Origin of the sequence: Paenibacillus cymbidii (assembly GCF_004764705.1) — a bacterium.
GTDB lineage: Bacteria > Bacillota > Bacilli > Paenibacillales > NBRC-103111 > Paenibacillus_AN > Paenibacillus_AN cymbidii.
The window spans coordinates 1-50,059 of record NZ_SHLX01000054.1 but is presented as its reverse complement, the minus strand read 5'-3'; the positions used below and the strand labels follow the sequence as shown (position 1 = coordinate 50,059).

Genomic DNA, 50,059 nt, shown 5'->3' with positions numbered 1-50,059 from the left:
TCCGCTATAGTAGTCATCGAGTAGGGTTCCTTTCTTGGTGACTTTGACCATCCCGAGAATACCCTACTTTTTTGTTGCCTGGCTAGGCTCCAAATCTTGGTTACACACACTATTGTACGTCATCCCATTTTCCGCGCCACACTGTAAATAGCCAGTGAAAACACTGGCTATTGAGCCCCAAACGCTCCCAAAGCGAACTTTTCCGCGAAATAGCCAGCGATTTCACTGGTTATTTTGTTGCTGACGTCCCTTTTGGGCGAAATAGCCAAGAAAACATGGCCTATTTTCATCAGGCCTGCAGTAGACTGCATGGAATATAGCCCCCTGTCGCAACGGGGACAAGGTTTGACACCATTCACGTCCATTATTTACCGGCTGCGGCGCAGCGATTATACTAGGAGAAAGCGGTTACGAGGGGAGATGTACGCGTGTACAAAATGATCGTGCTCGACGACGAGCCGATGATTCGCAGCGGCTTGTCCAGCATCGTCCCGTGGGCGGAGCTCGGGTACGAGCTGGTGGCGGTGTTCGAGGACGGCAAGGAAGGCATCGACTACCTGGAGCGGCACGAAGTCGACGTCGTGCTGACGGATATCCGCATGGTCGAAGTGTCCGGCCTCGAAGTGGCCCGTCGCGTGTTCGAACGCAAATGGCGGACGAAGGTCGTCATCATCAGCGGATACCGCGAATTCGAATACGCCAAATCGGCGATGCAGTACAATGTTCGGCACTTTCTGCTCAAGCCGACGCGTTATGAAGAAATTTACGGCGTGTTTGCCGGGCTGAAGGCGGAGCTGGACGGCGAGCGCGCGGAAGAACTCGCGTACCGGCGGGAGCGGAAACGCAGCCGGGAGTATGCGGCCGTGCTGCGGGAGCAGCTGCTGCAGGAGGTTTTCGCGGGAGAGCGGAACGATCCGGCGGAGTTGGCCCGGCGCATCGAGCTGCTGGACTGGCCGCCAAGCCTGATGACGGACGCGTGTTACGCGGCCCGGCTGCGAATCGGCGACGGCGGAGCGGAAGCGGGAGCCGAAGGCCGGAGCGGCCGCGCAACGGCCGAAACGCTGCTCGCGCTGCTGCGCAAGGAAACGGACGAGCTTCGCTTCGAGCCGTTTCGCGACGAAGAAGGCGAGCTCGTTCTTTGCGTGTTCGTAACCGCTGCGGCAGCGGGCACGGCGGACCGGGCAGCGCGCATCGCCGGCGAACTGGCGCGAATGGCCGAAGCGGTGGAGTCGCTGTTCGGCTTGTCCTGCGACTGGACGCTGCCGGAAGTCGCGCCGACGCTGGCGGAGCATGCGGCGGCCGCATGCGCGGGCAAAGCCGCCACGCCGCCGAACGAGGCCGCGCCGGCTCCGGTCGCAGCACACGGCGCCGCCGACGCTCAGGACGAGTCGCTGCAGCTGCTGATGCGCAAGGCGCAGGCTTACATCGATGCGCATTACGCCGTCGATTTGTCGCTTGAGCAAGTGGCGGATCAGGTGTTCCTCCACCCGGTCTATTTCAGCAAACAGTTCAAGCTGTACGCCGGCGTCAATTTCATCGACTATTTGACTTCCGTTCGCGTGCGCCGTGCGATCGAACTGCTGGAATCGAACCGCTGCCGCACCAACGAAATCGGCGAGAAGGTCGGCTACAGCAGCGGCAAATATTTTGCCAAGGTGTTCAAACAGGCGACCGGCTTGACGCCCAAGGATTACGTCCGCAGGCTGGCGTTGAAACGGGACCTGCCGGAGGATGGACAAGTATGAATGCCGGAACCCGGCTGTTCGCGTACATTCGCCACTACAAATTCCAAAGCCTTTTCATCAAAAATTTGCTGCTGATCGTGTTGCTTGTCGTGACGCCGTTCGCAGCGATGAGCGTTTATGTCTTTTCCAAGATGAACCACGCGGTCAACAACGAGATTGGCGCGGTCAGCCAGGGTTCGCTGGAACGGATTCGCGACGTGGTCGACGCCATCTTCCGCCAAACGGACCGAACCGCTGCGCAATTCGCCCTGCAGGCGGAATCGGCGGTATTCCTGCTCTCTCCCGACCCGGGCAACATCCTCGACAACCTGTTCAAAAATATTTACGCGGACATTACCAAATACGTGCATGTTTACGACTACTTCGACTCCCTCTACTTGTATTCGGCCCAAACCGACTTCGTTGTGTCCAATCGCGAAAGCGGCACGCTCGCTGAGCTCAGCGATCGGAACTGGATCGACGCCTACAAAGGCAGCAAGAGCGAAACGCCGGTCATTGTGGCTCGCAAGCATAGCGACATTTATCCGAATTACATTTCCCTGGTGCGGCCGGTATTCCTGGGCCAATACGACAAGCTGGGCGCCGTTGTGGTGAACATCGACATCGAAGGGATTGGCCGGGCGATCGGTACGTCGGCAAGCGGAGCGGCGGAATCGGTGTTCATGATCGACAAGAAGGGGATCGTTATCTACAGCGGCAACCCGGATGATTTTCTCCGGCGCGCGGCCGACGTGCCGCTGCTGGCCGGCGTGTCCTTCGATCAAACCGGAACGGGCATCGTGACGCTGAGCGGTACGCGATACGTCGTTTCGACGGTGCAGTCGGCCACTCAGGAATGGAGTTACGTATCGATGCTGCCGCTGCAGCACTACAGCGACCGGATGAGCGCGCTGGAACGCTCGTCGTTCCTGTTGTTCGGCGCCGGCTTGCTGGTTGTGCTGCTCGTGTCGCTGCTCATTACGCAGCGCACGTTCCTTCCGGTCAAACGCATTCTGGCGCTGATCGAAAATCCGGACAGCTGGATGAAACGAACCGGCGAGCCGGAAGTACGGGAGACGAACGAGCTGAAATTTATTGTCAAAAATATTGTCAAAACGTTCGATTCCAACCGGCAGCTGCAGCAGGAATTGGAGCGGCGGGTTGCGATGCTGGACAAAGCCAGGTCGGTGGCGCTGCAGTCGCAGATCAATCCGCACTTCCTGTACAACACGCTGGAAGCGATCAACTGGAAGGCGATGCAATTGACGAACGGGAAAAACGACGTGTCCGACATGGTGGCCACGCTGGCCGATCTGATGGCGCTGTCCAAGGATGCGAACCGCCATCTGGTGCCGCTCGCCACGGAAATCGAGCATGCCAGACGTTACGTAGACATCATGAAGCTGCGCTTCCCGGACAAGCTCACCGTCGATTGGGAGCTGGACGAAGGCCTGCGGAGCTGCCAGGTCGTGCAACTGGCATTGCAACCGCTGATCGAAAATGCGATCGAGCACGGCATCCGGCCGGCGCGGAAGAACGGCACGATCACGGTCCGCTGCAAGGCGGCGGGAAGCGACCTGATCATCGAGGTGACGGATGACGGCATCGGCATTACGAGCGAGCAGGCGCAGCAGATGAACGAGAAGCTGTCGCGGGACAGCGGATTCGCTTCCGAGCATATCGGTCTCGGCAATGTGAACCAGCGGATCAAGCTGTTGTTCGGGGACAATTACGGCGTAACGCTGACGCCGCTCCCGGGCGGAGGGACGCAGGTCAGCTTGTGGATGCCGCGCGTGGAGCAATAGCCGCCGGCAAGCGCCGGTATGTACAAGATCCGCTAAAAATAGCGTCTTATCTTGTTTTTTTCTCCTTTCTCATACGAAGATGTGACAGCGGTCTGTTAAAAAACAGGCCGTTTCGCAATTATTTGCCGTAGTTTTGCCGGCGGCGCTGCTCTAATATGAAAGTAACGGCACGAGCTAAGCCGCCGCCATTCAGCCAGAAGGAGAATCCGTCATGATCGCGCTTCGCAAACGCGCCCTGCTGCGCGCAGTCAGAAGCAACGCGGTGCTGTTCGGTTTGACTGTGCCCGCGCTGCTTTACTTTCTTATTTTCCATTACTTGCCCATGGTCGGTGTTGTACTCGCTTTCAAGGATTATAAGTATTCCCTCGGCATTCTGGGCAGCGAATGGATCGGCTTTACGAATTTCAAATTTTTCTTCACTTCGCAGGACGCCTGGCGCATCACGCGCAACACGGTCGGCTACAGCAGCGCGTTCATCGTGCTCGGCAACGCTGCGGCGATCTTCGTCGCGCTGCTGCTGTACGAGGTTCGCAGCCGCGCCGCGCTCAAATATTACCAGACGACGATGATTTTGCCGCGATTCCTGTCCTGGGTGCTGGTCGCTTACATTTCTTATACGCTGCTGAGCCCGACGATGGGCATATTCAATCAGGCGCTGGAAGGACTCGGCTTCGAGCCGGTGACCTGGTACTCGGAAGCGAAGGTATGGCCGTACCTGATCATCGGTTTCGAGATGTGGAAGACAGTCGGACTCAGCAGCATTATCTACTATGCGGCGCTGATGTCCATCGACAGCGAGCTGTTCGAGGCGGCGCGGATGGACGGCGCGAACCGCTGGAGGCAGGTCTGGGCGATTTCGATTCCGTCGCTGACGCCGGTGATGACCATTCTCGTCATTCTGGCGATCGGCGGGCTGTTCCGGGGCGACTTCGGTCTGTTCTACCAATTGCCCCGCGACGTTGGCGCCTTGTATCCGACGACAGACATCATCGATACGTACGTGTATCGGGGATTGCGCAACGGGGATATCGGCATGACGGCGGCAGTCGGGTTGTTCCAGTCGGTGGTGGGCTTGGTGCTGATCCTGATCGCCAATGGCATCATTCGCAAAGTGAAGCCGGAGAATGCAATCTTCTGAGCAGCCGAACAAGCATGATAACCCAAAGGAGCACGCCTTGATATGCATACCCGCAAACTGGATTCCCGTCTGTTCGTTCATCTGTTTTTTATTCTGTTCAGCCTGCTGTTCGTGCTGCCTTTTCTACTCGTCATTGCCATCTCGCTATCGCGGGAAAGCGACGTGCTGGAGCACGGTTACAAGCTGATCCCCCGGGAGATCGATTTCACCGCCTACCGCATCGTGTTCCGCAATACGAGCGAGATGACGCGGGCTTACGGCGTAACGGCGTTTCAATCGGTGGTGACGATGGTCCTGAGCCTGACGATCATGTCGATGTGCGCGTATTCGCTGGCACGCAGAAGCTTCGCGCTGCGCAAGCCGATCACGTTTTTCATCTTCTTCACGATGCTGTTCGGCGGCGGGCTCATTCCGAGCTATATTTTGAATACGCAGTATTTGCACATCGGCAATACGATCTGGATTTATATTTTGCCGTCGCTTGCGAACGCTTTCTATATCATCATCTTCCGTACGTTTTTCCAAGGCTTGCCCGACGGCCTGATCGAATCCGCCAAAATCGACGGCGCCGGCGAACTGCGCGTCTACTTGCAAATCGTCGTGCCGCTGTCGAAGCCGGTGTTTGCTACGTTCGCGCTGTTCGTGCTGCTGGAGCGCTGGAACGACTGGTTTCAGGCGCTAATCTATATACGCGATGCCAAATTGTACACGCTGCAATTCCTGCTCCAAAAAATATTGCTCGAAGCCGAATTTATCCGCAATATGGCGCGCGATATGCCGGCGAATTTGCAGAATGCCGGCAGCACGGAGATCCCGAGCGAAACCGTACGGTTTGCGATGGCGATCGTCGCCGCAGGTCCGCTGCTGATCGTATTCCCGTTTTTTCAGAAGCATTTCGCCAAAGGGTTGACGGTTGGTTCCATCAAAGGATAAACCGCGATCCGTTCGCGACGGTTGGACATTGGGGCCCGACAAGGCTGCAGCCGCGAATCTCGCGTCGCCCCGGTTTGACATACATCATCCGCAGAGAGGGGTACGTTATTTTGAACAAACGATTGAAACCGCTTGCTATGCTGCTGACGCTGATCCTTGCGTTCGGCGCCATCCTGGCGGCATGCAGCAAGGACGACAAGGCAAGCAGCGGGACATCGGCATCGCCGTCGGCATCCGCATCCGCTACTGCGGTATCCGCAACGCCCAAGGAGACGCCCAAGCCGGTTACGCTCAAGTGGATCATGCTCGGACCGGGCAAGCAGAAGGATTCCGACAAGGTGTGGAAAGAGTTCAACACCCGGCTTCAGCAGTTTCTGCCGAATACGACGGTTGACTTCGAAGTGCTCACGCGGACGGAGTATGTCGAGAAGTTTAAGCTGATCATGGCTTCCGCGGAGCCGGTCGATCTGATCTGGAGCGGTTACTTGATCAACCTGGCGGAAGAAGTGAACAAGGGCGGTCTGTTGCCGCTCGACGAGCTGCTCGACAAGTACGGGCAGGAGCTGCGCAAGGTAATTCCGGAGCGTCTGTTCACGGGCGACGCCAACGTCAACGGCAAAGTATACATGGTTCCGTCGTACCAGATGACGTCCGGCAATCGCTGGGGGCTGCGCACGCCCAAGGAGCTCGCCGATCAATACTGGAACGCCGCCGAGGCACAGAAAGTATTCTACGCCAACAAGACGAATACGAAAGAAACCTTCGCCGTAATCGAGCAATATTTGGCCAAGCTGAAGGAAGCCGGCAAAATCCAGAAAGGCGTCAGCACCGACACGTTCAACTTCGTGTTCAAAAACGGCTACGTCGCGATCGGCGATCCGCTGATGTACAAGATCGGCGAGTACAAAATCCTCAACGCGTTTGCGGCTCCGGAAAGCAAGCTGTACTATGACACGATGGCAGACTGGTTCAAGAAGGGCTATATTCGCCAGGATATTCTCAGCCTGCAAAATCCGCGTGCCGACGAAGGCAAAAAAGACGGTTACGTGCTGTGGGCGCACAACTATTACGATTTCACCGAAAAGACGGAATCGGCGCAATACGGCTTCCCGCTCACCGTCATTCCGTTCTCGGAGAAGTACATCGCCGGCTACGGCACGGGTACGGGCACGTCGATTCCGCGCACTTCGAAAAATCCGGAACGCGCCATGCAGCTGCTTGATCTGCTGAACTCGCAGAAGGGCAAGGACTTGTACAACCTGCTTGTCTACGGGCTGGAGAACGAGCATTACAAGAAAGTCAAGGACAACCGCATCGAAACGATCGGCTACACCGGCCAGGCGCAGGACAACACCGTGCCGTACGGGCTGTGGAAGTGGGTGCCGGGCAACGCGTTCAACGCGTATGAGACGCAAGCGGATATGGAAGGCTATAACGATTTTATTGTGAAAAACGTTGAAAACGTCGCTATCAATAATCCGGCGGGCGGTCTCAAAATCGATCCGACCCCGGTCAAGACGGAAAATGCGCAAGTGGCCGCAGTGGTCAAGGAATTCAATCTGGGCTTGCAGCGGGGCGCATTGCCGAATCACGACAAGGTATACGCGGAATTCCTCGACAAGCTGCAGAAGGCGGGCATCGATAAAATCATCGCCGAGTATCAGAAGCAGATGGATGCTTATCTCGCGCAAACGGGCGTCAAAAAGTAATCAACGGGAAGAGTGGAGGGGGCTGGCGGTCGCAGCCCTCTTGCTCCCGTGCGGGAGCAACCCAAGTCGCATGATGTGGAACGGGACGTATCGCATGACCTTACTTTTAAGGAGGAATCGATCGTGTCTGTATTTCGCGAGAAGCTTTGTCGTGTGCTTGTCGCTTGTCTGATCGCCGGACTTCTCTCTTCGTTGGCTCCAACTCCTTCATTCGCAGCGGTCGGGCGCACCCCACCGGTCCCTGTCACCACCAAAGTCTACGAAACGTATGAATCGAAAACGCTCGGTTCTGTCATCGAAGCAAACGCAATCGCCATCACCGTCGCCAAGGATCCGCAAGATGCCGGCAATCAGGTCGCCCGCCTGGAGGTGCCAGCCGTCGCTGCGACGGGCTTCTTGCTGAGCAACGACGTTACCGGCTTTGCCGGTCAACTGGTAATGGAGGAGCGGGTTCGTTTCGAGGGCTCCGGTTCCAGCATCAGCTACGGCTTGTCGATGCGTACCACAACGGGCAACAAGCTCGTTCCGATTTGGCGGCTTCAGGGGCCGAGCCACAGTACCCCGGGCTTGTTTCTGACGCCGGCCGACGGCTCGGGCGTGGGAACGGTCAATGTGCTGACGGCCGGTCAATTGCGTTCCAATGAATGGTATACGGTTACAATTGTCCTTCATACGTCTGCGGCCACATTCGATATTTATCTGAAAGACCGGGACGGCTACCCGATCTACAAGGAAATCGGCCGTTTGTTGCCGTATCAGGATGGGAGCGGCCCGATCTCTTATGCGGCAGGCTTCAAGCAGCTCGCCCCGCGGCTGATCGGCACGACAACGACGACGGCGGCCGTTTATCTGGACGACCGGCTGCTGATCACGATCGGCGATTCGACGCTGGCGCTGATGCAGGTGGAAGAAGCGGAAGACAGCAAGAGTCAGGCCGATTATGACGCGGCAGCAAGCACGGTTGTTGGCTTGCCGGCAGGCGCGGAGCGAACCGCGCTGGAGGGGCGGCTGGCTGCTGTATACGACGAGCTGTGGCAAGCGCCTTACGTAGCGGCGGAGTGGAAAGTGATTCGCGCCGAGCGCAGCTTCCTGTTGTCCGATCTGCAAGCCGCAACAACGGCAACGGCCGGGTTGGCAGCCGGCGATTGGAAGAGCGATTTGGAAGCGCGGATATCCGTGATGATCGTCCCAAGCGTAACGGCTGCTGTCGCCAAGGCCGAACTGACACTGACGACTTCCGATTACAATGCGGCCCGCGCTGCCGTCGCCACGCTGCCGTCCGGCACGGACAAAACGGCATTGACCGCGCGGCTGGATGCGATCGAGACGGATGTGTCAGTCGCAACCGCGACGGCTGCTGTCGTCAAGGCCGAACAGACACATAATGCTACCGATTACAATACGGCCCGCACTGAGGTCGGCAAGCTGCCGTCCGGCACGGCCAAGACGGCATTGACCGCGCGGCTGGATGCGATCGACACGGCTGTTAAAGAAACAACCGCAACGGCTGCTGTCGCCAAGGCCGAGACGTCGCTGGCGGCTTCCGATTACGAGGCGGCCCGCGCTGCCGTCGGCGCGCTGCCGTCCGGCACGGTCAAAACGGCATTGACCGGGCGGCTGGATGCGATCGCGATGGATGTTTCAAGCGCAGCTGTCGCCAAGGCCGAACTGACGCTGGCGGCTTCCGATTACGAGACGGCCCGCGTTGTCGTCGCCACGTTGCCGTCCGGCACGGACAAAACGGCATTTACCGGACGGCTGGATGCGATCATGATGGATGTCGTTACCGTCTACTATGAGGAAACGTATCAAAGCCATTCCGTCGGGGAACCGATTCATACTGCCCCGGGCTATCATGTAACCGTTGCCGCAGATCCCGATTCCGGTCATTCCGGCAACCTGGTAGCCAAAGAAACGTTTGCGACAAGCAATACGAGCGGTTTTCTCCCTACGAATGTCGCGTTCGCTGTTCCCGCCAGGGGGACGTTGATCATGGAGCAGAAGCTGCGCTTCGAAGGAACGGGGAGCAGCATCGCCTACACGGCGCTGCTTCGGCTCCAGAATGGCAATAATGCTGTGAATCTATGGAATATCCGCGGCCCCGGCAATTCGCCAGGCGTCTACGTTACGAATCGCGCCGGCGGGTCTGGTGAAGAGCAACTGGCAGCCGGTCTGCTGAAGAACGATGTCTGGTACAAAATCATTAGCGTTGTCAACACGGTGTATGGCACTCATGATATTTACATCATCGATCTGGATCACAGCGAACTGCTCGAATCGAGCACAAACCGCAAGCTGCCGATTGTTAATGCGCTGGGACAGACGAACAATTACGGCAGCGGCATCAAAAATGTGGAGCGGCGGATCACCGGTACCGTCTCGGGAAGCGATTCCGCAGCGTTCTATCTGGATGATACGCGGGTTATCGGCAAATCGTCCGTGCGTGCGGCAAACGAAGTCGGCGCGGAGATTGCGGAGGTAGTGGAAAACACCCAGTACTACGCACCCGATTTGATAACCAAGTTGACAGATGCTTCCGTGTTGTACGAGGGAGGGCTGTACGGCTATGTGAATAACAAACGGGAGGCGATCGACACCGAACACAGCTCCGTCCGTCCCGTGCTGGAAGACGGTGTGGCGATGGCTCCGGTTGCCTTCCTTGCGAATGTGCTTGGGGTTGTCTACAGTTGGGACGCAGGTACCGGCGCGTTGACGATGACGGGCTCCGGCACGACCTTGGCGCTGACGGCGGGGCAATCGGCGATGACGGTCAACAGCGTGTCCGTTCCGCTCGCTGAGCCTGCATTTCTGGGTGAATTCGGCGACCTGTATGTGCCGGTAGGGGACGTTGCCGAAGCTTTCGGCAAGTACTTGTTCCAGGATGACGCGCGCCGGGTATGGGTCATCAGCGATCAACCGGCCATTTTCGACCCGGGGACGGAAGGCGCGTTGCTGGATGCGCTGGCAGACGCCAGATACGGCATCAGAAAGCCGGCATTTACGATCGCGGCAACGGCGCCTGCTCCGGACGATGTGAGCGAACAAGCGGCCTCTTATGCGGCTCGCAACGATGCGGCTGAGCTGGAGAAGCTGGCGAAACGGCTGAACGAGGCGCTGGTCGACGATGTGCCCGAACTGGCGACATTCCGTATGCTTGTTGCGAACGGCCAATACGAGCAAGCCTTGGTCGAGTTCCGCAGTTATTTTATGACCAAATTGCGTGCGTTGCCCGATTTGAACTGGGACAGTTCTTTGTTCTCGGGGGCACTTGCGTCGATCGGCAACAATGCCGAGGAACTGCTTTACGAAGTCATCTCGACGGACAATGGGAAGACAAAGATCGGCGAGCCCGGAGAGATCAACTGGCATTATGGCGAACTGGAGCAGCCTTTTGACTATACGACGGTACTATACAATGTCTACATGTGGCATCCGTTGCAGTTTGTTCCGCTTATCGATCGGTTCCTGAAGACAGACAATCTGTCTTATCTGGATAAATGGGCCGAATACATCGACGACTGGGCGCAGCACGCCGACGGCTTCGACTCGATCTTGCCGCAGAATGTGAGCGACAAAGATTCGAATGGCGCCGGTATCGTCAATATGCATGTGAAACTGCTGCGATTGATCGCTAAGATGTTGCCCGAGGACGGGGAGGGAATGCCGCCCGCAACGCTCGCCCGGGTGATGCTCAAGCTGGTGGAAGAATATCCGCCGACAACGATCACATACGCGAAGTCGAATCCGCAGAACTGGACGACAGGCGAATTTACTTCGCTGATCGCGAACGGCTTGCTGCTCGGCGAGTTCAAGGATACAGCCGTTTATTTACGCGAGGGCATGCGCAAGATGGAAGATTATGCGACAACGATGATGATGCCGGATGGCAGCGAAGCGGAGCAATCGATCTCCTACAACCGCGAATACTTGCGTTTCGGCGCCGGGGCGGCGCTGCCGGGCATTCTGGCGATGCAGCCGGAATTGATCGAAGGCGACAAGCAGGCGGAGCTGGAGGAGCACTTGTGGAGCCGGGCGAGGCTGATGGCGGGTGCGTTAACGCCGGACGGCAAATACCCGGCGGGTTACCGCATCGATCTGCGCGACTGGACGGCCACCGTGCAGGAGCTGCTGCAAAATGCTTTGCCGGAGGCGCTGAACGATCCGAATATCGCGGCGATTATGGCGATTGCGCGGGGGACGGCAGGGGCCCAGGTGCCGACTTTTGAGTCCGAGTGGTACCCGTACGGCGGTTATTCGTTTATTCGCGACGGGTGGGAGCGGACGGATCAGCGCGCGTTCCTGTTCAGCTCCAGTCATACGGGCAATTACAGTTTCCACAATGCCGCCAACAATATGCTGACCATTGCCGCTTACGGCCAGGATATGATCGTCCCCGGCGAGGTCGGCGCTTACGACAACATCAAGTCGCCGCTGCTGGTGGACGGCATGCAGCAAAATCCCAGCTACGGCATTCCGTCGTGGGGTCATCGCCAGGTGCTCGTATCGGCATGGGATGAGCCGGCCGACTTGCGCTGGCATGAATCGGATGCGTTTGTATTAACGGAAGGCCAATATAACGGCCACTACGGAGGGGCTTCGGGAACGGATGACGTCGGCCACGGGCGGGTGCTGCAGTTTGCGCGCGATGCCGGCCTATGGATCGTGACGGATCGGTTGACGTCCGATGCCGCGCACGAGTACACGCTTAACTGGCGGCTCCCCTCAAAGGATGCCGGTTCCCGCAGCGGCACCTACAAGGTGTTTGACGATGTGCAAGTGGACGACGCCGGTCGTACGGCGAAGCTGCGCACGAATGACAGCGGCATTGCCAATCTGTCGATTTATCAGTTCGGCACGTCGCCGCTGGAAGCAGCCGGCGCAGTGGAAAATGTTGACGATACGAACCTGTATAATGTATCCGACTTTTACCGGTTCGGCACAACGTTCGGCGGCAATGGCGATCAAGCGCTGATCAGCCTGATCGTGCCGAGGGAGACGGTAGGAACCGACATCGAAACGATCGAGGAGCGGAACGGCGACGGCATCGCCGGCTTCAAGGCGACGCTTGCGGACGGTCGGACCGTGCTGTACCAGGCCGCCGCCGACGGTGATCGGCCATTGGCGCTGGACGGCGTGTCCGTACAGGGCGAATCGCTGCTGCTCGTCAAGGAGATGGACGGTTCGGCCAAAGGCATGGCGCTTGGCGTCGTGACGCTGAGCGTATACGGCGGCGGCGCGGTGAAGCAGGATTTTGAGTTTGCTATCGGCACGGATGGCGTGGTCGGCGGCATGAAGCCGATCTACAAGCCGGTCGCCGAAGTGCAGATCGCGCCGGGTGCGGACGTTTTCACCGATCAGGTGCAGGTGACGATGAGCGACGCGACGGATGGCGTGTCGATCCGCTATACGACGGACGGCAGCGATCCGACGCCGACGTCGGCACTGTATGGCGGGCCGATCACGCTGACGGACACGACCGTCGTCAAGGCACGCGCGTTCCGCTACGGGGTCACGGAAGTGCCGGATACGGTCAGCGGCACGACGGCCAGTCCGGTTCGGCGCGCCGTGTTCACGAAGCAGCCGATGCAAGAGGCGGTGACCGCTTCCGTCTACGACGGCGGGCTGCATTACCGGTATTACGAAGGCGACTGGAAGGACATGATGATCCGGATGGATCGGATGACGCCGGTTCAGGAAGGCGACGCAAACGGACTGTTCGATTTCGCCGCCAAAGCGACGGACGATTCGTACGCCTTCGAATACAGCGGCTATCTGGATGTGCCGGCAAGCGGCGTGTACACGTTCTATGCGCCGCAGGAATGGCTGCTGCCGAACAATATGACCGGCTACGACCTGCAGGTGTTCGTCGGCGGCGAACAGTGGTACCCGATCACGCGCAAGCAAGCGTTCGGTACTTGGTCGGTGTCGCTTCAGCAGGGGCTGCATCCGTTCGTCGTCCGTTACGTCGATTATCGCGGCGATTCCCTGGGCGCCTATAATTCGCCTGGCGTGCTGCCGCGCATCTGGCCGGGAACGACGCCGCAGCTTGATCTTTCCGGGCCGGGCCTTACCCGGCAGGCGATTCCGGCGTCGATGCTGGCCCGCTGAGATGGAGGTTGGTGAAATAGGCCATGTTTAATTGCCTATTTCAATTAAAATGGAGGGGAGTGCCGGAATAGTCAGTGATTTCACTGGCTATTTCGGTGAAACGGGCGGTTTTAAGGCTGTTGGGGGCGAATAGCCAGTGATTTCACTGGCTATTTCCCACGCAGCGCCGGAAAGTGAGCGAATAAGCCATTTTTTGTGGGCTATTTTGGAGGAGAGCTAGGAAGTGGGGACCTCTCGACTTGCCTCTGCACGGCTACGGCAGCAAAACGGACATTCTGGCGAGCGGGCGTGGAGCGGGCAAAATGCGGAGGCGAGCAAGCAGGTGCGTAGGTGCGCCAAGCATACGCGGGGAGTTGCTTTTTGGTTAAAAACAGCGCTTTGGCGAAGGTTGATGGTAATTTAAGCAGTTAAAGTAGTTGTAAGCAGATAAGGTAGTTGAAGCAGATAAAGTAGTTGAAGCAGTTAAAGTAGTTGAAGCAGTTGAAGTGGTTGAAGTGGTTGAAGTGGTTGAACTGGTTGAAGTGGTTTAAGCGCAAAAATGCACTTAAATGCTGCGATGTACACTCGATTAGTTTAAGTGCAAAAATGCATTTACAATCGTTGGAACATCCCGATTGTTGGGAAATGGGTGTGGGCTAAACGTATTTTTGCATTTAAGTTGCCCCAATCGGCCGTTTTGGTCAAATTTTAGCGTATTAATGCAGTAGAAGTAGAAGCAGAAGCAGAAGCAGAAGCAGAAGCAGAAGCAGAAGCAGAAGTAGAAGCAGAAGTAGAAGCAGAAGTAGAAGCAGAAGTAGAAGCAGAAGTAGAAGTAGAAGTAGAAGTAGAAGTAGAAGTAGAAGCAGAAGCAGAAGCAGAAGCAGAAGCAGAAACAGAAGCAGAAGTAGAAGTAGAAGTAGAGTAGAAGTAGAAGCAGAAGTAGAAGCAGAAGTAGAAGTAGAAGTAGAAGTAGAAGTAGAAGTAGAAGCAGAAGCAGAAGCAGAAACAGAAGCAGAAGCAGAAGTAGAAGTAGAAGTAGAAGCAGAAGCAGAAGCAGAAGTAGAAGTAGAAGCAGAAGCAGAAGCAGAAGCAGAAGCAGAAGTAGAAGCAGAAGTAGAAGTAGAAGCAGATACAGACGTTGAGTAGGCGCAGGGTAACGATTTGTTCAATAGCGGATCTGCCAGGTGCCCATTATTGACGAGAACTTCCACTGCCCAGTGGAGAGAGCATCGATAATAGATTCCATATACGACAAGGGGGCGTTCCGTATGGCAGAGAAAGAACGGCAGCGTAACGATTCACAGGAAACGAACGCGCCCGAGGGGCAGCACGCTTTGATTGGCGTGGCCGACTCCGCAACGACTGATGACGGTTTCATGCGCAATGACCATCCCGACGCGTTGTGGTTCGGGCAGGCGGCGCTGGGGTTGTTCGTGCATTTCGGCATTTCCGCCGTGCACGGCGATATCGATTTGTCCTGGGGCATGCTGTACGGCAAGCCGTGGGAAATGAAGCTCGGCCTCGAGAAGTCGATTCCGCCGAGGCAATATTTTGCGCTGGCCGAGCGGTTCCGGCCCGAGCGGTTCGAGCCGGAGCGCTGGCTGGCCGCCGCCGCCGAAGCGGGTTGCCAATACGCCGTGTTTACGGCGCGGCATCACGACGGTTTCGCCATGTGGCCGAGCCGGCACGGCGGCTTCAACACGGGCACGCACGGGGACGGCAGCGACTACGTCCGCCGGTTCGTCGACGCGTGCCGCCGAACCGGCTTGCGCGTCGGGCTTTATTTTTCGCCGCCGGACTGGCATTTTAACGCGCTCTATATGTCGTTTCACTACGGCAGCGGCGAGGACAACGGCGCGATCAAGTTTCCGGGGCGCGCCCACTTCGGGCTCGATCACGAGCCGATCGCGCTTCCGGCCAAACCGGCGGACTGGCAGCAGCGTTATGAAGCGTACGTTCGCGCGCAATTGACCGAGCTGCTGACGGATTACGGCCGAGTCGACCTGCTCTGGTTCGACGGCGGCCGGGATTTAGCGGGGGCCATGTCGGTAGCGGAAATCCGCCAGATGCAGCCGGCGATCGTTATCAATGGCCGCATGCACGGGACGGGCGATTTCGACACGTTCGAATGCCGGCTGCCGACCGCAAGGCCGGACGGCTGGTGGGAGCATTGCGACATTTGGCCGGAAGGCCCGTGGTGGGGCGATGTCGCCTCTTCGGCGGGCTACCGCCCCGCTGCATGGATGCTGGCGACGTTGTCGCGCGTACGCGCGGACGGAGGCAGCTTCCTCGTCAACGTCGGTCCGCGGGCCGACGGTGAATTGCCGCAGGCGGCGTACGACCGACTGGCGGAAGTCAAGTCCTGGATGGCGCACAGCGGCGAAGCGATCTTCGGCGCGGAGCCGGGCGACGGCAGCGTAACGAGCCAGGCTCCGCTGACGCGCAAGGGCGACACCTGGTACGCGCATGTGCCGCCGGACATGGAGCTTCCGCTTGCCGTCGAGCTCGCGGGCGGACGTACGCTCGTCGAAGCGTGGCTGCTGCGCGACGGGATGAGGTTACCTTGCGTCAACCGGGGCGGGGGCGGAAGATGGACAATTGAAGGCATGGACGGCAAACGCTCCGGATTGGTTGACATCGTTGCGTTTCGCTTCGGCTGAACGAAGGGAAGCTGAACTGATCGGCCGGCCGACCGGAGAACGCCGATACGGGCCGCTCCCGGCGCCGGCGGCGGTTTAAGCCGGAATATCCGGCTTATTGGGCCCGCCTCGAGCACCGACGGCGAATTAAGCCGGAATATCCGGTTTATTGGGCCCGCCCCGAGCGCCGATGGAGAATTAAGCCGGAATAACCGGCTTATTAGGCTCGCCCCGAGCGCCGACGGCGGTTTAAGCCGGAATATCCGGCTTATTGGGCTCGCTCCGAGCGCCGACGGCTAAGTAAGCCGGAATATCCGGCTTATTCGACTCGTCTCGAGCGCCGATGCCTAATTAAGCCGGAATATGCGGCTTACTCAGCCCGGCCCATCACAAGGAGGAATACCATGGGCAACACCACCAAGCCCAATGTTATCGTCTTCTTCACCGACCAGCAGCGCTGGGATACGACCGGCGTACACGGCAATCCGCTAGAATTGACGCCAACGTTCGACTGGATGGCGGCGGAAGGCACGCATCTGTTTCACTCCTTCACCTGCCAGCCGGTATGCGGCCCGGCCCGGTCCTGCTTGCAAACCGGCATGTACGCGACGCAAACCGGCTGCTATCGCAACGGCATTCCGCTGCCGCCGGACTGTCCGACGCTGGCGCACCACTTCCGCAATGCCGGATACCGCACCGGTTATATCGGCAAATGGCATCTGGCGGCGGACGAGCCGGTGCCGGCCGAACAGCGCGGCGGCTACGAGCGCTGGCTGGCGGCCAATTTGCTGGAGTTTTCTTCGGATGCGTACGATACGGTCGTTTACGACGAGCAGGGCGACGAGGTCAAGCTGCCGGGCTACCGCGTCGATGCGCTGACCGATGCGGCGATCCGGTTCGTCGACGAACACCGCGCGCAGCCGTTTTTCCTCTTCCTGTCGCTGCTGGAGCCGCATCATCAGAACCATACCGACAGCTACCCGGCGCCGCAAGGCTACGAATCGCGTTATGCCGGCCGATGGACGCCGCCGGATCTGGCCGAGCTGGGAGGAACCGCTGCCCGGCACCTCGGCGGCTATTACGGCATGGTCAAACGGATCGACGAGGCGCTCGGCCGATTGTTCGACGCGCTGCGCAGTCTTGGGCTGCTGCAAGATACTGTCGTCCTGTTCACGTCCGACCACGGCTGCCATTTCAAAACCCGGAACAACGAATACAAACGCTCCTGCCACGACAGCTCGATTCGTGTGCCGACGGCGTTGTACGGGTCCCGTTTCACGGGAGGAGCACGGATCAAGGAGATGGTCAGTCTGATCGACTTGCCGCCGACGCTGCTGGACGCCGCAGGCATCCCGGTCCCGGCCGACATGCAGGGAAGATCGGCGCTCGATCTTATCGACGGCGGCAAGGCCGGCTGGCCCGAGGAAGCGTTCGTGCAGATCAGCGAGTCGCAAGTCGCCCGCGCGATCCGTACCGCGCGGTACAAGTACTGCGTCGAAGCGCGCAGCCGCGACCCGTGGCGCGACTCCGGCGCCGACGTGTATGAAGAAGCGCAGCTGTACGATCTTCATGCCGATCCGTACGAGCTTGACAATCTGATTGGGCTCGAGACGTATGCGCATGCGGCGGACGACTTGCGGCAGCGGCTGCTGCGGCGAATGGCCGAAGCGGGGGAGCCGCCGGCCGAAATCGTGCCGGCCCCGCGACGCAACACCCGCCGGGTTCGCCAAACGGACATCGAACCGCTGCGAGCCGCCATGAAGACGGCGCCGGAGAAATAGCGCTTGACAAGCTCGTCGCTTAACAAGCGGAACGCAAACAAACGCCGTCTGCAGAGACGGCGTTTGTTCGCATTCCGGGAAGGGCGGGTTGCCTATTCGCTTTATTCCGGATAAATCGTATAATCGTCGCTGTACAGGTCGGCCGTGGAAGCCGCCGTCGACAAGTAGATCGATGCGCTTGTAATCGGTCCGGACTCGGCGAACGTGTAAGTGCCGGCGATTTCCGACCAGCCCGTGCCGAGCGTCCCGGTCGCCAGTGTGCGGTAATACGTGCTGCCGCCGACCACGATTTGGGCGACGAGGTTCGCGGTGTCCGTACCGCTGGCCAGCTTGCCCCAGACGGAGATGCGATACGTCTGGCCGTTGACGAACGAGACGCTCTGGCGGAGCGAGGAGTAATAATAGCTGCGCCCGGAGACAAGTCCCGTATAGCTGCCGCCATGCGGGCTCGTTGCGCTTGCCGAGCCGGTGCCCGCAATCGTCGTCCAGTTCGTCGTGCCGTTCTCGAAGCCGCCGTTTTTGACGACCGTATACAGCGGCACGACCCGGAAGTTGTCGACATGCAGCTCTGCCGTTGTGCTCGTCGTATCCGCGTAAACCAAGGCCTGTGTAATCGCTGCCGCTTCGTGGAACGTGTACACGCCGCTGATTTCCGTCCAGCCGGACGCGCTGACCGGGCCGGTCGCCAAGGTGCGGAATTGCGTCGTCCCGTTTACGGTAACGGCTGCCATGATCCGGCCCGTATCGCTGCCGGAAGCGAGCCGCACCCAGGCGGATACGCGGTAGGCCGCCTCGTTCGCCAGCGGGAGCTGCTGCCGGGCGGACGACCAGAAGTCGGTCCGTGCGTATACGCGGCCGGTAACGGTGCCGAACAGCGGATCGTTCGCCGAAGAGGAGATCGATGCCCCCGCCGCTTGCCAGCCGGTCGTGCCGTTCTCGAAACCGCTGTTGGCAACCAGATTCGTTTCGATGCGCTCCGCGCGCAGGTCGTCGATGTACAGATTGGCGGTTGAAGCCGCCGTATCCACATAGATGCGGGCGCTTGTGATCGGAGCCGTTTCGTTAAACGTATACTCGCCGCCGATCTCGCTCCACCCGGCGCTGTTGATCGTTCCGCTCGCCAGCGTGCGGTAATAGTTCGTGCCGCCGATGGTAAGCTCCGCGACGATCCGGCCCGTATCGCTGCCCGACGCCAGCTTGGCCCAGGCCGAAACGCGATACGTCTTGCGGTTCTCCAGGCTGACCGCCTGTCTCGCCGAGCCCCATGCCGCGGTGCGGAAGGAGACAAGCCCCGAGTACGTCCCGCTATGCGAAGCCGTGTTCGTCATCGCCAGCGTGCCGCCGATGGCGAACCAGCCGCCGGACCAGCCCGCTTCGAAGCCGCCGTTGACGACCTCGTTGCCGGCGATCGCTTCGGGATACGGAATCAGGCCCGTATCGTCGACATACGTAGCCGCCGCCCGACGATGTGCGCGTAATGGACAATGTGGCGCCCGTTCCTGACGCGCCGGTGTTGAAGGTGATGATGCGGCGCACGAATTCGTTGCCGGTGCCGCCCACATCCGACCATTGATCGGGCGTGCCGGTATTGCTGACGCCAATCCGCACCGTTTCGCCGCTCTCCACCTTGACCCACACCGAAAAGCTGTAGGCGGTATTCGGCTCAAGGCCGGTAATCGTGCGTTCCAACCCGTTCGTGCCGGAAGCCAGCGAAGCCGCGTACTGGCCGTTGCGCGTCGTCGAATCGGGGCTCGGCAAGCCCGGCAGCGCGTCGATCAGCGCCACGTTCATGCCGCCGGTGAGCGTCCAGTGGTCCAGCTTGCCGCGCTCGAACCCGCTGTTGTCCAGCCTGTTGCGGTAAGGCGTATCGGCCGTCTGGAAGCTCGGATTCGGCGGGTTGTCCAGATCGGTGCCGTAGCTCCATGCCGTCTGTCCGTACTCGACCGAACCGATATCGGGCGCCGCTCCCGCGTAGCCGTCCGTCACGCCGGGGACAACGACGCCGGCGTCGATGCCGCCGTTCTCGTTGTTGGCCGCACGAATCGATTCCGTGTTCATCCGCACCAAAGCTCCTTTGTTGTTGAGCAAAAAGAAGCCCCAGTGGTCGGTTCCGTAAGCCCAGGCGAACCCGCTTCCCCCGACGATGCTGTCGTTGCTCGCGATCAGGTTGAACTCGCTGGGCAAATTGATGTTGATGCCTCGCTCCGGGATATTTTCGACCTTGTTCTTGTAGACCAGGTAGTTGCTCGAGCCGTTGTCCAAATAAATGCCCTGGGCATGGTTCTCCGCATGATTGTCGTGGATGTAGTTGTGATGAATTTCCGTTCCTTCGCCGTCGGAGCCATAGGTGTACATGAGACCGAGGTCGGCGGACAAATAACCGCTATGGCCAAAATCGTTGTACTGGATCCGCGAGTTTCGGCCGAACCCGTTGACGATGCTGCGTCCGGAGCCGTAGGCGGTATTGTGGCTGACCAGGTGCTCCGCGCCGTTCATCTGGATCGCCGCCGCGTAAGTGCCGCTGTAGTCGACGTCGTGGATGATCGAATTGACCAACTGCTTGCCCAATCCGCCCAGGTTGACGCCGTTGCCCGAGCTGTAAGCGACGGTGCTGTTCTTCAGCACGTTGTTCGTGCCGTTCAGGATGATGCCGCTGTAGCGCTGCGAGCCGTAGCCTGTGTCGGATCTTGCGTCATGGGCGACATAAACGGCGTCCAGACCGTCGATGACGACGTGATCGGCGTAAGGATTGGCAACGGCCGCCGCCGTTCCGGCAGACATCCAGGAAGAGAGCGATCCGGCTTCGAAGCCCGGATTGTTGACCAGATTGATGCCGTTCTGCTTGATCGCGAAGCCGTCGCCGAATGCATCGCCGCCGCCGCCCGTTTTTTCCAGGTAGATTTCCGCGCTCGTTGCGCTTGGTCCTGTCGTAAAGATCAGATCGAACGTGCGGTAATACGACTGGTAAACGGTATCGCTCCGGCCTGTGCCATCGAAATTGCGGACGCCGGCCGTAACCGACTCGCCGTCCGTCGCCGCTTTGACGGAGCCGGTAAAATGATATTTCGTATTCGGGCTCAGCCCGTATACGACTTGCGACACGGCGCTGCCCGTTCCCGTCAGCCGGACGCGATAAGCGTCGCCGCCGTAGTTGCCGGTGTCGATCGTGGCGGCGAATAGGCCGATGCCGTTCAGCTCCGTATAGGCGCTGCCGGTCAAGTCAAAGGCGACGTTCCTTGCCTTGTACTCCACCCGGCTGCCGGGATTGCCGCCGCCGGGCGCCCACAGGTATAGCGTGGACGTGGAGCGGTCGTAGTACCATTCATTTTCGCTGTCCAGCGCGGCGAGCGTGCCGGACAGGAAGTAATTGCCGCCCGCCGCCGCATCGTTGTAAATGTCCGGAGAGCTGCTGGCGAAGCTGACCGTACGGCCGGCATAACCGGTTACGGTTGTCGTCCATGCCGTCCATTTGGAGCTGCTCCATACCCACAGCTTGGCGCCGGTCCAATCGAGATCCGGCATGGCCGCATCGTAGAGCGAAGTCGGCGTCGTGCCGGCGTCGGCCGTGGCCAGCGTCGGATGCAGCAAGTCGCCGGCGCCGTAATTGGGCCATCTCGCTTCCTGCGCCATGACCCCGTCGACGAACAACTGGTCGCCGCTGTCCAGCGGCAGCTGCACGGTCGTTTTGTAGATGTTGCCCGAATGGAGCGTCCAGCCGCCGATGCTGTTCGTGCCGCTAACCGTAACGGTTTCGCCGGAATAGGCTTCGTAACGGATCGGGTTGCCCGCGGTTCCCGAATGGGAAGGCTTCACCGTCTCCCGGTACGTGCCGCCGCGTATAGACACGGTATCGCCGGCTTGTGCCGTTGCGGCGGCTTTGCCGATCGTCAGAAAAGGGGCGCCGATCGTGCCGGCCTGGCTGTCGCTGCCGGATGGCGACACATAGTAAGTAGTTCCGGATGCGTCCGAAGTGCCGGACAGCGCAAACGCGGAGGCAAAGACGGTCAGCCCGAGCAGCGTTCCGATTCGAAAGCGTTGATATACGTTCATCATGTCACCTCATTTTCGCAAATAGGGTCCGCCGGCCGGCGCCCGAGGCGGCCGCCGGCGGAGGGAAAGCCGGTCCTACTTGTTCGTTTTCAGCCATTCGTCCAGCTGTTTCTGCAGTTCGGTCACCACCTTGGCTTCCGGGTCCGCCTGCTTCAGCTTGTTGAAGTATTCCGGCAAATATTTGGCCGGATCGACGGTGCCGGTAATCAGGCCGGGCTGGTATTCGGCGTTGACGGCGTTCACGTTCGCGGCGATCGTTTTGACCGGCGTCATGTCCGGCGAAAATCCGAGCAGCGGCGAAACGGCGGCCGAATCGTTCAGCTTGATCGTTTACTCCCACAGCCCCGGCTTCTGGCCTTTCATGTACAACCCGTTGAACTGGTTGCCGAACTCCCATGAAATGTTGGACCAGTAGCCGGCATCCGGCAGCTTCTCGATCGTGCCGTCCGCCGCCTGCTTGTAGTCCTTGTCCTTGATGCCGAAGGACAGCAGGTTGTACAGCTCCTTGTTCGTGTTGACCAGCTCCAGCAGCTGCACCGCCTTGTCCGGATGCGCCGACGTACGGCTGACCGCCGTCAGCGTGGCAAGCGCCGACTGGGTCGTGGCGACCGGCTCCGTCGTTGGCGCCATCACCACTTCGAAGCCGTAAGCGGCCGACAGCTCGGCGTTGCCGCCCGGCTTGATCGTCGACGGCCACATCGCGTATTTGCCCGCCTTGATATCGGCCGTCGCATCGGCGACACTTGCCGCATCCTTGCGAATATACCCTTTTTGATACCAGCCGTGCATCAGATTGACGAGGTCGGTGAACCGCTTGCGGTACTCGTTGTCGTCCTGGAACGTCATCAGCTTGTGGGCCGGATCGCCCAGGCGGACGACGGCGCCGTTAAGCGTATCCGTATAGTCGCTCGGATTTTTGCCGAAATCCATCAGGAACGCGTGCCCGAACACTTTGGACAGCCCGAGAGGCGTGATGCCGTTCTCGTTTTTGTTCACCTGATCCATGAAATCTTCCAGCTGCTTGATTGACGTCACGTGCTGGTAATCGAAATGGTACTTGTCGGCCAGCGACTTCTGCACCATGAAGCCTTTCCAGTTGACCATGATCTGGTAGTTGGGCGCGCCGTAAATTTTGCCGTTGACGCGGGTGGCGTCCCAATATTTTTTGGGCAAGGAGGCGTAAAACTTCGGCGCGTTTTTGGCCAGCAGGTCGTCGAGCGGCAGAAACGCCCCTTTGGAGACATTGGTCAAATATTTGTTCAGCCACGAGAACGACGTAAACATCAGATCGAACGGCTCGTTCGAGGCGATCTTGAGGCTCATCTTCTGGTCATAGGTGCCGAAGTCGAAGACGTTCATTTTTAAGGTGACGCCGATGGCGGGTTCGGTAATTTTGTTGACGGCCGCTTCGATGGCGGCTTGGTCTTTCTGCGGTTCGCCGGCCAAATACCACGTTACTTCCACCGGCTTCTCCGTTTTGGCGGGCGCTGCCGATGCGGAGCTTGCGGTTCCGGCGGTAGCGGCGGGCGAACCGGAAGCGGCGGTGCCGCCGCCGTCCTTGGAGCAGCCGGCAAGGACAGCCGTCAGCGCGACTGTCGCCGACAAGCCCCAGGCGATTGTTGTGCGTTTGTACGTGAGCACGTGTTATCCCCCTCTTAAGTATCCTGCGAGCAAAAAATCATCCCTTCACAGCGCCTACCGTCATGCCTTTGATGAAAAATCGCTGGAAAAACGGGAAGACGAACAATGTCGGGCCCGCCGCCAAAAGCGCCATCGCCATGCGCAAGGACATTTGCGGCGTGTCCATCGCGTTTGCCACTGTAAATGAGGTATTGGCGGCATCCTGCAGCGCTTGAATGTTCGACAGAATGATGTACAGCAAATACTGCAGCGTGTACAGATGGCGGTCCTCGATATAAAGCAGGCTGAGCCACCAGCTGTTCCAGTAGCCAAGCGCCATAATGAGCGACACGGCGGCGATCGCCGGCTTGGAGATGGGCAGGACGATGCGCAGGAAAATGCCGTATTCGCTCGCCCCGTCCATTTTGGCCGATTCGATCAGGGAGACCGGAATGTCGGTCAGGAAGCGGCGCATCAGAAAGATGAACCACGGAATAATCAGCATCGGCAGAAACAAGGCCCAGACCGTGTTGCCCAGATGCAAATACCGCGTTGCCAAAATGTAAGAAGGCACCAGGCCGCCGTGGAACAGCACGGTAAAATAAATGTAAAAGCCGAAGTAGCTGCGGTGCTTGAAATCGTTGCGCGACAGCGTGTAAGCGGTCATCGTGCTGAACAGCACCGACAGGAGCGTGCCGATCGCCGTCACGCCCACGGTCACGACATAAGCGCGAAGCAGCGCTTCGCCATGCGTAAACACAAGCCGGTAGGCGCTCAGGCTGAAGCTCTTCGGCCACAGGTTGAAGCCTTCGATGACGAGCGACCGTTCGGCCGTAAACGAGGACGAAACGACGATCAGGATCGGCACGACGCAGAACAGGCAAAACGCGATAAATATGGCGTGCATCGCAGCGGTCGATAACGATACGGTTCTCATGACGCTCCTTCCCAGGGCGTGTCCGGAAGCCCCAAAGATCTAGTACAGGGCGCTCTCTTTGTCCGCCCGGCGCACGATCCAGTTGACCAGCGTAACGAGCGCCAAGCCGACGATCGCCTGGTACAGGCCGGCTGCCGTGCCCATGCCGATGTCGCCCAAATCCTTGAGCGTGCGGAACACGTACGTATCGATGACATCGGTGGTCGGATAGAGCGTGCCGGTGTTCTGGGTGAGAAAATAAAACATGCCGAAATCCGCGCGGAAAATGTTGCCGACCGAAATGAGCGTCAGCACGACGACGGTCGGCGCAAGCATAGGCAAAGTGATGTGGCGGACGCGCTGCGACCAGGTGGCGCCGTCCATTTGCGCCGCTTCGTAATAATCCGGATTGATGCCGATAATCGCGGTAAAATAAATGATCGCGCCAAAGCCGGTGCTTTTCCACAGGTCGGTCATCACCAGAATGTAGGGCCAATAGGACGGTTTGCTGTACCATAGCACCGATTCGCCGCCGAACTTTACGATCAGTTGATTGAGCAAGCCGTGCTCCATGTCGAACAGGCCAAGAAACAAATAGGCGACAACGACCCACGACAAATAATGCGGCAGAAACATGACCGTCTGGTACACTTTCACGAACTTGCGGCCGACCTCGCTGAGCAGAATGCCGAAGCCGACCGAAAACACGGTCGAAAACACGATGAACAACAGGTTCATGCCTACCGTATTGCGCGTAATGCGCCATGCGATATTGGAATGAAACAGAAAGTCGAAATTTTGCAGGCCGATCCAGCGGCTCCCCCAAATCCCCAAGTCGTAGCGGTAGTCTTTGAAAGCAAGCACGATGCCGATCATCGGCAAGTAGCAAAAGATGAACAGCCAAACGGCCGTCGGCACGTTCATCAGCCACAACTGGACTTGTTCCTTGTGCTTGGGGCCGAACCGATTCCCACTAATGCGCTGCCGCCTCCCTTCCGTCGTTATATGCCCGGGCACCATCAGCATAGTACGGGTGTGGGGGAGGCGGATAGTGCAAGTTTGGCGATTTTGGTATTTGGCCTGTTGTACAATGGCGCGATTTGGTATACAGCGGCCTATTTGGGCGCAATATGGCCGGTCAGGGAGGCTTTTAACGCGAACTCTTTCGGCGTGACACCGTACTTTTTTTTGAACAGCCGGTAGAAGTAGCTCTTGTTGGGGATGCCTACGCCCGCCATGACGTCGGCGATGGACATGTGGCGCTCCTGCAGCATGGCGGCGGCTTTGGTCATGCGCACCTCGCAGACGTATTCGGCAAACGGGACGCCCGTATATTCCTTGAACAGCTTGCCGGCAAGGGCAGGCGATATTTTCAGCAGCTCCGCCGCTTCCTGCAGGAACCAGTCGGGATCGGCATAACGGCTGTCGGTCATTTCTTTCATGGCGTCGACGAGCAGCGAATGTTTGACGTCGCGCGTCGTTTTGTTAGCCGTTGCGGCGTGGATGAGCCCGATCGATAGCTGCCTGGCTTCCGCCATCGTTTCGCAGGCGAGCAAGTCGCGCGCCGCCGCTTCCGCGTCGAACGGCGCCGGCTCCAGCTTCATGCGGTTGATATCCTGCAGCACGAACAGGAGCAGATGCACCCATTGCGCATAAATCTGCTTGTGGTGGCGGGGATGATGGGCGGCTACCGCTTGCAGGCCGCGCTCGATTTCCTGCTCCGCCGTTTGCGGGTCGCCGCCCTTGAGCGACTCGGCGAGCTGTTTTTCACGCAGGGCGGTATATTCCATACTTTCATGCCTCTCGGCGTCCGCCGTCATCGCGCCGGTGATGATCGTGCCGTGGCCGAAGGCGAAGCGGGCGTTGGATCGGCTCAGCGCTTCCTCATACAGCAGCTGCAACTCGGCCTTGTCGGCGGATAATGAACTGATGGCCGCCGTCAGCGACAAACCGAACCGGTCGCCGATAAATTGCTTTGCCCCGCTCAGCGCTTCGCCGATTGCGCCAATCACGTCCGTGGCGAGATCCGACGGCGCCGCTTGGGCGATGAAGGCAAATTGATCGTCCTTCATATCGGCGATTTCGCAGACGAACGATCGCGACAAACATTCGCCGATGATATTTTCCATCGCGAACTTGTACAACTCGCGGTCGCGTTGTGTCAGCCGGTTGAACGCCGCGAACCGGTCAATGCGAATAACGCCCGCCGCGTGGGGCGCACCGGCCTCGATTCGAATCGACAGCACATCCGAAGCGGCAATCTCTTCCCACAGCTTCTCCGGCATGGAGCGGCTGTCGAGCAGCATTCTTCGCACGTAGTAGGCTTTCAGCGCCGGCCTGCTGCTAAGCTCCTTCTGCCGGATGGTATGAATTTCGTCCTCGTTGCGACGGTATACCGCCCGCAGTGCCTGGATTTCGTCCATTACGGCCTTCTCCGGCACGGCGCCGGCGCCGGCCAGCGCCTTGACCTCCCGCACCAAATTGCCGAAAGGCCGATATACGCGCCGGGAAATCAGCAGCGAGACGAGGAGGGACAGGAGCAGGAAGACGGCGGCGACGGACAGCACGGTCGTTTTGATTTTGTCCAGATAGCGGTCGAAGATGCCGTAATCCTGCACCTTGACGATCGTCCAGTCTGCTTCCGGAACGGGGGAGGTTGTCACCAGATACGATTGGCCGCGAATCGTTTGTTTGGCGGAAACGACAGCTCCGGCAGCCATGTCGGCGGTTTGTCCCGTTGAGCCGAGCGAAGCGGCCACGTATTGGCCGATATCGTCGTTTGCGTCGTCGCCGAACAGCAGCTTGCCATTCCCGTCCAGAATGTAGACGCGATCCAGCGTATTCTGCTCTTTGCCGATACTGTTCAACGCGTTGATGTTGTCCTGCAGCCAGCGGGATTTGATGTTGACGATGACGGCGCCGTCAGGCCGGTCCTCGCGGTTCAGCGATTCGAACATCATGAAGGATAGCACTTGATCGGGGGAGGAGGCGTCGCCGGTTCGATCGACGTTCAGCGGGATGAAGCGCATGCGGTTTTGCAGCGGCTGGGACAGCACGAGACCGGCGAAAGCGGAGCTGCGTTCGTAGAGGCTGTTGCGGGTGGAGTAAAATTGGTTCAATGTGCCGTTATAGAGCAAGACGGAGTCGAGAAACGGGTTGTAGGAGATCAGCAGGCTCAAATTGTTCATCTTGCGAATAAACTCGTAGATGTCTTCTTCCTTCTGGGCGAACAGGATCGATTGGGCGTCGTTGTTGTATTCGATCGCGTTGGCCATCGTTTTGACAGTTTCGTACATGCTGGCGATATTGTTATGCAGTTGGCCGATAATTTTGTTGTTGTTGTGGCGTTCGTTGGAGAGGGCGATCCGTTCGATGTTCCAATAGACGAAAAACGAGAGGAAGCTGACCAAGGCGAACGAGGTGAGCGCGAACCAGACAAACAGCCGCCATAAAAACCGCTTCGAAGTGCGTCCCGTTCCGATTTCGCTCATGGCATCGTCTCCCAGTCGATTCGTTATGCTTGGATTTACCAACCAGTATACTATGTTCGTCTGCCGCTGTTAATAGCGAGAATGGCGGCGTCATCGCCGCTCCCTTTCGCCGATTGGCCCCTTCTACTAAAAATAGACCAAAAAAAGTGGCTTATTTGCCCACTTTTCCTCATTTCATGGAAAATAGCCAGTGATTTCACTGGCTATTCCGACGAAACAGCTTCAAGATCGATCTTTTCCGGGAAACAGCCAGCGTTTTCGCTGGCTATTCCGTTGCCAGGCTCCCCTTTTACCGCAATAGCCAATAAAACATGGCTTATTTCCGAAGCGGGGAAGTGTTACGCGCTAGTTCACTGTCACATCGTCCAGGTAGAACGTACCTGTGCCCGAGGTGAACAGCACGTACACTTGCGGCGTGCTTGCCGCGGTATTTTTGTACAGCCCGGTCAGCTTCAGCCAGTTCGTGCCGACCGTCTTGGCGTCCAGCACGGACGTATTGCCGCCGCCGAAGTCGAGCACCAGCTTGGCGTCGCCGCTGCCGCTGTCCAGCTTCACCCAGGCGGAAACGTCATAGTAACGGGTTGCCGTCAAGCTGACGGTTTGGCCGGCCGTGCTGCCGACATTCGCCCGCACTACTTGCAGCCCGTAGCTGCCCATATGATACTGCGAGCCGGTCACCGACAAACTGGCTCCGTTCAGCGCCGTCCAGCCCGTCGTCGCGCCGGATTCGAAATCGCCGTTAGCGAGCTGGTTCGCCATCGGAGCAACCGTAATGTCGAACCACTTGATCGCCGTGCGTCCGGTCGGGTAAAGCGAGTCGACTGCCGTCGAATCCTTCGCGGTGATCGGGAAGCGGTACGTGCCCGACCGGATTGCCGTGCCGAGCAACTGGCCGGACGCATTGATGTACAGACCCGGCGGCAGCATGAAGTCGCCGGTCGTATCCGCGGAGAACGTCGTCGAACCGACGCCGCCTGCCGCCGCGAAGGTGAAGTCGCCCGCGGTGAAAGCCACCCCCTTGGTCGCCGCAGGAGCGGCAGCCGAAGCGACAGTAAGCGGCTTGATGTTCGTTGCGTCGTCGACATAATACGTACCGGCTCCTGTTGTCAGCTGCGGGTAGAAGGCAGGGCTCGCTTCTGCCTCGGCGCCCAGCAGCGTGTAGGTGCCGGACAATTGCGTCCATTCTCCGGAAGTGACGGTTTTCGTGTCCAATACGGTATATTGCGCCGGTTCGCCCTGGTGCGCGCCGCTGCCGAAGTCAAGCACGAGCTGCGCGGTTTCGCTGCCGGAGGCGGTGCGGACCCACGCCGAGAACGTATAGGCGATGCCGGCTTTCAGCGTGATCGTCTGCGTCGGGCGACCGAATGTCTGACCAACCTGGCGGTCCACCTGAAGCGAATACTCGTCGGAACGGAATACGTTTGTCGTTGCGCTGAGCGTTGCGCCGGATGCCGCCGTCCAGCCGGTCGTCGTGCCATCCTTCAGCGTGCCGTTCGCGATGAGCGGGTCGATCTGCAGCAGCAGCCCGCGTTCGGCCGTTTGTCCGCCGGCGTCGGCAACGGCTACGGCGACCTTGAACGTGCCGAATTCCTTCGGCGTGCCGGACAATACGCCGGCGCCGGTCAGCGTCATCCCCGACGGCAGCCGCCCGTCGCTGATCCGGTAAGAGTAAGGCGCGAAGCCGCCGCCCGCCGTGAATGTTTGCGTTGCATATGACGTGCCGCCGACACCGATCGGCAGCGTCGGCGCGTTCAGGACGAGCGGGCTCGCCGCAGCGGTAAAGGCGTCCATATAATACGTATCGCCGCTTCCCGTCGGGAATTGCGGGTACACGTTGACGGTGGCCGTCGCTTGGGCGCCGCTCAGCTGGTAGCTGCCCGCAAGCTGCGTCCACGTTCCGTCGACGGTGCGGAAGTCGAGCACCGCATAACGGTTCGGTTCGCCCTGATGGGTGCCGGCGCCAAAATCGAGCACCAGCTGTCCGGTCTGGGCGCTGCCGGGCGACTTCAGCATAACGGAGAAGTCGTAGGCCACGTTCTTGCGCATCGTAATCGTTTGCTGCGGCCTGGCGAATGTGTACGCGGCACCCGACGGGCGAACCACCTGCAGCGCGTACGCGCCTTCGCTTATGCCGGTCGAAACGACGGACAGCACGGCGCCGGTTTGCGCCGACCATCCGGTGGCGGTGCCGGTTTCCAGGCCGCCGTTTACGATCGGCGATGCGACGGTCAGGGTGTAGGAGCCGGTTGCGGTGGCGCCGGTGCGGTCCGTCGCCCGAATGTCGAAGGCGTAGGAACCGACGGCGCGCGGCATGCCGGACAAGCCGCCGGTCTTGGCGCCGAGCGCAAGACCCGGAGGCAGCGCGCCGCTTGCGAGCTCATACCGATAAGGCGCGCCGGCTCCGCCCGAGGCGGCGAATGTATACGAGTAGGCGTTGCCGAACGAACCGTCCGCCAGCGTGGCTGCGGCGAGAGCGACCGGCGTAGCCGGCTCGTTCACGTCATCGATGTAAAACGCCGTCGTGCCTGAGGTAAGCTGCGGATAGAAACTGGCGGTGACGCTTGGCGAATTGCCGCTCAGCTTGTAGCTGCCGCGCAGCTCGATCCAGCCGGTGCCCACGGTCTGGCCGTCAAGCACGCCGTAGCGGCTCGGCTCCCCCTGCAGGCCGGCGCCGAAGTCAAGCACGAGCTGGCCGAGGGCGCTGCCGGAATCGGCCCGCATCCACAGCGCAAAATCGTACGTCACGCCGGGCACCATCACAATGTCCTGCGCCGGGCGGTCAAACACGGCGCTGCGCGCCGCCTTCAGCGAATACGAGCCGCCGTGCGCCGTCGTATTGTCGCGAGCGATCGTCGCGCTGCCTTTGGCGGTCCAGCCGGTCAGCGTGCCGCTCTCAAAGTCGGGGCTGGCGATGGCGATCATCTGCCGCAGCGTCGGCAAGAACGTTGCCGTTGCCGTCGCCGGCACGGAGGCGCTGTCGGTCGCCTGCAGCGTCAAGGTCAAGCTGCCCGGCGCCGTCGGCACGCCGCTGATGACGCCGGTGGCGCCGTCGAGCGCAAGCCCTGCCGGCAGTGAGCCGGAGGCCACGCCGTAAGTGTAAGGAGCCGCGCCGCCGCTTGCTTGCAGCTGATAGCGGTAATAGCGGCCGATTTCCACCGACGGCAGCGGATCGGCATTCAGCGCAAGCGCCGGGGCGGAGGCGTGGACGCGGAACGCGTCAAGCAGCACGCGCACGCCCGACGTTTTGACCAGCTTGATCGTATGCGTGCCGGAGCCGGAGAACGTCTTCGTATACACGGTTTGCTGCACGAGCCGGGACGGTTGCGTCAGGCTGAGCGAAGAGTCGAACGCGCCGTCGATGTATACGTCGACGCCGCCCGAGTCGGGCCCAAGCTCCGTTACGTAGTCGACGGCTTCGCCCGTAAACGTATACTCGGCGGAAGCGCCGTTGTCCAGCGCAGTGTGCACGTCGCCGCCAAAATCGCCGGCCTCGCGGGCGGCCGCATACCAGGAGTCGCTGGAGTATACCCAGGCGCCGGTATACGCAATATCGTCGTGATTGTCATTGACCGCCGCGTAGGGCGGTACATCCGCCGTCAGCGGGCTGCGCGTCGTCTTCGGCCACAGCGTCAGCGAATTGGCGCCGGCCGCAAGCGTTGCGAACGGGCCGACAACCGGCTTCGCGCCAATTGCGTTGCCGAAGAAATCGAGCGCCACGTCGCCGAACATACCGCCGCTGTAAGGAGCGGGGCCAAGCGCTTCCGGCGTGAGACGCGACGTCGGCAGCGTCCATGGCGTTCGGTCGACCGTAAACTGGGCGGTCACCTTCGCCGTGCCGCCGGTTCCGCTGTTGTCGGACACATAGGAGAAGGAGGTGGCCTGCGCACTCGCGTGGCTGCGGCCTTCGTAGCCGCTCGTCGCCGTGGCGCCGTCGTACAAGGCGTTGACGTCGGAGTCGTTGCCGCGCACCCGCGTCGTTTCGGCGGGAATTTCGTTTCCTTTGCCGATCAGGATATTGTTGTAATAGCGGATATGCGCGACCGGGTCGATTTTGCGGCCGGTGGCGTCGATGGTATGCGGCACGAACGTCGACGTAATCCGGTTGCTGGCGTCCGTGTAATCGACCGCATGCGCGATGGAGGAAGACGTATAAAACAAATTGTGCACAACCGTTATGCCTTCGGACGAGGAATGCTCCATCGGCGAATCGATCATGACGTTGTTGTCGATCAGAATCGGGCCCTGACTGATTTCGGTATAAATCGCGTTCGAATTGTTGACGAATACGTTGCCGGTCACACGCGCTCCTTGCGACGTGTTGTCGAGCCAAAGGCCGGCCAATTTACCGTTGTTGCGGATCAAATTGTCCTGAATCAGCCCGTCGTAAAAGAAATGCGTTTTAATCCCCGCCGATTCGTAGCCTTGCTCGAACTGGAACCGGTTGCTGTTCTCGACAACGTTGCCGATGATCGTCGAGAACGGCCCCCACATGCCCATAATGCCGGTGGAGCCGGAATAGGAAACGACATTGTTTTCGATCAGATGGCGGCCGACGCCGCCTGTCATCTCATAGAAGTTGGCGGCCGTATAGCCGGCTTCTTCGACCGGTTTGCCGCCTTGATAGCCGAAGTCGATGCCGATCGACTTGGCGTAACGCACCGTGTTGTTGCGAATGATCCAATTGTGCCCGCCCGACGTGCTGACCGCCCCTTTCTGCGGGTTGCCGTTGACATCCCAGAACTTGTAAGGAAACTGGTTGGCGGCATGCTCGAACCGGAAGCCGTCAACCGTAATGAAGCCGAGACCGTATACGGCCGGCGCAAAAATTTGCTCGCGGGCGTTGATTTCCGTCAGCATGCCGGAGGTAACCGGGTTCGCGCCGCCAAAATTGGCGAACACGGTCAAGCCGTCTGCCGAAGCTTTCCAGGAGTTGGCCGTCGAATACACGTTTTTGATCGCATCGACCTCGTTTAGCGGCGTTCCGTTCGCAAATACTTCCCCGAGCGTGCGTTGCGTCGAATTGTCCTTCGTCGTGGCCATGGTGCTGACCGGTTTCGACAGCGGCACGGTGAACGGATTGTAATCGCCGAACGCTGCCGCATCGAGCACCGCATAGTACACATTGCCGGTGTCGTGTTTCCACGCTGCTGCCGGCACCTGCTCCGAGCCTTTGATGTAGACGGTTTCGCCCGACGCCGCCCGATACGTGATGCGGTCCCCGTCCGACGTGCCGCCCCGCGCCGGTTTCACCGTTTCGCGGTATGTACCGGCATGGACAATGACCGTGTCGCCGGGCTGGGCGAGCTGCGCCGCATGGTTGATCGTCCGGAACGGGGTCCCGCTCGTTCCGTCGTTGCCGTCGTCGCCCGTTACGGCGACGTGATAAGTCGCCGCCTCGGCGGCATAGCCGTACACAAAAACGCCCGCAACCAACGCGAGCGAAAAAACGAACAGCAGCCGCAAGCTTGATTTGCGCATGTCAATTCCCTCCTTGTATGCCATATGCAATTTTCCATAACAGAACGGGGAACGGGCAATTGCCGGTTCCCCTCCGTTCCCGCTCACTTCGTTTTTTTCCACTCGTCGATTTGTTTCTGCACTTCCGCAAGCAGTTTGTCCAGGCCCGCTTTTTTCAGCTTGTCGATATATTCCGGCAGCACCTTGCCGGGATCGGAGGCTCCCGTCATCAGCAGCGGTCCGTATTCCTGGGCGACCGACGTAATTTGCGCGAATTCGGTTTTCACCGGCGTCGTATCGAACGAAAATCCGATCAGGCTGGATACGTCGGCATTCTGGCTCGATTTGATTTTGCCTTCCAGCATGCCGGCCGGCTGCCCTTCGACGAGATAGCCGTTGCGGTCGAGATCGCCCCACGCCCAATTGTTGCCCGGCGCGTAGCCCGAATTCGGAATCAGCTTGATCGTGTTGTTCTCGAGTTGCGTGAAGTGTTTGTCCTTGATGCCCGCGCCGAGCAGCTTGAACAGGTCGCGGTCGTTGTTGACGAGTTCGTACAGCATCATGGCGCGTTCCGGATTTTTCGAGCGGGCGTTGATCGCGGTCATCGTCGAGAACGTGCTGGTGGCGACGACGAACGGCTTGCTCGTTTCGATGACGGATACGTCGCGTCCGCCGAATTGATTTTTGACTTCGCCTTCCACGCCCGGATAAATCGTGTTCGCCATGTCGACGACGATTTTGCCGGCTTTCAGATCCGCGCTTTTGTCGGCGATTGTCGGCGCGTCCTTGCTGATGTAGCCTTTGCCGTACCAGTCGTGCAGCAGCTCGAAATACGCCTTCGTCTCCGGCATTTCAAGCACGTTGAACGCTTTGGCCGACTTGTCGCCCCGCATGACCGCCACCGGGATGCCGGCGCCGATGAACAGCTCGACGCCGCCGTTGCCGATGCTGCCCCAGTTGTTGATGCCGCCCTTGGTCATGCCGAACGGAATTTTGTCGGGCTCGTTCTTCTTGATCGTCGCCAGCAGCGGCTCCAGATCCTTGAGCGACTTGATGCTCGCCGTGTCGACGTTGTACTTTTTGACGTACTCCTTCTGGATGTAGATGCCGTCCTGCCAGGCGATATAGCCGTTGACCAGGCCGTACAGCCTGCCGCCGATCTTCAGCCCGTCCCAGACGTTCTGCGGCACGGCCGCCTTGCGCTTCGGCGCGTACTTGTCGAGCAATTGGCTGACGTCGAGATAAGTGCCTTTTCCCGCATTCTGAAAATAGTTGTTCGCCCAGCTTGACGTAAAAGCAAGATCCCAGTCTTCGCCGGCGGCGATTTTCACTTTCATTTTTGCGTCGTATTCCCCGTTGGCGATAATTTTGAAATCGACCGTCGCGTTGAGCTTCTCTTTGATGATTTTGTTCGCTTCCGCGAACACGGCGTCCTGGTCCGGCTGCGGCGAGCCGAGCATGTACCAGGTCAGCGCAACCGGCTCCAGCTTGGCCGCCGGCGTTGGCGACGCGCTGCTTGCCGGCGCCTTGCTCGCTCCGGCAGGCGTTGCGCTGGCCGACGGCGAAGCGGCCCCCTCTTTTTTGTCGCCGCCGCAGCCGGCCAGCAGTCCCGCCAGCATGACGACGGCGATGCTTGCCGGAGCGATTTTGCCCCGGTGATCTGCGATGATGTTGCCCATCTTGCGTTACCTCCCTGTTCGTTGTATATATGCCATCCGCCCAAGCACGTAATTGAGGCGGGAGTAGCCGCGGTTATTCCTTGACGGAGCCGACGATCAGCCCTTTGACGAAATATTTCTGGAAAAACGGGAAGACGACCAGCATCGGACCGGCGGCCAGCACGGCGGTGGCCATGCGGGCGGTTTCGCTCGGCAGGCGCGAGAAGTCGACTCCAACGCTGGCGGCGACAACGGCATTTTTGGTCAAAAAGTCGATGTCGTTCATGAGCCGGTACAAAATCGCCTGCAGCGGAATCAGCTTGTTGTTGTCGATGAACATCAGCGACAAGTACCAGTCGTTCCAATAATGCAGAGCATAAAACAAGCCGACTGTCGCCAGCCCCGGCTTCGACAAGGGCAGCACGACCCGGACGAAAATCGTCCATTCGCCGGCGCCGTCGATTTTGGCCGATTCGTACAGCTCGTGGGGAATGCCGGACAGGAACCCTTTCAGAAACAGCACGAACATCGGAATGACGGTATAAGGCAGGATGAGCGCAAACAGCGTATCGCCGAGATGCAAATAGTTGACGATCAGGATGTACCAGGGCACCAGCCCGCCGCTGAACAACATCGTGAAGAAGATGTAGAAGGACGTGGCGTTCCGGTAGCTGTAATCCTTGCGTGTGATTGCGTAGCCGAGCAGGGTGGAGACGAACAGGGCAAACGCCGTGCCGGCTGCCGTAACGATCGCCGAAACGAGATAGCCGCGGATGAGCGCATCCGGCCGCTCGAGCACATAGCGGTAAGCGGACAGGCTGAATTCGGCGGGAATGAGCCGGTAGCCTTCCACGGTGAGCGCCGTTTCGTCGGTGAACGACCCCGACAGGACGAACAGAAACGGCACGACGCAGAACAACGAGAACAGGATGAACCATCCGTGAATGATTGCCGCCGACCAGACGGGAATCGCGGTCAGCTTCGAATCGCCTGAAACAGCCAAGTTGCCAAGCTCCTTTCCCATACGATGCGTTTAAAAAACGGCGTTGTCGCGGTTGATTTTCTTGACCACCGCATTGGTAACCAGCACCAGCACGAAGCCTACCGCCGATTGGTACAAGCCCGCCGCCGTCGCCATGCCGATGTCGCCGGTGACGCGGAGCGCGCGGAACACGTACGTGTCGATGACGTCCGTGACGGGATACAACGCGGTCGAGTCTTTCGTCAGGAAGTAGAACATGCCGAAATCGGAACGGATGACATGGCCGACCTGCACGAGCACCAGCAGCGTCATGAGCGGAACGAGCAGCGGAATGGAAATGCGCGTCATTTGCCGCCATTTGCTTGCGCCGTCGATCGCCGCCGCTTCATAGTACGTCTGGTCGATGCCGATCAGCCCGGTGTAATAAATGATGGTGGCGTAACCGGTCGCTTTCCAGATGTGGCAAATCGCCAGGATGGCAACCCAATAGCGCGGATGGGCGTACCATTGCACCGGCTGCAGCCCGAAGCCCGTCAGCAGATGATTGAGCACGCCCAGGTCCGTGTTCAGGAAGGCGTACAGGATGTAGCTGGCGACGACCCACGAGACGAAGAACGGGATGAACATCAGCACCAGATAAACTTTGGCCTTGTTGCGCAGTTCGTTCAGCATCAGCGCGAACGAGACGGAGATGAAGAGCGTCGTTGCGATGAACAGCAGGTTGATCCCGATCGTGTTGCGCGTCACCCGGTACGCGTCCTGCGATTGGAAAAAAAACGCGAAGTTTTTGAACCCGATCCATTCGCTCGCCCAGATGCCTTTGATCGGATAGTAGTCCTTGAACGCCAGCACGACGCCGACCATCGGCAAGTACGCGAAGACGAGCAGGAACAGGACGCCGGGCAGGCTGAGCAGGAGGATCGCCCTGTTCCGGCCGAATGTCCGGCTTGCTTGTTTCCATGCGATCGATCGCATTGTTTGCCCCGCTTTCTTCTTTGATATGCCTGTTGGTCCTCCGCAGCGGAGGAGGAGGCGGGTTTAACGATAACGCAAACGACCCGATCCGGGAATGAAAAAAAACCGGTCATCTGCACAAACCGGCTCCACTTTTTCGTGTTTTCTGTCTTTTTCCGGCGCATTCGGGCGGTTTAGCCGCTCCGGTCGGGCCTTTTGTGATGGAAAGTGTATTCGCGAGGGGTCACGCCGTACTTCTTCTTGAACATCTTGTAGAAGTACGTTTCGTTCTCGACGCCGACGGCCATGGCGACTTCGCCGACGGGCACGTTGCCGTTCTCCAGCAGCTCGGCCGCCCGGGTCAGGCGGATGTCGTTCAAATATTCGGCGACGGACAAGCCGGTCGCCGATTTGAACGCCTTGCCTGCATATTCCGTCGACAGCTTGAGCGAATCGGCGATGTGGCGCAAGCTCATCGCCGGATCGGCGAAGCCGGCCTGAATAAGCTGCTTGGCGGCTTCGGCGAGCTGTGTTTTTTTGTCGCTTGCCGGATCGCTTGCGCTTGCGGCCAGCGTTCGGAACAGCTGCTCGGACAGCGCCTCCCGCCATTCGTCCAGCGTATCGTACTCGGGCAGGCGCGATACGAGCTCGTCGAAGGCGACGGCCGTTCGCATCCCCTTATAGGCGGCGATTTCTTCGACGACCGCCTTCAGCCGGTGCACGAATGCGGCGCATGCCGGGGTGATTCGGCCGGCAGGCAGCGTCGAAATTTCGTTGCACACCTTCAGCAGGCCGGTCCGCACGTTGTCGGCGTTGCCGCTGCGAATGTCGCGGAACAGCCGTTTCTCCGCCGTTCCCTCGTAGGCGGCGGGGCGGTTGCCCAGCGCGTCCGGCACCGCATCCGGCAGGATGATGCATTCGCTGCCGTAAACGAAGGTGTAGGCGAGATTGTGCTGCGCCTCGTCGTAGCTGCGGGTCAAGTCCTTGAACGAAGCTTTCCCGCCGATCGCCGCCGAGAACGTAATCGGGTAGTGCCGCGCGACGAAATCCTGCGCTTCGCGCAGCGATTCGCTCCATTCTTCATGGCCGCCGGCGCCGACGGGCGGCTGCACGATCAGCGCCGCCTGATCGCGGCGAAATTCGAGCATTTCGCAGGCAAGGGAGCGGGAGAGCAGCTCGGACACGATATTGCGGACCGAGAAGCGGTACAGCTGCAGCTCTTTGGCGGCGAGCTGCAGCTCCAGCCGGCGGTAGCGGTCGAGCCGGACGACGCAAATGTGGAACGGGCGCTGCGGATCGAACGGCAAGCGGTATTCCGCACACGAGCGGCCGAGCTCGTGTGCGTCGATTTCCGCGCTTTCCGTCAGCAGCCGGCGGAGGAAATAAGATTTGGCGATTTCCGCGTTCGATTGCTGGCGCTGCAGGAAATGATCGTGCAAGTAGCCGATTTCGTCGTCTTGCCGCCTCCAGCCGCGGTTCGCCGCGCTGTGGGAGCTGACGGTGCGGACGAGCCCGCCGATCGGCCGGTAAATGCCTTTGGCCACGAGGAAGGAAATGGCCAGCGCCAGCAGGACGAACAAGCCGGTGATCGCGTACAAGCTTGTTTTGATTTGATTGATGTAGCGGTAGAGCTCGCCAAAATGCTGCGCCCGCAGCAGCACCCAGTCGGTGTTGTCCACGCCGGTATAAGCAATCAGGTATTGTTCGCCGCCGAGCCGGGCGGGGAAGAAGCCTTCTTCGGCGTTGATGCGCCCCGCCATCAGGCGGCCGGCATAAGCGTCGCCGACGCCCGCGAGCAGGCTGCCTGCGGCGTCGCTTCCGGCTGCGGCGAGCCGTCCGCCGCGGTCGGCGATGAAGATGGCGTCGTCGCCGCGTTTGCCTTCGCGGGTGACCGCCGCAATATTGTCGAACAGCCAGTCGGCATCGATATTGACGACGACCCCTCGCGGACCGCCGGCGTCTTCGTTGTCGTACATGAGGTAAGTAAAGACGTTTTTGTACGCCTTGTTGTCGGCGTAACCGCCGAGCTCTACCGTGCGCAGAACCGGCTTCAGCTTCGGCAGTCGGCCGGGGCTGGCGGCAAGCTCCTGGAAGCCGCGGTCGCTGTCGTAATTGCGGTTGCCGGCGGACCAGTAGGATTGGGTGCGCGGATTGTACACGTAGATCGAATCGATGAACGTCTGGGTGGAGGTGATCGAGCTGATGGCCCGGTTGAAGCGGACAATCGAGTCGTTGGCTTCCGCGTTGTCCTTGCTCATGACCGCAGCGATATCCGAATTGAAAAAAATCGCCAGCGCCGTTTGCTTCATCACATCATTCATGTACTCGATCGTATGCTTGACCTGCGCCAGCGCCTTGCGGTTCGCTTCGTACTGGTTGCGTTCGAGCAAGTCGTTCGTTCTGTAGTGTACCGCAAAGGCGAAGATGACGATGACGACGAGGAAGGCGGCGGCAAGCGAGACGGAAATGCGCCCCCGATAAGTGCGCGGCATAAACGAGCCGAACGGTTTGGGCAAAAGCAGTCGCAATGGCTTCATAGGAAAGCGCTTCCTTCCAAGGTCGGATGCAAATCATCGGTAAACGGGGCACCGCGCGGAATTGCCGATTGTTACCATCGATTATACATGGAACGTGCCGCGGACAGGAAGGGGGTTGCAAAATAGACTATTTAGTATGGCCTATTTCACCCTCCCCGCCCGGAGCGGAGCAACCCGCATGTCGAGCGGCAGGCGCTTGACCTGACAACATGTTTGGATGATGCAGGAAACGTGCTCCAGCTTGCAAAAACGCTATGCTGCGAAACGATGGCGTGTGCTATGATGGTGGCAGATGAACGAAGACGGAGGAAGGAATATGGGAGTTGCCCATGGGTTCCCGAAATTGGCAAATCCGATACAGTGGGGGCCGGTTACGGCCCGCTTCATGCCAAACGATCAGGAAGCGGATGAGCGCGAGATCAGCAATGTCAGCATTGTGCCGGTTTGCGGCGGCAGTTACGTCATGATGCAGCTGGAAGACGGGCGCTGGGAGCTGCCGGGAGGGACGAAGGAGCCCGGCGAGCGCTACCTCGATACCTTGCACCGGGAAATGCGCGAGGAGCTGGGGGCGGAGCTGCTGTCGTACCGCATCTGCGGACAGCTGCACTGCGAGTCGAGTTCGCCGCTGCCATACCGCGAGCATCTGCCGCATCCGCGGTTTATCCGGCTGTTCGGCTGGGGCGAAGTGAAGCTGGTCGGCCATCCGCTCAATCCGCCGGACGGCGAACGGGTAGCGGCAGTCGAGCTGGTGACGATCGACGAAGCGATCCGCCGTTTCCGCGAAGGCGGGCGAGACGAGCTGGCGGAGCTGTACCAATTCGCGCATATCAAACGGCGCAGCATGCGCTAGCAAACAGGGGGATCGGCATGCCAACGTTCAGACCGGGCCGGCAGCGCATTGTGCTGCGTTTTCTGCTGTCGTATTTGATCGTGCTGTTCGTTCCGCTTGGAGCCGGCCTGTACACGTACAACAATACGGCCCATCTGCTGGAGAAGGAAGCGGCCGATTCCAGCATGTCGCTGCTCCAGCAAGGCATGGAGACGCTGGACAGGCGGCTCGGCGAAGTCGACACGATCACGCGGCAGATGATGTTCGATCCGAAGGTGCGGCAAATTCAGCAGCTGCGCGATCCGTTCCAGGGGACGGCAACTTACCAGCTGGTCGACTTTCGGCAAAGTCTTTACGATTATACGCTGACGAACCGCTTCATCTCCGGCTATTATTTGCTGTTCAAAATCGGCGACCTGGCGATGACGGCCAAAGATACGTATACGCTGGAGCAGTTTTACGAGCATGTGTTCCGATACGACGGCGTTTCATTCGATGCGTGGTACGATCGGTTCCTGAATCCGTACCACCTGCAGCATTACATGCCGGCGGCGGACGCGACGCTGAACGGCGCGCACGGCCGGTACATCGCATATGTGCAGACGCTCGGCTACCGCGACCAGCCGCAAGGCGCGGCGGTAGTGCTGATCGACAATGAGCGGATTCGCGAGCTGCTCGGCAAGCTGAACATCGCCGAAGGCGGCTGGGCGTACGTGGCCGATCAGGAAGGCCATACGATCAGCACGGTGTCCGCGGCGCCGGGCGAGCTGTCCGCGCAGGCGCTCGATCTGCCGGGCGCAAGCGGCTTCCTGCGCCGGACGATCGCCGGCAGCGACATGTCGGTGACGTATTTGACGTCGGAGCAGACCGGCTGGCGCTACGTTTTTGTGCAGCCGCTGCAGGTCGTGCTGCAGAAGGTGCACTATATCAAGAAGACAATGCAAATTTACGCCGGCGTTTCGCTGCTTATCGGCGCGATGATCGCCTATTGGCTCGCTTACCGCAACAGCGGTCCGGTGCGGCGGATGGTCAGCCTGATCGCGGAGCGCTCCAGCGGCGCCACGCTGCGCACGGCCAACGCGTATCGGTTCATCCAGGAGTCGCTCGCCGGTTTGTACGATCGCAACGAACAATTGCGCGAGGAGATGGAGCGGCAGCGCGCTTTCCTGCGCGAGGCCTTGTTCGGGCGGCTGCTGCGCGGCGACATCGTGTCGGAGCGGGAGGCGCAGCCGCTGCTGGAGCATGCCGGCATCCGCCTGCAGGAAGGCACGGTCGTCGTGGCGCTGCTGCGGCTGGCGGAATCGAGCCTGGACGCGCTCGACATGCAGCGGCTGCTCGTGCGCGAGACCGCAGAGGCGATGCCCGCGGCGGCGGCGTTCGTGCACGAGCTGTCGCAGGACCGGATCGCGCTGCTGTTCGTTGTGCCGGCCGCCGATCCGGACGGCATCGGCTCGCTCGAACGGGCGCTGGAGCGGCTGCGCGACGAATTGAGCGGCCGCTACGGCATCGCGGCGGACATCGCCGTCGGCGGCGGCTACGAACGGCTGACCGACGCGCACCGCTCGCTGGAGGAAGCGAATCTCGCCCTGCACGCCCATTCGCGCGCCGGAAGCGACGCCTTGATCCGGTACGGCGATTTGCCGATACCGACCAGCTATTATTTTCCGCCGGATATGCAGGCGAAGCTGCTGAATGCCGCAAGAGCCGGCGAGAAGGAAGACACGCTGCGGCTGCTCGACGACTTGTACCGGATCAATACGGAGGAGCGCAAGCTGTCGCTTTACATGCTCGGCCTTTTCGTCAGCGAACTGTGGGGCAGCGCGGTCAAGCTGGCCGACCAGGCGGCAGCCGGCGACAAAGGGGCGGCGCTGCCGGCCGTCAAGGCGCCCGATCTGCGGCTGCATGCCGCGGACGACGCGGAGCGGGCGTACCGCAGCGTGCGGGAAACGTACGCGAGCGTGTGCGAGTATGCCGCCAGCGCCAAGAAGCAGCGCGCAGGCGAAACGGCCGACCGCGTGTCCGCGTTCATGTCGGCCCATTACGCCCGGGCGGAGCTGAACGTCAGCATCGCCGCGGACTACTTCCGCATCTCGGACAACTATTTTCCGCAATGGTTCAAGGAGCAGACCGGCATGACGTTTACGGACTGCATGCTGAAGCTGCGCATGGAGCGTGCCCAGCAGCTGCTCGCCGAAAGCGGTCTCAGCATCAAGGAAATCGCGGAACGGGTCGGCTACCAGTCGTCCAATACGTTCTGCCGCGCCTTCAAGCGGTATCATGGCGTCAACGCCACGTCCTACCGCGATATTGCCGAACGGTAACCGCCGCCCGGCTGGCCGTGTGCACATGCGGGTAAGCATTTGCACACGCCGGCGGGGCGGTTTTCTTCGTTTATGCACACTTTGTAAGCGAATTCATATATACCGCCGCACTCGCTTTTCCTATACTGAAAACAGGCAACCGGCCGGGAGCCGCTTACGCACAAGAAGCAAAAAGCAAGGGAGGCGGACAAGATGGGAGCCGCTCACACAACGACAACGGCGCAATCGCCGCCGTTCCGAAGCCGACCTCGCGACGGGAACAGTTGGAAGCGCATTCTTGCGCGCTGGCAGCTTTATGCGCTGCTCGTGCCGCCGCTTGTTTATTTGGCGCTGTTCAAGTACATTCCGATGTACGGCGTGCAAATTGCCTTCCGCCAGTTTCTGCCGTCCAAAGGGATGACCGGCAGCGACTGGGTAGGCTGGCGGCAGTTCGACCGCTTTTTCCATTCGAACGACTTCTGGACGGTCATGAACAATACGATCGGGCTCAGCTTCTATCACCTGCTCGCCAATTTTCCGTTTCCGATTCTGCTCGCGCTCAGCCTGCATTATGTCGCCAACAAACGGTTCAAGAAAACCGTGCAGATGGTTACGTATGCGCCGCATTTCATCTCCGTCGTGGTGCTGGTCGGCATCGTCATGCAGGTGCTGGATCCGCGCGTCGGCATCGTCAATCACGTGCTGGAGCGGTTCGGCGCGGAACCGGTCAATTTTATGGGCAAGGCGGGTTTGTTTCAATCGATTTACGTCTGGTCGGGTGTTTGGCAGCATGTCGGGTTCTCCTGCATCATATATTTGGCCGCGCTGAGCGGCATCGATCCCGCGCTGCACGAAGCGGCGGTCGTCGACGGGGCGAGCAAGATCAGGCGCATGTGGCACATCGACTTGCCGGGCATCATGCCGATCGCCGTCATCCTGCTTATTCTGAACGTGGGCAACATGCTCGACACCGGCTTCGAAAAGGTGCTGCTGATGCAAAATCCGCTCAACCAGCAAACGTCCGAAGTGATCGACACCTATGTGTACAAGGTCGTGTTCCAGTCCGTGGCCGTCAATTATTCGTATGCGTCCGCTATCGGCTTGTTCAAGTCGTGCGTCAACCTGGTGCTGCTTGTCGCCGTCAATCAGATCGCCCGCAAGCTGAAGACGACCAGTCTGTGGTGAAACGGAGGGAGAACGGTGGAATTTGCCCATATAAGGGAAACTAAAGGGGACCGCGCGTTTACGATCGTCAACACGACGGTGCTGTTGCTGATTTTCGCCAGCGTGCTGTACCCGCTGCTCTACATTGTCAGCTCCTCCTTCAGCTCCTCGTCCGCCGTCATCTCCGGCCGCGTCGTGCTGTGGCCGGTCGAGCCGACGCTGGACGGTTACGCGGCCGTGTTCAAGGAGCACCGGATCTGGAGCGGCTTCGGCAACACGCTGATATATACGTTCGCCGGCACCGCGATCAATGTCGTCATAACGATCATGGCGGCGTATCCGCTGTCGCGCAAAGATTTGGCCGGACGAGGCGTGCTGATGTTCGTCTTTATGTTCACCATGCTGTTCACCGGCGGCATCATTCCGACCTATCTGCTGGTCAAAGCGATCGGCATCCTCGACACGCGCTGGGCGCTGCTGCTGCCGGGGGCGCTCGGCGTGTTCAACATGATTATCATGCGCACGTACTTCATGACGACGATTCCGGATGAACTGCTGGAGGCCGCCCAACTGGACGGCTGCAGCGACTGGAAGTTTCTGCGGCGGATCGTACTTCCGTTGTCCGGACCGATTTTGGCCGTGGTGACGCTGTTTTACGCGGTGGGGCACTGGAACCAGTTTTTCAACGCTCTCATCTATTTGAAGAACCAGCACTTGTACCCGCTGCAGATCGTGCTGCGCGACATCCTGATCCGCAACGACATCGACGCTTCGCTGCTCAGCGACGCCGAAGATTCGGCCAAAGAGCAGGGACTGCGCGATTTGCTCAAATTTTCGCTGATCGTCGTGGCGACGTTTCCGGTGCTGCTGTTTTACCCGTTCGTACAGAAGCATTTCGTCAAAGGGGTTATGGTCGGCTCGTTAAAAGGATAACTGACGTCCATCCAAGGGAGGTTTCGCATGAAAAAAACAATCGGAGCCGCGCTCGCTCTCACGCTGCTTGGCAGTGTGGCGCTCAGCGCCTGTTCGTCCAAAGAAGAATCGACGCCGCAAGGAACGGCTGCCCAAGGCACCGGCAAAGTGACGCCGGCAGGTTCGTTCCCGATCACGAACGACAAAACGACGCTCAAGGTCATGGTCAAGCAGAACGCGCTTGTCGAAGATTTTGCCACGAACGAGTTTACGAAATGGCTGGAGCAGAAGACGAACATCCATATCGACTGGGATGTGGTGCCCGCCAGTTCGGCGCAAGACAAGCTGAACATCGTGCTGGCGAGCAGCGATTACCCGGACGTGATCATGGACTTCAACGTGTCGGCGACGCAGCAGATGATAAACGGGGCGCAGGGCATTTTCCTGCCGCTGAACGGCTACATTGACAAGTACGGCGTTGAATTCAAGAAGGTGCTGCAGGAAAACGACTACCTCAAGGGCATCATCACCGCGCCCGACGGCAACATTTACAGCCTGCCGCAGGTCAATCAATGCTACCATTGCTCGATGCCGCAGAAAATGTGGGTTTACAAGCCGTGGCTCGACAAGCTGGGGCTGAAGCTGCCGACCACGACGGACGAGTTCGAGCAGATGCTGAAGGCGTTCAAGGAGAAGGACCCGAACGGCAACGGCAAAGCCGACGAAATTCCCCTGGCCGGCTCGCGGCCGAACGCGGGCGCCAACACGCAGATCGACCAATATTTGATGAACGCCTTCATCTACAACGACACGAGCGCCAAACGGCTGTCGATCGTCGGCGGCAAAGTGACGCCGGCCTATAATCAGGCGGGTTGGCGGGACGGGCTGCGCTATTTGCACAAGCTGTACGCCGGCGGGCTGATCGCGCCGCAAACGTTCACCCAGGACGACAAGCAGCTGAAGCAGATGGGCGAAAATCCGAACGTGCCGATTCTCGGCGCGTCGAGCGCGCAGCATATGGGCATTTTCACCGATACGTCGGCGAAGGGCACGCGCTGGTCCGATTATGTGGCCGTGCCGCCGCTGAAAGGGCCGGGCGGCCTGCAGGTGACGCCGCTGAATCCGTGGGGCATCAGCCCCGGCAACTTCATCGTCACGAACAAGGCCAAAAATCCGGAAGCCGCTTTCCGCATGGCCGACGCGTTGTTTAACCGCGAATTTACGATGAATTCGGTATTCGGCCGCGAGAACCAGGAATGGCGCTGGGCCAAGTCGGGCGAGCTCGGCATGGACGGCAAACCGGCGATCTGGGCGCGGCTGCAAAATTTCGGCACGATCCAGAACGTGTTCTGGGCCCAAACCGGGCCGTCGTACCGTCCGGCGGCGCTGCGGGCCGGCGAGGCTACCGATCCTGCGGTCAAATCGCTGAACGCCGTGCTGCAGATGGAAACCCAGACGGACTACGAGCCTTATAAACAGAAGCAGGAAGCGCTGCTGCCGCCGCTCTTCTTCACGAACGAACAGGTGACGGAGCTGGCGGACATGGAGAAGTCGATCGTCGATTACGTCGAGCAGATGCTGGCGCGGTTCGTCATTGGCGACGCCGATCTCGACAAGGACTGGGACACGTATGTGAAAACGCTGGAGTCCAAAGGGTTGACCCGGTATTTGCAAATTTACCAGCAAGCCTACGACGCGTCGTTCAAGAAAAAGTGAGGTTTGGAAGGAGCCGCAGCGGATGAAACGACCGAATGTCCTGTTTCTGTTCAGCGACCAGCACAATGCGCGCTGCCTTTCGTGCGCCGGGCATCCCGACGTGCGGACGCCGCATCTCGACCGGCTGGCGGGGGAAGGCGTACGCTTCGAGCAAGCTTACGCGAACAATCCGATCTGCACGCCGAGCCGGATCAGCTTCCTGTCGGGGCTGTACCCGTCGACGCACGGCTATTACGGGCTGTACGGGCCGTCGCCTTCGGCGCCGATGACGAGCCTGTTCCGCTGGTTCCGCGAGCACGGCTATCGCACAGGGGCGCTCGGCAAGCTGCACACGCCGCGGTACTGGATCGAAGCCGACTGCCAGTTCGTCTATGACGAGTTCATCGAGTTTCCCAAATATGCCGAAGGAGCCGGCTTGTACGAGCGCAACGACAACCGCGCCTTTCTCGGCGAGCGGGATGGGGAAACGTCGCTGCTGCCGCTTGAGCACAGCTGCGAGCTGGCGCTGGCGAAACAGGCGGTGCGGTTCATGCGCGGCGAAGGCGAGCCGCGGGACCGGGAGAGCGCGGAGAAGCCGTGGCTGGCATGGGTCAGCTTCTCCCGGCCGCACCAGCCGTACACGCCGTCGGAGCCGTTCGCGAGCATGTATCCGCCGGAAGCGTTGACGCTTCCGCCGTTCGGCGACGGGGAGAAGGCGGAGGTGCGGCGGAAGCGGGGCGACCTGCCGGAAGCGCGGCTGCGCAAACTGCTTGCCGCTTACCTTGGGCTGGTCAGCCAGGTTGACCATGCGATCGGTTTGATCGTAGAGGAACTGGAGCGGCTCGGTCAACTGGAGAATACGATCGTCGTGTATTGCGCCGATCACGGCGATTATGCCGGGGAACACGGATTAATGGAAAAAAAAGGCGGAATTAGCTACAGCGCGATTACGCGCGTCCCGCTGATCGTCCGGCTGCCTTCGGGTTCCGGAGGCCCTCGGGGAACGGTAAACCGCGATATCGTCGAATCGGTTGACTTGTTCCCGACGTTGTGCGCGCTGGCCGGCATCGACGCGCCGAATACAGTGCAGGGAAGCAGCTTCGCCGGGCTGTTGGCCGGCGGGGGCGGCGGGGAAGGTGAACAAGGCCTTGCAAGCGGTGGCTTCGAAGGTGGCGACGCGGAAGGGGAAGGCGGCGGCTTTCGCACGAGCGCGCTGACGGAAAATGCGTACCGCAAGGCGATTGTGGCGGGCGGCTGGCGGTATGTGGCGAACCTGGACGGCGAGCAGGAGGACGAGTTGTACGACCTGGACGCCGACCCGTGGGAGCTGTGCAACCGCATCGACGAACCGGCATGCGCGGACAAGGCGCGCGACATGCTGCGGCTGCTGCTGGACCGGACCGTTCGCGCGCGCAAGCCGATCAACACGATCAACGGCTCCTGGCACCGGCACGCTTATGACCTCGACGGACGCATCGACCTTGGCAGCTGCGGGCCGAGCAATGCGTATTGGTGAAATGGTCGTTGGCGAAACCGGCCGCGCTTATTCGCGCGGCCGGTTCGTCATTTGCTGCCACACCGAGCCGCTGGCGGCCGTGCCGCCTTCGATGCGCTCGAGCGCCATATTGATTTGCATGCGCACCTCGAACTCGGTTTCGTTGCGGGCGGCGCGAAGCGCTTCAAGCGCGCGCTCGTCGCCGGCTTCGAACAGGAAGCGGGCGGCTCGCCAGCGCACGAGCTTGTTCGCGTCGCGCAGCGCATCGGCCATCGCAGGTGTTGCCGAAGGGTCGCCGATATCGGACAGCGTATCGCCGGCGGTGCGGCGGACGGCGGCGGAAGCGTCGCTCAGCGCGCGATACAGGTAAGGCAGCACGAACGGCTCGCGCAGATCGCCGAGGTAAACGGTCGCCAGCCGGCGAATCGAGACGTTCGCATCGTCCAGCGCTTTGACGAGCAGCGGCAACGTTGCTTCCGTCGGCTTGATCCGTTGCAGCGCGGCATAGCGCACTTTCCAGTCGGCGTCGTCCAGCTGGCGGGAGACGTCCTGGACGTTCCGTTCGGAGAGCGCGGATTCCTCTGCGGCGGTTCCAGCTTCCGGGTTCGGGTTCGGTTGCTCTCCTTGCATCTCCGCCTGCGTCACCATTTCGTCAAGCCGTTCCTGATCGTAGGCCGCGTCAAGCTCGCGCACGACCTGCTCCAGAATATCGTCCAGTTCGCCGTACCGCGCTCCTTGCTCTTCCAGCTTGCGTTCGCGGATCAGGTTCGGCGAAGCCATCCCCGCTTTCATCGCCGCGGCGGCGAACCGTTCGGGCAACGCCGAGCGCCGCTCCTCGCGTCCGTCGTTTACGCGCACCTGCATCGGGATGGAGCGGAACGTTTGCACGAGCACGTTCACTTCGCCCCACGCTTCTGCCGGCTGTTGCCGCGCGTTGGCTGCGGCGCTTGTCCCGGGCTGCGGCGGCGCCGCGGTTTCGTGCGTGCCGAGCACGTCGCGGACCCCGGACAGGATCGTTTGCCAGTCGGCCTTAGGATGGCGGTCGACCGCGATGAAGTCGGCGGCGTGGTACAGGCCGGTAACGCCTTCGATCGCCAGGACGCGGCGGGCGTAATCGGGTATGGCCGCGTTGGCGTCGGCGGCGCTGCGGCCGGCGAAGGACAACCGGACGCCGGCGGGCAGCGATTCGTCCATGTTCAGCTTCATGGAATTGGGGCTTGGTGTCGGTTCGATGGAAACGATGCGCATCGGCCATGGCTCCTTTCGCGTTCGCAAGATGAGCAAAAAACCCGCCCGGGCAGCCGGATTGCGGGTTTGCGAATTGGTTTCGATTGTTGATCATTCGGGAAGGATCAATCGAGATCGAGCAATCCGCGTTGCAAGTAGTTCTCCAATTCATTCGACACATCAAAAATGGTATGCGAGGAGTCAAGGTTCTCGTAGGCGTGTTCGCACGAAGCGCGGTAAGCCATCTCCTCGTCGTAATGGGACATGTAGCGTTCGATCATGTCGTCGGTGTCGCCGCGCTGTTTCTGCCGCTCGATCAACGTTTCCTTGTCGGCGTAGATGAAAAACCGTTTGACATTGTCGCCGTACGATTCTTTGATCATTTCGGCGCCGTAGCGGTTGAGGATCAGATAGACGCATCCGTAACGCTCCAGCAGCGTGGCGATATCGCCGCTTTTTAGACCGTACAGGTTGCCGTCGATTTCGAGCACTTCAATGAATTCGTTGTTGTGCTGCGCGGCCAAAAATTGTTCCCGCGAAACGAAGAAATAATCTTCGCCTTCGGTTTCCGTCGGCCTTTTCTCCCGGGTGGTATAGGAAAGCACCTGCTTCATGTTGAGCGTCGAACCGGCCATTTCCGCGATCGTTTTGCGACCGGCGCCGTTTGGTCCAGTGAAGACGAAGATCATTTCTTTGTTTGACAATGAAGGCATGGCGTTCATTCCCTTCCCCTGATTTAATTTCTATTATAGAAGAAATGCGCCGCTTATTCCATGCGTGCTTTATGAAAAAAATGTTAGCGCCCGCGTCTCCCGCCGCCATTGCCATTGCCGGGCTTGCGTCCGCCGCCCTTGCGGGGAGCGGCTCCCGTGCTGCGGTTGCCGGCGCCGTTGCGTGCGCCGCCGCTGCTGCGCGCGCCGCCGCGCCCGCCGGCGCCGCGCGGAGCGCGCTCGGCG

Annotated in this window: 28 protein-coding genes; 14 read left to right on the top strand and 14 right to left on the bottom strand. The window is 59.8% G+C overall.

All coding sequences use genetic code 11. The annotated features are described in order from the left end of the window. Positions 1-437 precede the first annotated feature (437 nt). The 8 genes from EXY20_RS37560 to EXY20_RS37520 all read left to right on the top strand — a co-directional run bounded on the left by EXY20_RS37560 (position 438) and on the right by EXY20_RS37520 (position 17,816). The gene (locus tag EXY20_RS37560; RefSeq protein WP_235886394.1) at positions 438-1,745 is read left to right on the top strand and encodes a response regulator; all 1,308 of its coding nucleotides are present in this window, start codon (positions 438-440) and stop codon (positions 1,743-1,745) included. Next, the gene (locus EXY20_RS37555) at positions 1,742-3,529 is read left to right on the top strand and encodes a sensor histidine kinase (protein WP_135557577.1); all 1,788 of its coding nucleotides are present in this window, start codon (positions 1,742-1,744) and stop codon (positions 3,527-3,529) included. Before EXY20_RS37560 ends, EXY20_RS37555 begins: the two co-directional genes overlap by 4 nt. 211 nt (positions 3,530-3,740) lie before the next feature. Next, positions 3,741-4,667 (top strand): ABC transporter permease, encoded by a 927-nt coding sequence (locus tag EXY20_RS37550; protein ID WP_135557576.1) that lies wholly within the window; start codon positions 3,741-3,743, stop codon positions 4,665-4,667. A 42-nt stretch (positions 4,668-4,709) separates the two neighbouring features. Then, a complete protein-coding gene (locus tag EXY20_RS37545; RefSeq protein WP_135557575.1) occupies positions 4,710-5,600 on the top strand; it encodes a carbohydrate ABC transporter permease in 891 nt (296 codons plus the stop codon). A gap of 110 nt (positions 5,601-5,710) precedes the next feature. Then, entirely contained in the window at positions 5,711-7,309 is a 1,599-nt protein-coding gene (locus EXY20_RS37540; RefSeq protein WP_135557574.1) for a DUF3502 domain-containing protein, read from the top strand. 123 nt (positions 7,310-7,432) lie between these two features. Continuing rightward, positions 7,433-13,417, top strand: coding sequence for a chitobiase/beta-hexosaminidase C-terminal domain-containing protein (locus EXY20_RS37535; RefSeq protein ID WP_135557573.1), 5,985 nt, complete (start codon positions 7,433-7,435; stop codon positions 13,415-13,417). 1,247 nt (positions 13,418-14,664) lie between these two features. After that, a complete protein-coding gene (locus EXY20_RS37525) occupies positions 14,665-16,056 on the top strand; it encodes an alpha-L-fucosidase (RefSeq protein WP_135557572.1) in 1,392 nt (463 codons plus the stop codon). Positions 16,057-16,439: 383 nt separating this feature from the next. Then, on the top strand, positions 16,440-17,816 hold the full coding sequence (locus EXY20_RS37520; RefSeq protein WP_135557571.1) for a sulfatase-like hydrolase/transferase: 1,377 nt from the start codon (positions 16,440-16,442) through the stop codon (positions 17,814-17,816). 101 nt (positions 17,817-17,917) lie between these two features. Here EXY20_RS37520 and EXY20_RS37515 read toward each other — a convergent pair whose 3' ends face one another. The 12 genes from EXY20_RS37515 to EXY20_RS37460 all read right to left on the bottom strand — a co-directional run bounded on the left by EXY20_RS37515 (position 17,918) and on the right by EXY20_RS37460 (position 39,481). Further along, on the bottom strand, positions 17,918-19,162 hold the full coding sequence (locus tag EXY20_RS37515; protein WP_235886393.1) for a carbohydrate binding domain-containing protein: 1,245 nt from the start codon (positions 19,160-19,162) through the stop codon (positions 17,918-17,920). Continuing rightward, positions 19,122-21,866 carry a carbohydrate binding domain-containing protein gene (locus EXY20_RS37510; protein WP_235886391.1) on the bottom strand — a complete coding sequence of 915 codons (2,745 nt, stop codon included), beginning with the start codon at positions 21,864-21,866 and terminating at the stop codon, positions 19,122-19,124. Before EXY20_RS37510 ends, EXY20_RS37515 begins: the two co-directional genes overlap by 41 nt. 75 nt (positions 21,867-21,941) lie before the next feature. Further along, complete coding sequence (locus EXY20_RS37505) at positions 21,942-22,160, bottom strand: DUF3502 domain-containing protein (protein WP_328592627.1); 219 nt, start codon at positions 22,158-22,160, stop codon at positions 21,942-21,944. A gap of 36 nt (positions 22,161-22,196) precedes the next feature. Next, positions 22,197-23,507 (bottom strand): sugar ABC transporter substrate-binding protein, encoded by a 1,311-nt coding sequence (locus EXY20_RS37500; RefSeq protein WP_135557567.1) that lies wholly within the window; start codon positions 23,505-23,507, stop codon positions 22,197-22,199. A 37-nt stretch (positions 23,508-23,544) separates the two neighbouring features. After that, positions 23,545-24,423 (bottom strand): carbohydrate ABC transporter permease, encoded by an 879-nt coding sequence (locus EXY20_RS37495; protein WP_135557566.1) that lies wholly within the window; start codon positions 24,421-24,423, stop codon positions 23,545-23,547. A gap of 39 nt (positions 24,424-24,462) precedes the next feature. Further along, on the bottom strand, positions 24,463-25,326 hold the full coding sequence (locus EXY20_RS37490; protein ID WP_235886392.1) for an ABC transporter permease: 864 nt from the start codon (positions 25,324-25,326) through the stop codon (positions 24,463-24,465). Between the two features lie 191 nt (positions 25,327-25,517). After that, positions 25,518-27,893 carry an AraC family transcriptional regulator gene (locus EXY20_RS37485; RefSeq protein WP_135557564.1) on the bottom strand — a complete coding sequence of 792 codons (2,376 nt, stop codon included), beginning with the start codon at positions 27,891-27,893 and terminating at the stop codon, positions 25,518-25,520. A 345-nt stretch (positions 27,894-28,238) separates the two neighbouring features. After that, entirely contained in the window at positions 28,239-33,371 is a 5,133-nt protein-coding gene (locus EXY20_RS37480) for a carbohydrate binding domain-containing protein (RefSeq protein ID WP_167859793.1), read from the bottom strand. Positions 33,372-33,454: 83 nt separating this feature from the next. Then, positions 33,455-35,029 carry an ABC transporter substrate-binding protein gene (locus EXY20_RS37475; protein WP_135557562.1) on the bottom strand — a complete coding sequence of 525 codons (1,575 nt, stop codon included), beginning with the start codon at positions 35,027-35,029 and terminating at the stop codon, positions 33,455-33,457. 73 nt (positions 35,030-35,102) lie between these two features. Next, complete coding sequence (locus EXY20_RS37470) at positions 35,103-36,011, bottom strand: carbohydrate ABC transporter permease (protein WP_235886389.1); 909 nt, start codon at positions 36,009-36,011, stop codon at positions 35,103-35,105. A 30-nt stretch (positions 36,012-36,041) separates the two neighbouring features. Continuing rightward, positions 36,042-36,965: an ABC transporter permease gene (locus tag EXY20_RS37465; protein ID WP_135557560.1), complete on the bottom strand. Its 924-nt coding sequence runs from the start codon at positions 36,963-36,965 to the stop codon at positions 36,042-36,044. Between the two features lie 173 nt (positions 36,966-37,138). After that, entirely contained in the window at positions 37,139-39,481 is a 2,343-nt protein-coding gene (locus EXY20_RS37460; RefSeq protein WP_135557559.1) for an AraC family transcriptional regulator, read from the bottom strand. Positions 39,482-39,797: 316 nt separating this feature from the next. Between EXY20_RS37460 and EXY20_RS37455 the strand changes: the two genes are divergently transcribed. The 6 genes from EXY20_RS37455 (at position 39,798) to EXY20_RS37430 (ending at position 47,897) form a co-directional block, all read left to right on the top strand. Beyond that, positions 39,798-40,331 (top strand): NUDIX hydrolase, encoded by a 534-nt coding sequence (locus tag EXY20_RS37455; RefSeq protein ID WP_135557558.1) that lies wholly within the window; start codon positions 39,798-39,800, stop codon positions 40,329-40,331. Positions 40,332-40,348: 17 nt separating this feature from the next. After that, entirely contained in the window at positions 40,349-42,631 is a 2,283-nt protein-coding gene (locus EXY20_RS37450; protein ID WP_135557557.1) for a helix-turn-helix domain-containing protein, read from the top strand. A gap of 192 nt (positions 42,632-42,823) precedes the next feature. Then, positions 42,824-43,795 (top strand): ABC transporter permease, encoded by a 972-nt coding sequence (locus tag EXY20_RS37445; protein WP_135557556.1) that lies wholly within the window; start codon positions 42,824-42,826, stop codon positions 43,793-43,795. 15 nt (positions 43,796-43,810) lie between these two features. After that, positions 43,811-44,707, top strand: a complete 897-nt coding sequence (locus EXY20_RS37440; RefSeq protein WP_135557555.1) for a carbohydrate ABC transporter permease — start codon at positions 43,811-43,813, stop codon at positions 44,705-44,707. 27 nt (positions 44,708-44,734) lie between these two features. Further along, positions 44,735-46,402, top strand: a complete 1,668-nt coding sequence (locus EXY20_RS37435; RefSeq protein ID WP_135557554.1) for an ABC transporter substrate-binding protein — start codon at positions 44,735-44,737, stop codon at positions 46,400-46,402. 22 nt (positions 46,403-46,424) lie between these two features. Beyond that, positions 46,425-47,897: a sulfatase family protein gene (locus tag EXY20_RS37430; RefSeq protein WP_135557553.1), complete on the top strand. Its 1,473-nt coding sequence runs from the start codon at positions 46,425-46,427 to the stop codon at positions 47,895-47,897. Between the two features lie 27 nt (positions 47,898-47,924). Here EXY20_RS37430 and EXY20_RS37425 read toward each other — a convergent pair whose 3' ends face one another. Continuing rightward, entirely contained in the window at positions 47,925-49,124 is a 1,200-nt protein-coding gene (locus tag EXY20_RS37425) for a conserved virulence factor C family protein (RefSeq protein ID WP_135557552.1), read from the bottom strand. 104 nt (positions 49,125-49,228) lie between these two features. Beyond that, positions 49,229-49,816, bottom strand: a complete 588-nt coding sequence (locus tag EXY20_RS37420) for a guanylate kinase (RefSeq protein ID WP_135557551.1) — start codon at positions 49,814-49,816, stop codon at positions 49,229-49,231. Positions 49,817-50,059 lie beyond the last annotated feature (243 nt).

What these genes read in the sequence shown, in the direction of transcription:
- EXY20_RS37475 (WP_135557562.1), bottom strand. Translation starts at nt 35,029, where the DNA reads ATGGGCAACATCATCGCAGATCACCGGGGCAAAATCGCTCCGGCAAGC.
- EXY20_RS37420 (WP_135557551.1), bottom strand. Translation starts at nt 49,816, where the DNA reads ATGCCTTCATTGTCAAACAAAGAAATGATCTTCGTCTTCACTGGACCA.
- EXY20_RS37510 (WP_235886391.1), bottom strand. Translation starts at nt 21,866, where the DNA reads ATGAACGTATATCAACGCTTTCGAATCGGAACGCTGCTCGGGCTGACC.
- EXY20_RS37430 (WP_135557553.1), top strand. Translation starts at nt 46,425, where the DNA reads ATGAAACGACCGAATGTCCTGTTTCTGTTCAGCGACCAGCACAATGCG.
- EXY20_RS37465 (WP_135557560.1), bottom strand. Translation starts at nt 36,965, where the DNA reads ATGCGATCGATCGCATGGAAACAAGCAAGCCGGACATTCGGCCGGAAC.
- EXY20_RS37560 (WP_235886394.1), top strand. Translation starts at nt 438, where the DNA reads ATGATCGTGCTCGACGACGAGCCGATGATTCGCAGCGGCTTGTCCAGC.
- EXY20_RS37435 (WP_135557554.1), top strand. Translation starts at nt 44,735, where the DNA reads ATGAAAAAAACAATCGGAGCCGCGCTCGCTCTCACGCTGCTTGGCAGT.
- EXY20_RS37555 (WP_135557577.1), top strand. Translation starts at nt 1,742, where the DNA reads ATGAATGCCGGAACCCGGCTGTTCGCGTACATTCGCCACTACAAATTC.
- EXY20_RS37550 (WP_135557576.1), top strand. Translation starts at nt 3,741, where the DNA reads ATGATCGCGCTTCGCAAACGCGCCCTGCTGCGCGCAGTCAGAAGCAAC.
- EXY20_RS37425 (WP_135557552.1), bottom strand. Translation starts at nt 49,124, where the DNA reads ATGCGCATCGTTTCCATCGAACCGACACCAAGCCCCAATTCCATGAAG.
- EXY20_RS37495 (WP_135557566.1), bottom strand. Translation starts at nt 24,423, where the DNA reads ATGAGAACCGTATCGTTATCGACCGCTGCGATGCACGCCATATTTATC.
- EXY20_RS37490 (WP_235886392.1), bottom strand. Translation starts at nt 25,326, where the DNA reads ATGAACGTGCCGACGGCCGTTTGGCTGTTCATCTTTTGCTACTTGCCG.
- EXY20_RS37480 (WP_167859793.1), bottom strand. Translation starts at nt 33,371, where the DNA reads ATGCGCAAATCAAGCTTGCGGCTGCTGTTCGTTTTTTCGCTCGCGTTG.
- EXY20_RS37445 (WP_135557556.1), top strand. Translation starts at nt 42,824, where the DNA reads ATGGGAGCCGCTCACACAACGACAACGGCGCAATCGCCGCCGTTCCGA.
- EXY20_RS37485 (WP_135557564.1), bottom strand. Translation starts at nt 27,893, where the DNA reads ATGAGCGAAATCGGAACGGGACGCACTTCGAAGCGGTTTTTATGGCGG.
- EXY20_RS37525 (WP_135557572.1), top strand. Translation starts at nt 14,665, where the DNA reads ATGGCAGAGAAAGAACGGCAGCGTAACGATTCACAGGAAACGAACGCG.
- EXY20_RS37460 (WP_135557559.1), bottom strand. Translation starts at nt 39,481, where the DNA reads ATGAAGCCATTGCGACTGCTTTTGCCCAAACCGTTCGGCTCGTTTATG.
- EXY20_RS37450 (WP_135557557.1), top strand. Translation starts at nt 40,349, where the DNA reads ATGCCAACGTTCAGACCGGGCCGGCAGCGCATTGTGCTGCGTTTTCTG.
- EXY20_RS37455 (WP_135557558.1), top strand. Translation starts at nt 39,798, where the DNA reads ATGGGAGTTGCCCATGGGTTCCCGAAATTGGCAAATCCGATACAGTGG.
- EXY20_RS37545 (WP_135557575.1), top strand. Translation starts at nt 4,710, where the DNA reads ATGCATACCCGCAAACTGGATTCCCGTCTGTTCGTTCATCTGTTTTTT.
- EXY20_RS37520 (WP_135557571.1), top strand. Translation starts at nt 16,440, where the DNA reads ATGGGCAACACCACCAAGCCCAATGTTATCGTCTTCTTCACCGACCAG.